Source organism: Stenotrophomonas sp. Ker107b, from assembly GCF_053847245.1.
This window is the reverse complement of record NZ_JBSPHX010000001.1, coordinates 1,819,791-1,876,242: the sequence shown is the minus strand read 5'-3', so window position 1 is coordinate 1,876,242 and position 56,452 is coordinate 1,819,791. Positions and strand designations below refer to the sequence as shown.

At 65.8% G+C, this 56,452-nt stretch carries 50 protein-coding genes and 1 pseudogene (2 of these 51 only partly in view); 24 read left to right on the top strand and 27 right to left on the bottom strand.

Going from position 1 to position 56,452, the window contains the following annotated elements; all coding sequences use genetic code 11:
* The 8 genes from ACWV8V_RS08525 to ccmA form a co-directional block, all read right to left on the bottom strand.
* Positions 1-377, bottom strand: partial view of a cytochrome c-type biogenesis protein gene (locus ACWV8V_RS08525; protein WP_455899458.1) — the 5' portion only. The gene continues 112 nt to the left of window position 1, outside the view; 377 of the gene's 489 nt are visible here — the first part of the coding sequence; it begins with the start codon at positions 375-377; the stop codon falls past the left edge of the window.
* Positions 340-951, bottom strand: a complete 612-nt coding sequence (locus ACWV8V_RS08520) for a DsbE family thiol:disulfide interchange protein (RefSeq protein WP_123730741.1) — start codon at positions 949-951, stop codon at positions 340-342. The genes ACWV8V_RS08525 and ACWV8V_RS08520 overlap by 38 nt, the downstream gene beginning before the upstream one ends.
* Before the next feature lie 9 nt (positions 952-960).
* Positions 961-2,874, bottom strand: a complete 1,914-nt coding sequence (locus ACWV8V_RS08515) for a heme lyase CcmF/NrfE family subunit (RefSeq protein WP_259261528.1) — start codon at positions 2,872-2,874, stop codon at positions 961-963.
* Positions 2,875-3,336, bottom strand: a complete 462-nt coding sequence (ccmE, locus tag ACWV8V_RS08510) for a cytochrome c maturation protein CcmE (RefSeq protein ID WP_123730743.1) — start codon at positions 3,334-3,336, stop codon at positions 2,875-2,877.
* The gene (locus ACWV8V_RS08505; RefSeq protein WP_259261529.1) at positions 3,333-3,518 is read right to left on the bottom strand and encodes a heme exporter protein CcmD; all 186 of its coding nucleotides are present in this window, start codon (positions 3,516-3,518) and stop codon (positions 3,333-3,335) included. The genes ccmE and ACWV8V_RS08505 overlap by 4 nt, the downstream gene beginning before the upstream one ends.
* A complete protein-coding gene (ccmC, locus tag ACWV8V_RS08500; RefSeq protein ID WP_259261530.1) occupies positions 3,515-4,279 on the bottom strand; it encodes a heme ABC transporter permease CcmC in 765 nt (254 codons plus the stop codon). Before ccmC ends, ACWV8V_RS08505 begins: the two co-directional genes overlap by 4 nt.
* 123 nt (positions 4,280-4,402) lie before the next feature.
* Positions 4,403-5,098, bottom strand: coding sequence for a heme exporter protein CcmB (gene ccmB / locus ACWV8V_RS08495; protein WP_259261531.1), 696 nt, complete (start codon positions 5,096-5,098; stop codon positions 4,403-4,405).
* Positions 5,095-5,724 carry a heme ABC exporter ATP-binding protein CcmA gene (gene ccmA, locus ACWV8V_RS08490; protein ID WP_123730747.1) on the bottom strand — a complete coding sequence of 210 codons (630 nt, stop codon included), beginning with the start codon at positions 5,722-5,724 and terminating at the stop codon, positions 5,095-5,097. Before ccmA ends, ccmB begins: the two co-directional genes overlap by 4 nt.
* Before the next feature lie 101 nt (positions 5,725-5,825).
* Here ccmA and ACWV8V_RS08485 point away from each other — a divergent pair, with 101 nt between their 5' ends.
* The 3 genes from ACWV8V_RS08485 (at position 5,826) to ACWV8V_RS08475 (ending at position 8,333) form a co-directional block, all read left to right on the top strand.
* Positions 5,826-6,974 carry a pyridoxal phosphate-dependent aminotransferase gene (locus ACWV8V_RS08485; RefSeq protein ID WP_455899457.1) on the top strand — a complete coding sequence of 383 codons (1,149 nt, stop codon included), beginning with the start codon at positions 5,826-5,828 and terminating at the stop codon, positions 6,972-6,974.
* Complete coding sequence (locus ACWV8V_RS08480) at positions 6,974-7,798, top strand: amidohydrolase (RefSeq protein WP_455899456.1); 825 nt, start codon at positions 6,974-6,976, stop codon at positions 7,796-7,798. The genes ACWV8V_RS08485 and ACWV8V_RS08480 overlap by 1 nt, the downstream gene beginning before the upstream one ends.
* Positions 7,799-7,898: 100 nt before the next feature.
* Positions 7,899-8,333: a hypothetical protein gene (locus tag ACWV8V_RS08475; RefSeq protein WP_123730749.1), complete on the top strand. Its 435-nt coding sequence runs from the start codon at positions 7,899-7,901 to the stop codon at positions 8,331-8,333.
* 160 nt (positions 8,334-8,493) lie between these two features.
* Here ACWV8V_RS08475 and ACWV8V_RS08470 read toward each other — a convergent pair whose 3' ends face one another.
* From ACWV8V_RS08470 to ACWV8V_RS08460, 3 genes are read right to left on the bottom strand one after another with little or no spacing between them, the layout of a single operon-like run.
* The gene (locus ACWV8V_RS08470; protein ID WP_455899455.1) at positions 8,494-10,305 is read right to left on the bottom strand and encodes a pseudouridine synthase; all 1,812 of its coding nucleotides are present in this window, start codon (positions 10,303-10,305) and stop codon (positions 8,494-8,496) included.
* Entirely contained in the window at positions 10,298-11,308 is a 1,011-nt protein-coding gene (scpB, locus tag ACWV8V_RS08465; protein ID WP_455899454.1) for an SMC-Scp complex subunit ScpB, read from the bottom strand. Before scpB ends, ACWV8V_RS08470 begins: the two co-directional genes overlap by 8 nt.
* Positions 11,309-11,323: 15 nt before the next feature.
* The gene (locus ACWV8V_RS08460; protein ID WP_123730752.1) at positions 11,324-12,229 is read right to left on the bottom strand and encodes a segregation and condensation protein A; all 906 of its coding nucleotides are present in this window, start codon (positions 12,227-12,229) and stop codon (positions 11,324-11,326) included.
* 346 nt (positions 12,230-12,575) lie between these two features.
* Here ACWV8V_RS08460 and ACWV8V_RS08455 point away from each other — a divergent pair, with 346 nt between their 5' ends.
* The 10 genes from ACWV8V_RS08455 to ACWV8V_RS08410 all read left to right on the top strand — a co-directional run bounded on the left by ACWV8V_RS08455 (position 12,576) and on the right by ACWV8V_RS08410 (position 26,429).
* Positions 12,576-12,875, top strand: a complete 300-nt coding sequence (locus tag ACWV8V_RS08455; RefSeq protein WP_019182875.1) for a YciI family protein — start codon at positions 12,576-12,578, stop codon at positions 12,873-12,875.
* A complete protein-coding gene (locus ACWV8V_RS08450; protein ID WP_121038102.1) occupies positions 12,872-13,141 on the top strand; it encodes a BolA family protein in 270 nt (89 codons plus the stop codon). The genes ACWV8V_RS08455 and ACWV8V_RS08450 overlap by 4 nt, the downstream gene beginning before the upstream one ends.
* Positions 13,142-13,289: 148 nt before the next feature.
* Complete coding sequence (locus ACWV8V_RS08445; RefSeq protein WP_123730754.1) at positions 13,290-14,327, top strand: LacI family DNA-binding transcriptional regulator; 1,038 nt, start codon at positions 13,290-13,292, stop codon at positions 14,325-14,327.
* A 90-nt stretch (positions 14,328-14,417) separates the two neighbouring features.
* Positions 14,418-17,477 (top strand): TonB-dependent receptor, encoded by a 3,060-nt coding sequence (locus ACWV8V_RS08440; protein WP_455899453.1) that lies wholly within the window; start codon positions 14,418-14,420, stop codon positions 17,475-17,477.
* A 226-nt stretch (positions 17,478-17,703) separates the two neighbouring features.
* Positions 17,704-19,317, top strand: coding sequence for a glucoamylase family protein (locus tag ACWV8V_RS08435; protein WP_259261537.1), 1,614 nt, complete (start codon positions 17,704-17,706; stop codon positions 19,315-19,317).
* A gap of 27 nt (positions 19,318-19,344) precedes the next feature.
* On the top strand, positions 19,345-20,667 hold the full coding sequence (locus tag ACWV8V_RS08430) for a sugar ABC transporter substrate-binding protein (RefSeq protein WP_455899625.1): 1,323 nt from the start codon (positions 19,345-19,347) through the stop codon (positions 20,665-20,667).
* Positions 20,664-21,545 carry a carbohydrate ABC transporter permease gene (locus tag ACWV8V_RS08425; RefSeq protein ID WP_123730758.1) on the top strand — a complete coding sequence of 294 codons (882 nt, stop codon included), beginning with the start codon at positions 20,664-20,666 and terminating at the stop codon, positions 21,543-21,545. Before ACWV8V_RS08430 ends, ACWV8V_RS08425 begins: the two co-directional genes overlap by 4 nt.
* The gene (locus ACWV8V_RS08420) at positions 21,542-22,378 is read left to right on the top strand and encodes a carbohydrate ABC transporter permease (protein ID WP_176989448.1); all 837 of its coding nucleotides are present in this window, start codon (positions 21,542-21,544) and stop codon (positions 22,376-22,378) included. The genes ACWV8V_RS08425 and ACWV8V_RS08420 overlap by 4 nt, the downstream gene beginning before the upstream one ends.
* On the top strand, positions 22,375-25,557 hold the full coding sequence (locus ACWV8V_RS08415) for a discoidin domain-containing protein (RefSeq protein ID WP_455899452.1): 3,183 nt from the start codon (positions 22,375-22,377) through the stop codon (positions 25,555-25,557). Before ACWV8V_RS08420 ends, ACWV8V_RS08415 begins: the two co-directional genes overlap by 4 nt.
* 62 nt (positions 25,558-25,619) lie before the next feature.
* Entirely contained in the window at positions 25,620-26,429 is an 810-nt protein-coding gene (locus ACWV8V_RS08410; protein WP_455899624.1) for an endonuclease/exonuclease/phosphatase family protein, read from the top strand.
* A 279-nt stretch (positions 26,430-26,708) separates the two neighbouring features.
* On the opposite strand, the gene ACWV8V_RS08405 is transcribed toward ACWV8V_RS08410, so the two are convergent.
* Positions 26,709-30,239, bottom strand: coding sequence for an Rne/Rng family ribonuclease (locus ACWV8V_RS08405; protein WP_259261540.1), 3,531 nt, complete (start codon positions 30,237-30,239; stop codon positions 26,709-26,711).
* A gap of 403 nt (positions 30,240-30,642) precedes the next feature.
* Between ACWV8V_RS08405 and ACWV8V_RS08400 the strand changes: the two genes are divergently transcribed.
* Entirely contained in the window at positions 30,643-31,620 is a 978-nt protein-coding gene (locus ACWV8V_RS08400) for an RluA family pseudouridine synthase (RefSeq protein ID WP_429000566.1), read from the top strand.
* A 95-nt stretch (positions 31,621-31,715) separates the two neighbouring features.
* Here ACWV8V_RS08400 and zupT read toward each other — a convergent pair whose 3' ends face one another.
* The 3 genes from zupT to ACWV8V_RS08385 form a co-directional block, all read right to left on the bottom strand.
* On the bottom strand, positions 31,716-32,525 hold the full coding sequence (zupT, locus tag ACWV8V_RS08395; protein ID WP_259261542.1) for a zinc transporter ZupT: 810 nt from the start codon (positions 32,523-32,525) through the stop codon (positions 31,716-31,718).
* 185 nt (positions 32,526-32,710) lie between these two features.
* The gene (locus ACWV8V_RS08390) at positions 32,711-33,130 is read right to left on the bottom strand and encodes an energy transducer TonB (protein WP_123730764.1); all 420 of its coding nucleotides are present in this window, start codon (positions 33,128-33,130) and stop codon (positions 32,711-32,713) included.
* A gap of 4 nt (positions 33,131-33,134) precedes the next feature.
* On the bottom strand, positions 33,135-33,476 hold the full coding sequence (locus tag ACWV8V_RS08385) for a 4a-hydroxytetrahydrobiopterin dehydratase (protein ID WP_019182889.1): 342 nt from the start codon (positions 33,474-33,476) through the stop codon (positions 33,135-33,137).
* Between the two features lie 90 nt (positions 33,477-33,566).
* Here ACWV8V_RS08385 and ACWV8V_RS08380 point away from each other — a divergent pair, with 90 nt between their 5' ends.
* Both ACWV8V_RS08380 and ACWV8V_RS08375 read left to right on the top strand, forming a co-directional pair.
* Positions 33,567-34,166, top strand: a complete 600-nt coding sequence (locus ACWV8V_RS08380) for an NfuA family Fe-S biogenesis protein (RefSeq protein ID WP_455899451.1) — start codon at positions 33,567-33,569, stop codon at positions 34,164-34,166.
* 9 nt (positions 34,167-34,175) lie between these two features.
* Positions 34,176-35,930 carry a hypothetical protein gene (locus ACWV8V_RS08375; RefSeq protein ID WP_455899450.1) on the top strand — a complete coding sequence of 585 codons (1,755 nt, stop codon included), beginning with the start codon at positions 34,176-34,178 and terminating at the stop codon, positions 35,928-35,930.
* Between the two features lie 104 nt (positions 35,931-36,034).
* Here the strand turns inward: ACWV8V_RS08375 and ACWV8V_RS08370 are convergent, their stop codons facing one another.
* Positions 36,035-36,484: a barstar family protein gene (locus tag ACWV8V_RS08370; RefSeq protein ID WP_259261545.1), complete on the bottom strand. Its 450-nt coding sequence runs from the start codon at positions 36,482-36,484 to the stop codon at positions 36,035-36,037.
* A complete protein-coding gene (locus ACWV8V_RS08365) occupies positions 36,481-36,954 on the bottom strand; it encodes a ribonuclease domain-containing protein (protein ID WP_259261546.1) in 474 nt (157 codons plus the stop codon). Before ACWV8V_RS08365 ends, ACWV8V_RS08370 begins: the two co-directional genes overlap by 4 nt.
* 268 nt (positions 36,955-37,222) lie before the next feature.
* On the opposite strand from ACWV8V_RS08365, the gene ACWV8V_RS08360 reads away from it, so the two are divergent.
* Complete coding sequence (locus ACWV8V_RS08360) at positions 37,223-37,834, top strand: superoxide dismutase (protein ID WP_455899449.1); 612 nt, start codon at positions 37,223-37,225, stop codon at positions 37,832-37,834.
* An 80-nt stretch (positions 37,835-37,914) separates the two neighbouring features.
* Here ACWV8V_RS08360 and ACWV8V_RS08355 read toward each other — a convergent pair whose 3' ends face one another.
* Entirely contained in the window at positions 37,915-38,763 is an 849-nt protein-coding gene (locus ACWV8V_RS08355) for an endonuclease/exonuclease/phosphatase family protein (RefSeq protein ID WP_455899448.1), read from the bottom strand.
* Positions 38,764-38,940: 177 nt separating this feature from the next.
* Here ACWV8V_RS08355 and ACWV8V_RS08350 point away from each other — a divergent pair, with 177 nt between their 5' ends.
* Both ACWV8V_RS08350 and ACWV8V_RS08345 read left to right on the top strand, forming a co-directional pair.
* Positions 38,941-40,503 (top strand): POT-type proton-dependent oligopeptide transporter, encoded by a 1,563-nt coding sequence (locus tag ACWV8V_RS08350; RefSeq protein ID WP_259261549.1) that lies wholly within the window; start codon positions 38,941-38,943, stop codon positions 40,501-40,503.
* Positions 40,504-40,510: 7 nt separating this feature from the next.
* Positions 40,511-41,134 carry a rhomboid family intramembrane serine protease gene (locus ACWV8V_RS08345; RefSeq protein WP_019182898.1) on the top strand — a complete coding sequence of 208 codons (624 nt, stop codon included), beginning with the start codon at positions 40,511-40,513 and terminating at the stop codon, positions 41,132-41,134.
* 107 nt (positions 41,135-41,241) lie between these two features.
* On the opposite strand, the gene ACWV8V_RS08340 is transcribed toward ACWV8V_RS08345, so the two are convergent.
* Positions 41,242-41,421, bottom strand: a complete 180-nt coding sequence (locus ACWV8V_RS08340; RefSeq protein WP_123730771.1) for a hypothetical protein — start codon at positions 41,419-41,421, stop codon at positions 41,242-41,244.
* A 213-nt stretch (positions 41,422-41,634) separates the two neighbouring features.
* Here ACWV8V_RS08340 and ACWV8V_RS08335 point away from each other — a divergent pair, with 213 nt between their 5' ends.
* The 3 genes from ACWV8V_RS08335 (at position 41,635) to cfa (ending at position 43,992) form a co-directional block, all read left to right on the top strand.
* A complete protein-coding gene (locus tag ACWV8V_RS08335) occupies positions 41,635-41,937 on the top strand; it encodes a GNAT family N-acetyltransferase (protein WP_123730903.1) in 303 nt (100 codons plus the stop codon).
* 65 nt (positions 41,938-42,002) lie between these two features.
* Positions 42,003-42,857, top strand: a complete 855-nt coding sequence (locus ACWV8V_RS08330; RefSeq protein WP_123730772.1) for a DUF3298 and DUF4163 domain-containing protein — start codon at positions 42,003-42,005, stop codon at positions 42,855-42,857.
* A 16-nt stretch (positions 42,858-42,873) separates the two neighbouring features.
* Positions 42,874-43,992, top strand: a complete 1,119-nt coding sequence (gene cfa, locus ACWV8V_RS08325; RefSeq protein WP_455899447.1) for a cyclopropane fatty acyl phospholipid synthase — start codon at positions 42,874-42,876, stop codon at positions 43,990-43,992.
* 56 nt (positions 43,993-44,048) lie between these two features.
* On the opposite strand, the gene ACWV8V_RS08320 is transcribed toward cfa, so the two are convergent.
* The 3 genes from ACWV8V_RS08320 to ACWV8V_RS08310 form a co-directional block, all read right to left on the bottom strand.
* The gene (locus tag ACWV8V_RS08320; protein WP_455899446.1) at positions 44,049-44,912 is read right to left on the bottom strand and encodes an SIR2 family protein; all 864 of its coding nucleotides are present in this window, start codon (positions 44,910-44,912) and stop codon (positions 44,049-44,051) included.
* A gap of 4 nt (positions 44,913-44,916) precedes the next feature.
* Positions 44,917-46,092, bottom strand: a complete 1,176-nt coding sequence (locus ACWV8V_RS08315; protein WP_455899445.1) for a ParA family protein — start codon at positions 46,090-46,092, stop codon at positions 44,917-44,919.
* Positions 46,093-46,170: 78 nt separating this feature from the next.
* Positions 46,171-48,339 (bottom strand): M3 family metallopeptidase, encoded by a 2,169-nt coding sequence (locus ACWV8V_RS08310; protein WP_455899444.1) that lies wholly within the window; start codon positions 48,337-48,339, stop codon positions 46,171-46,173.
* Positions 48,340-48,741: 402 nt separating this feature from the next.
* Here ACWV8V_RS08310 and ACWV8V_RS08305 point away from each other — a divergent pair, with 402 nt between their 5' ends.
* Entirely contained in the window at positions 48,742-49,224 is a 483-nt protein-coding gene (locus ACWV8V_RS08305) for a glutathione peroxidase (RefSeq protein WP_121038042.1), read from the top strand.
* 108 nt (positions 49,225-49,332) lie between these two features.
* Here the strand turns inward: ACWV8V_RS08305 and ACWV8V_RS08300 are convergent, their stop codons facing one another.
* The 5 genes and pseudogenes from ACWV8V_RS08300 to sigJ all read right to left on the bottom strand — a co-directional run.
* Complete coding sequence (locus tag ACWV8V_RS08300; RefSeq protein ID WP_019185907.1) at positions 49,333-50,112, bottom strand: ferredoxin--NADP reductase; 780 nt, start codon at positions 50,110-50,112, stop codon at positions 49,333-49,335.
* 95 nt (positions 50,113-50,207) lie between these two features.
* Entirely contained in the window at positions 50,208-52,079 is a 1,872-nt protein-coding gene (locus ACWV8V_RS08295; protein ID WP_259261553.1) for an ABC transporter ATP-binding protein, read from the bottom strand.
* 102 nt (positions 52,080-52,181) lie between these two features.
* Positions 52,182-54,038: a sulfatase-like hydrolase/transferase gene (locus tag ACWV8V_RS08290; protein WP_455899443.1), complete on the bottom strand. Its 1,857-nt coding sequence runs from the start codon at positions 54,036-54,038 to the stop codon at positions 52,182-52,184.
* Positions 54,039-54,289: 251 nt separating this feature from the next.
* Positions 54,290-54,733, bottom strand: coding sequence for a carboxymuconolactone decarboxylase family protein (locus ACWV8V_RS08285; RefSeq protein ID WP_455899442.1), 444 nt, complete (start codon positions 54,731-54,733; stop codon positions 54,290-54,292).
* 36 nt (positions 54,734-54,769) lie between these two features.
* Positions 54,770-55,657 (bottom strand): annotated as a pseudogene (sigJ, locus tag ACWV8V_RS08280) (RNA polymerase sigma factor SigJ); the annotation flags it as partial.
* Positions 55,658-55,818: 161 nt separating this feature from the next.
* Between sigJ and ACWV8V_RS08275 the strand changes: the two are divergent.
* Positions 55,819-56,452, top strand: the 5' portion of a protein-coding gene (locus tag ACWV8V_RS08275) for a fumarate hydratase (RefSeq protein ID WP_019185911.1). Its footprint extends 884 nt past the window's final position; the window shows 634 of its 1,518 coding nt (coding positions 1-634); it begins with the start codon at positions 55,819-55,821; its stop codon lies beyond the right edge, outside the window.

Genomic DNA, 56,452 nt, shown 5'->3' with positions numbered 1-56,452 from the left:
AGCAGCGCATTGCGTGCCTCCATCGGTGGCCGGTACAGCACGAACTCGCCATAACGGTCGACCAGGAACTGCTTGATCTGTGCGTCGCTGTTGCCCTGCTGCATCAGCACCAGCACCTCGCGGCGCAGGTCGTGCGCGATCTGCGCATTGGAATCGGCCAGCGACTGGTTCTGGCATTGCACGCAGCGCAGCTCGGCGGCCAGCGCATGGAAGCGGGCTTCCTCGGCGGCATCGCGGTATTGCAACGGGGTCGGGTCGGAGACGGCCTGCGCCAGCACCGGCGAGGCCAGGGCCAGCGACAGCGCGATCAGCGCCACGCCGGGCCCGCGGATCCTCCGGTTACGGCGAGGCGGGCAGCTGCGGCTGGGCATTGGCATGGGCACGCTCCACCTTTTCCAGTTCCGGAATCAGCTGTGTATCGATGACGCGCTGGCTGAGTGCACCACTGTACTTCCAGCGCACCACGCCACTGGCGTCGACCAGGAAGGTCTCCGGTGCGGCGGTGACGCCCCAGTCGATCGCGGTGCGGCCCTCGATGTCGCTCAGCACCAGCACGAACGGATTGCCCAGTTGTTCCAGCCAGCGCAGGGCATCGGCCGGCTCGTCCTTCCAGTTGTAGCCGATCACGCGCACGCGCTTGGTTTCGGCGAATCTGGTCAGGATCGGATGTTCGTCGCGACAGGCCGCGCACCAGCTGCCCCACACATTGAGGACGTAGGGAGCGCCGCGCAGTTCCGTGCTGCTGACCTTGATGTGCGGATCGTGCAGCACCGGCAGCTCGAAGGCCGGTGCCGGCTTGCCGATCAGTGCAGAAGGCAGGACGTCGCGGTCCGGCGCGCCGGATTTCATCACCCCGTAGATCATCAGCCCCAGCAGCCCGAAGAAGAACAGCACCCCGATGACGATGGCCACGGGCGGTAGCGGACGGGAGGCAGGGCGGGGATCGGACACGGGAAACTCCTAGGGACGACGGAAACGACGATCGGCGGCGGTGACGAAGCCACCCAGTGCCATCAGCAGCGCGCCCAGCCAGATCCAGCGGACGAACGGTTTGATGTGCACACGCACGGCCCATGCATTGTTGCCCAGCGATTCGCCGAGTGCCACGTAAACATCGCCGTTGAGGCGGGCATGGATGCCAGCCTCGGTCATCACCTGCCCGCCACTGGCGTACAGGCGTTTTTCTGGATGCAGCAGGGCCAGTTCGCGGTCGTGCTGAAGCACGCGCAGGTGGCCGCGATCGGCGACGTAGTTGGGGCCTTGTTGATGGTCCACGCCTTCGAAGCGCACTTCATAGCTGCCCACCACCAGCGATTGCCCGGGGGCGAGCGCGACTTCGCGCTGCACGTTCAACGCTTCCACCAGCAGCGCACCGGCCAGAAACACGGCCACGCCGCCATGGGCCAGCAGCATGCCGATCATCTCGGCGGTGAACCTGCCGTTGCCGCGCAGGCGGGTCCAGACGAACCGCGCGGTTCCGAACGCCACCCAGGCCGCGCCGGTCACGCCGGCTGCGGTCTTCAACGCGCCCTGCGGCGCCATGAAATACGCGATCACGCCCAGCAGCAGCGCCAGCCCGGCCCACGGTGCCAGCATCGCCAACCGCCGCGAGGCCTGGTCGCGCTGCCAGTTGACCAGCGGCCCGAACGGCAGCAGCGCCACCAGCGGCGCCATCAACACCACGAACAGCGTGCCGAAGTAGGGCGGTCCGACCGACACCTTGCCCAGGCCCAGCGCGTCGGCCAGCAGCGGATACAGCGTGCCCAGCAGGACCATGCCGCAGGCGGCGGCGAGCAGCAGGTTGTTGGCCAGCAGCAGGGTCTCGCGCGAGGTCGGCAGGAAGCCGCGGCGCGGATCCTCGCTGGTCAGCGCGCCGGCCCGCAGCGCGTACAGCAGCAGCGCGCCGCCGATCACCAGCGCCAGGAAGATCAGGATGAAGGTGCCGCGCGAAGGGTCGGCCGCGAACGAATGCACACTGGTCAGCACGCCCGATCGCACCAGGAACGTGCCAAGCAGTGACAGCGCGAAGGCGGCGATGGCCAGCAGCAGCGTCCAGCTGGCGAAGCTGCCGCGTTTCTCGGTAACCGCCTGCGAATGGATCAACGCGGCCCCGGCCAGCCACGGCATGAAGCTGGCGTTCTCGACCGGATCCCAGAACCACCAGCCGCCCCAGCCCAGCTCGTAATACGCCCACCAGCTGCCCAGCGCGATGCCGATGGTCAGAAAGCCCCAGGCCACATTGGTCCACGGCCGGGTCCAGCGCAGCCAGCGCGCATCCACGCGCCCTTCCAGCAGCGCCGCGATCGCGAACGCGAACGGCACCGCGAAGCCCACGTACCCGATGTACAGCATCGGCGGGTGGATGATCAGCCCGGGATCCTGCAGCAGCGGATTGAGGTCGCGTCCTTCCAGCGGCGCGGGGAGCAGCCGCGCGAACGGGTTGGAGGTGAAGATCAGGAAGGCGAGGAAGCCGATGCTGATGATGCCAAGCACACCCAGCACGCGGGCGGACACCTCGGCCGGCAGGCGTTTGGACCACAGCGCGACGGCGCCGCACCACAGCGCCAGCACCAGTGCCCATAGCAGCAGGGAGCCTTCATGCGCGCCCCACACCGCCGAGTAGCGGTAGGCCAGTGGCAGCAGCGAGTTGGAGTTCTCCGCCACGTAGCGCACCGAGAAATCCTGGGTGACGAACGCCGCTGTCAGCACGCCGAACGCCCCAAGCAGCAGCGCCAGCTGCGCGTAGGCGGCCGGTCGCGCCACCGCCATCCACGTGGCGCGGCCGCGATGGGCGCCCCACAGCGGCAGCACCGTCTGCAGCAGTGCCATCAGCAGTGCGGTGACCAGCAGGATCTGCCCCAGTTCCGGCAGCACTCAGTACGTCTCCGGCGCCGGCACGGGCACATCGTGTTTGGTATGTGCCTGGCCCATCTTGTCCGCCACTTCCTTGGGCATGTAGGTCTCGTCGTGCTTGGCCAGCACTTCTTCGGCAACGAAACGGCCGTCCTGCAGTCGCCCGGTGGCGACCACGGCGGTGCCCTCGGCGAACAGGTCCGGCAGGATCCGCGAGGTAATCACCGGCAGAGTCGCGTCACCATCGGTGACCACGAAGTGCGCATCCAGCGAGCCGGGCGCACGTTGCAGCGAGCCTTTGACCACCATGCCGCCCAGGCGGAACCGGGCGTGATCGCCGGCATCGCCGCGCAGCACTTCGGACGGGGTATAGAGGTAGGCGATATTGCGTTGCAGGGCCATCGCGACCAGCGCGGTGGCCAGGCCGGAGGCTAGCACCAGCAGCATCACCCAGAGCAGGCGGCGACGCCGGACCGGGTTCATCGGGTCAGCTCCGGTGCCAGCGGCGGTGCGCTGCCGGCTGCCGCACGGGCCTGAAGGCGCTGTTGGCGGCGCTGTGCCAGGCGCCGCGCCCAGCGCAGGCGCAGCCAGGAGCCGATGGCATCGCTGCCGAGCACCAGCACGAACACCGCATAGGCGGCAATCACATAGGGCAGGTGGGTCATGGGCGGTTGTCCTCCAGCGGTGCACGGGGGCCGGCAGTGACCCAGGCCTTGCCGGCCTCGCGCAGCAGGTTGTCGGCACGGGCCTTGGCCAGCAGCGAGCCGGCGAACCACAGCTTGGTGCCGATCACCATCAGCCACAGCGGCAGCGCCATGCTGGCATCCAGCGTGGATTCGCCGAACAGGCGGATGGTCTGGCCCTGGTGCAGGCTGCCCCACCATTCCACGGAATAGCGGATCACCGGCAGCAGGCTTACCCCGACGATGGCCAGCAGGCCGGCCGCGCGCGCGGCGCTGCGACGGTCCTCGATGGCGTAATACAGGCCGATCACGCCCAGGTACAGGAGCAGCAGGATCAGCTCGGTGGTCATGCGCGGGTCCCAGTCCCACCAGGTGCCCCAGGTCGGCTTGCCCCAGATGCTGCCGGTGAGCAGGGTGATCAGGGTGAAGCCGGCGCCGAGCGGGGCGCAGGCCATCGCCAGGATTTCGCAGGTCTTGATCCGCCAGATCAGCGCGATCGCCGCGTACAGCGCCATCAGCGCGAACACGAACAGGCTCATCCACGCGCTGGGCACGTGGATGTAGAGAATGCGGAAGCTGTCCAGCTGCTTGGAATCGGCCGGCACCACCGCCAGCGCCTGCCAGATGCCGACCAGCAGCACCGGCACCGCGGCCAGGTAGAACACCCGCGACCAGCGCGCGGCAAAGCGGTCGAAAGTGGGCGGCGAACCGAGTTGGTGGAACCAGCGGACGATCGGGTGCATGCGGCAGTGGCTATCCAACGAAGGGCGACGATGGAACGGACGTGGAGTGGCTCGGCAACGGGTGACGCGGATGCAGGTGGCGCTCACAACGCAGCGCATGCCACCGACAGTACGCCATACCGCTCAACTCAGCGAGATGCGGATCGCCGCGGCCGTCGCCAGCGGGGCCAGCACCAGCGCCACCACCAGGCCGGCGCCCAGCATCAGCAGTGCACCGATCGGGTCCTGGCCGCGGGCGACCGCCGCCACACTGCCCGCGCCGAACACCAGCACCGGCACATACAGCGGCAGGGCCAGCAGCGCCACGAGAATACCAGAGCGCCGGATGCCGACCGTCAGCGCCGCGACCACCCCGCCGATCAGGCTCAGCAAGGGGGTTCCCAGCAGTAACGATGCCAGCAACATCGGCAGCTGGTCATGCGGCAGATGCAGCATTTCCGCCAGCAGCGGCGACATCACGATCAGCGGCAGCGCGGTGGTGAGCCAGTGCACCAGCACCCTCACCAGCACCAGCCAGGCCAGCGGCACCGGGGCCAGCAGCCATTGCTCCAGCGAGCCGTCCTCGGCGTCGCTGCGGAACAGCGAATCCATCGCCAGCTGACCGGCCAGCAGCACTGCCAGCCACATCACGGCCGCAGCCACGCGCGCCATGGCCTCCGGATCGCGGCCCAGTGCCAATGCGAACAACACGACCACCAGCAGGGCGAACAGCACGGGCTGCAGCGCATCGCCGCGGCGGCGCCAGAGCAGGCGCATGTCGCGGGCGACCAGCGCCCGTGCGGTCTGCCACAGGCCCGGTTCCGTCCCAGGCGCGATCATGCCGCCGCTCCCAGGGTCAGCAGGCGCGTGCGCACCGGCGGGGCGGAATAGGCGCCATGGGTGGTGACCAGAGCGGCGCCGCCGCTGCGCAGATGCGCGGAAATCATGCGGTTCACCAGGTTGATGCCGTCCAGATCCAGATTGGCGTAAGGCTCGTCGAGCAGCCACAGCGGCGCGGGCGAGAGCCAGATGCGGGCCAGCGCCAGGCGGCGCTTCTGCCCGGCCGACAGTTGCCGCACCAGGGTGTCCTCATACCCGGCCAGGCCGACGATGGCCAGCGCGTTGCCGGGCATCTGGCGGGCGCGGCGGCCGTGCAGGCCGCACAGGAAATGCAGGTTCTCCAGCGTGTCCAGGTCCTGTTTCAGCGCGGGCAGGTGGCTCAGGTAGGCCACGTAGTTCGCGCGTTCCTTGTGCCCGGCACGCTTGCCATCGATCTCCACCTGGCCGCTGTCGGCGCGCAGCAGCCCGGCCAGCACCCGCAGCAGGGTAGTCTTGCCGGCACCGTTGTCACCCTGCACCAGCAGGGCTTCGCCGGCATCCACGTGCAGATCCAGCGGGCCGAAGACGGGTTCGTCGTTGCGACTGAAGCCAAGGCCATGCGCGGCCAGCAACGGAGGGGCGTTCAAGGGGCGGGATCTTTGCACCGGAATGGGCCGCCATTGTATCGGGGGAACGGGCTGGATGATTTGCGTACACTGGGAGTTCCCCGGTTCTTTCCCTGCTGCCGATGCAACCGCAAACCAAGCTGCCCAAGGTGGGCACCACCATCTTCACCGTGATGTCCCAGCTCGCCGCCGAACACGGCGCGGTCAACCTTGGCCAGGGGTTCCCGGATTTCTCCGCACCGCAGCGGCTGATCGATGAAACCATCGCCGCGATGCAGGGCGGTCTGAATCAGTACCCGCCGATGACCGGCGTGGCGCCGCTGCGCCAGGCCATCGCGCAGAAGTCGCTGGATCTGTACGGCGCCCAGGTGGATCCGGATACCGAGATCACCGTCACCAGCGGTGCCACCGAGGCGATCTTCAACGCCATCCACGCCGTGGTCCGTCCCGGCGAGGAAGTGATCGTGCTCGACCCGGCCTACGACTGCTACGAGCCGGCGATCGACCTGGCCGGCGCGCGTGCCGTGCACGTGCCGCTGGACCCGCAGACCTTCGCGGTCGACTGGGACCGCGTGCGTGCCACGATCACACCGCGCACCCGCCTGCTGATGGTCAACACGCCGCACAATCCGTCCGGGGCGATGCTCAGCGCCGACGACATGCAGGCGCTGGCCGATGTGTTGCGCGGCACCGACATCTACCTGATTTCCGATGAGGTGTACGAGCACATCATCTACGACGGCCGCCGCCACGAATCCTCGCTGCGCCATCCGGAACTGCGCGAGCGCGCGTTCGTGATTTCCAGCTTCGGCAAGACCTACCACTGCACCGGCTGGAAGATCGGTTATGCCATCGCGCCGCCGGCGATGACCGCCGAGTTCCGCAAGGTGCATCAGTACAACACCTTCACCAGTTTCGGCCCGGCCCAGTACGGCTTCGCCGCGATGATCCGCGATGAGCCCGGGCACCATCTGGACCTGGGCGCGTTCTACCAGGCCAAGCGCGACCGCTTCCGCGAGCAGCTGCTGACCACGCGGCTGACACCGCTGCCGGTGCCGGGAGGCTACTTCCAGCTGGTGGATTACTCGGCCGTCAGCGATCTGCCGGACCACGAATTCGTGAAATGGCTGACCATCGAGAAGGGCGTGGCGGCGATCCCGCTGTCGCCGTTCTATGAGACCGCCCCGGCCGGCCAGCGCCTGGTGCGCCTGTGCTTTGCCAAGAACGACGCCACGATGGACGCGGCGATCGAACGCCTGCGGGCCCTGTGATGAGTGCTGTGACCGAGCGGCAGGATCTGCGCGTTTCCCTGATCCAGGGCGACACCCGCTGGCACGACCCGGCGGGCAACCGCGCGCATTACGGTGCACTGCTGGCGCCGCTGGCCGGGCAGACCGATCTGGTGATCCTGCCGGAGACCTTCACCAGTGGCTTCTCCAACGATGCCATCGACAAGGCCGAGGGCATGGACGGCCCCACCGTCGCCTGGATCCGCGAGCAGGCGGTGCGGCTGGGCGCGGCAGTCACCGGCAGCGTGCAGCTGCGGGTAGGCGAGGGCGTCTACAACCGCTTGCTGTGGGCCACACCGGAGGGCGGGCTGCAGTACTACGACAAGCGCCACCTGTTCCGTTACGGCGGCGAGCACGAACGCTATGCCGCCGGCAGCGAGCGCCTGTGCGTGGAATGGAAGGGCTGGCGGATCAATCCGCAGGTCTGCTACGACCTGCGTTTTCCGGTGTTCTGCCGCAACCGCTACAACGTCGAGCGCGCCGACCAGCTGGATTTCGATCTGCAGATTTTCGTGGCCAACTGGCCGTCGGCCCGCGCCTATGCCTGGAAGACGCTGCTGCGCGCGCGCGCGATCGAGAACCTCTGCTATGTGGCGGCGGTCAACCGGATCGGTGTGGACGGCAACGAACTGCATTACGCCGGCGACAGTGCCGTGATCGATTTCCTCGGCCAGCCGCAGGTGGAAGTGCGCGAGCGCGAACAGGTGGTGACCACCACGATTTCCGCGGCGGCACTGTCCGCGCACCGCGCGCGCTTCCCGGCGATGCTTGATGCGGACAGCTTCAGCCTGCTGGAACGCAGCTGACGGCTGAACGGATGCCGGATGCGCGCGATGCGCGTCATCCGCGCCATACGCGCGCGCTGCTAGATTCGGCTCGTTACCCCTTCAGTACGAGCGGACCCGCATGAAAAAGTTCTCCCTGGCATTGATCGCACTGGCCGGCATCTCGGCCGTCCCGGCCGCGCAGGCTGCCGGCAACATTGATTGCGAGCTGCACTACAACCTGGCCGGCTGGTCGGTGCTGTACAAGACCGCCTCGGGCACCGGTACCATCCAGTGCGACAACGGCACCCGCATCCCGGTCAAGATCACCGCCAAGGGCGGCGGCCTCACCGTGGGCAAGTCGAAGATCGTCGACGGCAAGGGCAAGTTCTCCGGTGCCTATTCGGTGAACGATCTGATCGGTTCGTACGCGGCTGTCGAAGCGCACGCCGGTGCGGATAAATCCAGCAACGCACAGGTCATGACCAAGGGCGATGTATCGCTCGCGTTGGCTGGCACCGGCAAGGGCTGGGATCTGGGCGTGGGCGTGGGGCGGTTCACCATCGAGCGCCGTTGAGGGGGGGAGGGCCACGCCATGCGTGGCTGAAAGCCCTATCCGGCATGAAGCGCAGCCACCCATGGGGTGGCTCTACACGACCGGGTTGATCGCCGCCCGCGCCGACTCAACAAAAAACCCCGGCCGACGCCGGGGTTTTTTGATCTCAGCGTATCAGTGATCAGCCGCCGCGCGGGCCGCCACCACGGTGACCACCGCCGCCTGGACCACGGCTGCCACCCGGGCGACCGCCCGGACCGCCGGGACCACGACCGCCGGGGCCACCCGGGCCACGGTTGCCGCCCGGACCCCCCGGACCGCGGTTGCCACCGGGACCGCCGGGGCCGCGCGCGTTGGCGCCACCCGGACCCCGTGCGCCGGGACCACCCGGGCCACGGTTGCCACCCGGACCACCCGGACCACCCGGACCGCGGTTACCCGCCGGACGCGCGCTGCCATACGGGCTGGCGCCCGGATTGGCGTGATCGGACGGGAAGCTCGGGGCATTGCCCGGATGACCGTACGGATGGCGGGACGGACCCTGGCCACCTTGGGCACCGCGGTTGCCACCGCCACCCGGACCGGCCGGACGACCCTGGCCGCCGTAGCCGCCACGGCTTTCACCACCGCCGGCGTAACCACCACGACCTTCAGCACCGCCGCCGTAGCTGCCGCGCCCCGGGCCGCCTGCGCCACCCGGACCCTTCGGCTTGCCATACGGACGGCCCTGGCCACCGGCGCCTGCGCCGGCACCCGGACCACGTGCGCCGGGACCACGGGCAGCGCCCGGGCCGGCATTGCGGTGGCCGCTCGGGCCGGTGCTGACGCCGTCCGGCACGTACCAGCTGCGGAATGCCGCCGGGTTGCCGTCCGGAAGCGCCCGGTTGCCCTTGTCCGGGCGTGCCTTGAACGGGCGCTGCGACTGCTTGGCCGCTGCTTCGCCGCTGACCGTCAGGCCACCCTTGAAGCCGCCGCCCTTGCCGCCGCGGCCACGACCGCGCTCTTCGCGCACGTTGTCGAAACGACGCAGCTCGCGGCCTTCATCGGCCGAGTTGTGGCCGTTGACGTAAGCGTTGCTCCGGCCGCCGTCGCGCGAGACGCGCACGGTGGTCTTGGCGGCGCGGCGCTGGCCGATCACCGGCTGCAGGGTGAGCGCCGACGGGGCGCCTTCTTCCAGCTTCAGTTCAGCGCGCAGCGCTTCAACCTGCTTGGCCGGCAGTTCGACCGACTGGCCACGCAGCAGTTCGCGCGGCAGGCTGACCTTGCCGTAGCGCGTACGCTTCAGGCGGCTGACCTGGCAGCCCTGCGATTCCCACAGGCGGCGGACTTCGCGGTTGCGGCCTTCCTTGACGACCACGCGGAACCAGTCGTGCGAGTCGGTGCCGCCGATGCGTTCGATCTCGTCGAACTTGGCCGGGCCGTCTTCCAGCGCGACGCCACGGGCGAGGCGATCGACGATGTTGTCCGGCACCTTCTCTTCGCCTTCCGGGGCGCGCACGCGCACCACGTATTCGCGTTCGACCTCGTAGGAGGGGTGCATCATCGCGTTGGCCAGCTCACCATCGGTGGTCGCCAGCAGCAGGCCGGTGGTGTTGATGTCCAGGCGGCCGATCGCGATCCAGCGCGCGCCCTTGAGGGCAGGCAGCGCTTCGAACACGGTCGGGCGACCTTCGGGATCTTCACGCGTGGTCACTTCGCCTTCCGGCTTGTTGTAGGCCAGCACGCGGGAGGTTTCGGTCAGCGCGGTGGCGACGAAGCCACGGCCGTCCAGTTCGACTTTGTCGCCGCTCTTGATCGACTGGCCGGTCTGCGCGACCTCGCCGTTGACCTTGACCAGGCCATCGGCGATGCGCTGTTCCAGCGCGCGGCGCGAACCCAGGCCAGCCTGCGCCAGGACTTTGTGCAGGCGCTCTTCGAGCTTGGGCTGTTCGGAGGCGGTTTCGCGCTTGAGCGAAAGCTTGTTCAACGACGGCTTGCGGGGGGTGTCACTCATTTACTTGGCTCCGGCCGGCAACGGGTGCGTCGGCCTCTGGTTCGGGATCGGCTTCGTCAACAGCCACGGTCGTCTTCGCGACGGCGTTGTTTCCGGTTTCGTTCTGGGGCGCCGCGCGCTCTCCCGGCGCGGTATCGGGTTCGCCATCGCTGGCGGTCGTATCCGCGTCGTCGTCGGCAAGCGACAACGGCGCATGGGATGGGGTGTCGGAGGCGCCCGCATCCGCGGAGGCCTCGCTATTGTCCGTCTCTGCCGGCGGCTCCGCCAGTCGGGCCGAGGCCAGTGCAACGCGGGCGGCCAGCCGGGCGGCGGCAGGGTCCACCGGCTCGGCCGGATCTACGGGCTCGGCCGGCGCCAGGGTCGTGTCGTCATTGGCGGCGTCACTGTCCAGCTCGGCATCCGGTGTCGCAGCGCCTGCGGCCAGGCGACCGGCCGGCTGGCCTTCGCTGTCCAGCGGCAGCTGCGGTTCCAGCTCACCCAGGTCGCGCAGCTCGGACAGCGGCGGCAATTCGTCCAGGCGCTTGAGCCCGAAGTAATCCAGGAAGCCCTTGGTGGTCCCGAACAGCGCCGGCTTGCCGGGCACGTCGCGGTGGCCGATCACGCGGATCCATTCGCGCTCTTCCAGGGCCTGGATGATGTTGCTGCTGACCGCCACGCCGCGGACCTGTTCGATCTCGCCGCGGGTGATCGGCTGGCGGTAGGCGATCAGGGCCAGGGTTTCCAGCGTGGCACGGGTGTAGCGGGTCTTGCGTTCGGTCCACAGCCGGGTGATGTAGCCATGCACTTCGCTGGTGACCTGGAAGCGGAAGCCGGAGGCCACCTCGACCAGTTCGACACCACGGTCGTGGCAGCCCTCGCGCAGCAGCTCCAGCGCGCGTTCGATGCTGCCCGGCGGTGCCGGTTCCTCTTCCGGAAACAGGCCCTGCAGCTGCGCCAGCGTCAACGGCTCACTGGCCGCCAGCAGGGCGCCTTCGACAATACGGTTGATCAGTGCTTGATCCATGCGTGGGTCGGGTGCTCAGTCGGATTCGTTGGCGGCGTCGGCGTCGTCGAACTCGCTGTTGAACTGCAGCGGTTCGTTGGTGTTGCCGGCGGCCAGGGACTTGACGTAGATCGGCGCCAGCGGAGCTTCCTGGACGATGTCCAGCAGCTGTTCCTTGGCCAGTTCCAGCAGGGCCAGGAAGGTGACCAGCACCCCCAGCTTGCCTTCTTCGGCGGTGAACAGCGTTTCAAACCGGTAGAACCTGCCATCTTCCAGACGGCCCAGCACGTCGCCCATCCGTTGGCGCACGCTCAGCGCCTCGCGTTTGATCGCGTGGCCGGTGAACAGCTCGGCGCGCTTGAGCACGTCGTGCAGTGCCATCAGCATTTCCTTCAGATCCACCGGCGGCGGCAGCTTGACGGCCGCGCGGTCGGGGACGAAGGCATGGACCACGGTGGTATCGCGGTCCTGGCGGGGCAGGCTGTCGATGTCCTCGGCGGCCTGCTTGAAACGTTCGTACTCCTGCAGCCGGCGGACCAGCTCGGCGCGCGGATCGGCTTCCTCGCCCTCCACGCTGGGCGGCCGCGGCAGCAGCATCCGCGACTTCACTTCGGCCAGGATCGCCGCCATCACCAGGTACTCGGCCGCCAGTTCGAAGCGCAGCTCCTGCATGACGTTGATGTATTCGACGTACTGGCGGGTGATCTCGGCGACCGGGATATCCAGGATGTCCAGGTTCTGCCGGCGGATCAGGTACAGCAGCAGGTCCAGTGGACCCTCGAAGGCATCCAGGATGACTTCCAGTGCGTCCGGCGGAATGTACAGGTCCTGCGGAATCTGCAGGACCGGTTGTCCATGCACCACGGCCAGCGGCATTTCCTGCTGCTGTGGGGCGGGCACTCGGGTTGGCGGGTTCGCGTCGAGCGCGAGTTCGGCAGTCATCAAATAGACGTCAGTATTGCAACGGACCGGTCGCCGCACCACGCCAGCGTCCGGAACAGTGCCGGGCGGCAGGATGGCAAGCCATGACACGCCTGGGTCGGCGCGATTCCACACTTCAAACAGCAAGGCGCGCCGCGACGGGCAGCGACAGAACTACGGGGAGGTCGTCTACGTGTGCTGGTGTGGGGCAGTGGATCGGTCGTCGGTCGGCGGTGGAGCCGGTTGCCGACGGGGCGCTGCGTCCAGCCACGTGCAATGGACATAAGACTACGGGTTTGCCGCGCCAGTGTCCAGCCGGCCCCGCTAGAATGCCCGGGATTGATTCAACAAGACCTCGGAGTTGCCCGTGTGGTATGTGATTGAAGGCTATGACGGCACCGATGTGCTGGCTGCCCGTCTGGCGTCGCGCCCAGCCCATCTGGCCCGGCTGCAGGCCCTGCAGGACGAAGGACGGCTGCTGCTGGCCGGCCCGTGCCCGGCCATCGACAGTGAAGATCCCGGCCCGGCCGGCTTCAGCGGCAGCGTGGTGATTGCCGCGTTCGATTCGCTGACCCACGCCCAGGACTGGGCCGCCGCCGATCCTTATGTGGAGGCGGGCGTCTACGTGCGCGTCCAGGTGCGCCCGTTCCGCAAGGTCCTGCCATGAACCGGGTCGAGCGCATCCGCCAGGCACTGCAGCAGGCGCTGGATCCGGAGCTGCTGGAGGTCAAGGACGACAGCCACCGCCACGCCGGCCATGAGGGCGCGCGTGACGGCCGGGGGCACTTCAAGGTGCACGTGGTCAGCGCAGCCTTCGAAGGAAAGCTCCCGCTGGCGCGCCATCGGGCCGTCTATGCGGCCCTGGGCACGATGATGGAGACCGATATCCACGCGTTGTCCATTCGCGCTGAGACACCGGTCAAAAACCGCTGAAACCCTTGTCCCGCCTTGTCCTGGCCAGTCCCGCACGGGTCGCCGATGGACAGCTTTTGGTTACCGCCGTACGACAGGAGGCTAACGTAGTGTTTACATCCGGGTTTGAAAACGCTTACATTCCGCGCCAAGCCCAGATCTCTAAGCCGTGGAGGGCGGCGAAGTGAACAAGGCAGCGATCACTATCAAAGATGTCGCCCGTGAAGCCCGTGTCTCTGTTGCCACGGTCTCGCGCGCACTCAATGGCCATGAAAATGTTGCCGAGCCCGTGCGCAAGCTGGTGCTGGAGGTGGCGGCGCGTCTGCGCTACACCCCGCACGCAGCGGCCAGGAGCCTGAGCAGCCGACGGACCAACACCATTGGCGTGGTGTTGCCCGATCTCTATGGCGAATTCTTCTCCGAACTGATGCGCGGCATCGATGGGGTCGCCCGCGAGCGTCGCCAGCATCTGCTCGTGTCCAGTTACCACGGTGACCAGGAGCAGCAGGGCGCGGCCCTGCGTGCCATGCGCGGTCGTGTCGATGGGTTGCTGGTGCTCTCGCCATACGCCGAGAGCCCGGGTTTCCTCACCGACAACCTGCCGCAGTCGTTGCCCACGGTGCTGATCAATACCTATCTGCCCGAGCAGGATCATCCGGTGCTGAGCATCGATGACCATGCCGGTGCGATGACCATGACCCGCCACCTGCTGGACGTCGGGCATCGGCGCATCGCCTTCATTTCCGGTCCGGATCTCAACTACGACGCCCGTGAGCGCCTGCGCGGATTCCGCGATGCGCTGGCGGCCTTCGGCGATGCTGCCCAAGGTATCGAGTTGCCCGGTGACTTTGACGAAGCTTCCGGCCATCGCGCCGGACAGGAGTTGCTGGCAGCCGGCACGCTGCCCGATGCGGTGTTCGCCGCCAACGACATGATGGCGCTGGGGTGTCTGTATGCGTTCGCGCAGGCAGGTGTCCGTGTGCCGACCGATGTCGCCTTGGCGGGTTTCGATGACATTCCGCTGGCACGTTTCGTTCACCCATCGTTGACAACGATGCAGGTGAGTATCGCCGACCTCGGCGATAAGGCCGCGACGCGCCTGTTGCAGTTGATGGATGGCAAGAACACGGAAGGGGAGGGTGACAAGCAGACGCTCGTGCCGACCCTGATCGTGCGTGATTCAAGCAAGCCCAGAAACGAGCCGTAGGTCACGACCGTTGGTCATGACGCCTTAAAACAACGCAGTACATAAAACGACAGGGGCCGCAAAGACGGCCACCACCACCCGGAGAGTTACATGACGTATTCCAATCACCGCAATCGCGCACCCGCACGCAGCCTGTTGGCCAGCGCGCTGGTCACCTGCCTGATGCTCGGCGCCGCCCCGAGCGTCATGGCGCAGTCGGCCACCTCGTCGCTGCGCGGCCAGGTCGCCGATACCGCCGCCGGCACCGAGGTCACCGCGACCAACGTGGCCAGCGGCACCGTGCGCCGCGCCACCACCCGTGCCGATGGCAGCTACTCGCTGATGGGCCTGGACCCGGGCACCTACGACGTCGTGGCCAATGGCCAGACCCAGAAGGTGACGGTCACCGTGGCCTCGGCCGCGACCCTGAACTTCAGCGGCGCGCCGGCCAACGGCAGCACCGCCAACGCCACCAACCTGGACACGGTCAACGTGGTTGCGCCGACCCTGCTGCAGGAAGTGCGTACCTCCGAAGTGGGCAAGACCGTCAGCCTGCAGCAGATCCAGACCACCCCGCAGGTGTCGCGCAACTTCCTGGAATTCGCCGACGCGGTGCCGGGCCTGATCTTCACCCGTGATGCCAAGGGCAACACCTCCCTGCGTGGCGGTGCCACCAACTCCGATGGCACCAACGTCTACATCGACGGCGTGGGCCAGAAGAGCTACGTCAAGGGCGGCGGCGTGGCCGGCCAGTCCGGCAGCGCCGGCAACCCGTTCCCGCAGCTGGCGATCGGCGAATACAAGGTCATCAGCGGCAACTACAAGGCCGAGTACGGCCAGGTGTCGAGCGCGGCCGTGACCGCGGCCACCAAGTCCGGTACCAACGAGTTCAAGGGTGAAACCTTCTACCGTTACACCAACGAAGACATGCGCGCCAAGACCCCGGCCGAGCGCCAGGCTGGCCAGACGAAAGAGGCATCGGCCGAGAAGGAATACGGTTTTGCATTGGGTGGCCCGATCATCCAGGACAAGGCCCACTTCTTCGTGACCTATGAAGCCAAGCGCTTCGACCTGCCGGTCACCATCGCGCCTGACGGCGCGGTCGGCCGTGCTGCCGCGCTGCTGCCGCCGGAAGGCGCCGCCGGCCTCGGCCCGGCCAGCCAGCCGTTCCAGCAGGATCTGATCTTCGCCAAGGTCGACTTCGAGCCGACCGACAACGATCGCATCGAGCTGACCTTCCAGGACCGCGATGAAACCCAGTCGCAGTTCAGCGGCCAGACCGCGCCGGAAGCCGGCCGTGAAGTGGTCAACACCGACCGTCGTTACGCCCTGCGCTGGAACCACAGCGGCGAGCGTTACTACAACGAATTGATGGTCACCCACGAAGATTCGTTCAACAACCCGACCCCGCTGACCCTGGCCAACGGCATCACCTACACCGCACCGGACGGCACCGAAGACCGCACCGTGGTGAAGATCGGTGGCGCATCGGCGCTGGATTCGCAGGTGAAGGGCCAGAAGGGCTGGTCGATCGAAGACAACCTGACCCTGGATGGCATCCAGTGGGCGGGCGATCACACCATCAAGATGGGCGCCAAGTACAAGCAGATCGACCTGTATGCATCGGACGCTGCGCAGATCAACCCGACCTTCACCTACAGCCTGGGTGATCCGGACTTCCCGGATTCCATCCCGTACAAGGCGCAGTTCGTCAAGCCGGTGACCGGCGTGTCGGGCGTGTCGGGCGAAGTGCGTTCGAAGTCCAAGCAGATCGGCCTGTTCATCCAGGACGACTGGCAGGTCAACGACCACCTGCAGCTCAACCTCGGCCTGCGCTGGGACTACGAGAAGACCCCGTCCTACCTGGACTTCGTGACCCCGCAGCAGGTGGTCGATGCGATCTACTCGCAGGATCCGCGTGCGGCCGCTGGCCAGACCTACGCCGATTCGCTGGCGCTGGGTGGCCTGAACATCGGCGATTACATCAGCACTGGCCGCAACCGCAAGGCGTTCAAGGATGCCTGGCAGCCGCGCCTGGGCTTCTCGTATGACATCAACGCCGACGAGCAGCACGTGTTCCATGGTGGTGCCGGCCGTTCGTACGATCGCGATCTGTTCGACAACCTGCAGCTGGAAACCACCAAGCTGGCCCTGCCGCAGCCGACCATCTACTTCCGCAACCCGTCGACCGGTACCTGCATCAACGGCCAGGCCGCCTGCTATGACTGGAACCCGAACCTGCTCAACGGGATCGGCAACCTGCAGACCCTGGTCGGTTCGACCAGCAATGCCGGTCTGGAAGTCGATCTGCTGAACAACAACCTCAAGGTGCCGTACTCGGATCAGTTCAGCTTCGGCATGAGCAACCAGGTGGGTGAGTGGCTGACCGATGCCACCATCTCCCGCACCCTGAGCTACGACGGCTTCGCCTTCACCCTGGGCAACCGTTACCCGACCGGCCAGTTCTTCGATGACCCGCGCCTGTGCGGCGGCACCGACCCGGGCCTGAGCCAGGCCTGGAGCTGCAACGTGCCGGGCTTCGGCAGCCTGATCATCGGCCAGCAGGGCATCAAGACCCGTGCGACCCAGGTCCTGCTGTCGGCGCAGAAGCCGTTCACCCAGGAAAGCGGCTGGGGTACCTCGGTGGCCTACACCTGGACCACCGCGCGCCACAACCGCGACATCAACGAGAAGTACGCGTTCGACCGCGGCCTGATCGAAGATTATCCGACCATCCGTTCCAACGGCGCGCCGCGCCACCGCCTGGTGGTCACCGGTTCGTACGCGGGCTTCTGGGGCATCACCTTCGGTGGCAAGGTCACCTTGGCCACCCCGACCGCCGTCAACGACTGGTACCCGGTGCCGCAGGCCAGTGGCTTCGACCTGCCGACCCCGCAGGCGGCTGTGCCCAATGCCAATGGCAAGTTCCTGCTGGGTGGCAAGATCTTCGGCTACCGTTCGGTCGATCTGCAGGCCACCAAGACGTTCAAGATGGCGGGCGATACCGAGCTGTACGCGCGTCTGGACATCATCAACGTCTTCAACTTCGACAACTTCGCCACGTACAACTACGTCAAGAGCAACGGCAAGCTGCAGGCCAGCTACAACGAGACCGGCGATATCGTCGGTACGCCGCGCCAGGTGAAGGCCGAAGTCGGCTTCCGCTTCTGATGCAGCACACGGCCCCGTCTTCGGACGGGGCCGGTTTCACGGCAATGGCTGGCCTTCGGGCCAGTCCATTGTCCAGGCCGGTGCCACGGAGGGTGGCAGCGGCCTGGGCAATGACCGCGGCTTTGGACCACGCCTGCGTGGTTTTTTTAGGACGCGTTCTGTAAACGATTTCAGGTCATTGGACGTTATGCTTCCCAGTCACGAACAACGCACAAGGAGTTGGCCCATGCAGGCACGCCACCTGTTGACCGCTGCGACGATCAGTCTCGTCGCCGTTGCCTGCCAGCCGCAGGCCCAGCAGGAGCCGGCCAAGCCCAAGCCGCCCGTGATCCTGGTCGAGGCGGACGTGCCGCCGCGGCCGATGAAGCCGGAGCTGCCGCCGCTGTTTGACGATATCGAGCGCCGCACCTTCCAGTTCTTCTGGGATACCACCAACGAAGTGAACGGGCTCAGCCCGGACCGTTACCCGTCGCGTCCGTTCGCCAGCATCGCCTCGGTGGGCTACGCGCTGACCGCCTATCCGATCGGCATCGAGAACGGCTGGGTCAGCCGCAACCAGGCGATCGACCGCACCCTGCTGACGCTGAAGTTCTTCCGCGACCTGCCAATGGGCCCGCAGCGCACCGGCAAGGGCGGTTACAAAGGCTTCTACTACCACTTCCTGGACATGCAGGAAGGCCGTCGTTACGACAGCTGGGTGGAGCTGTCCAGCGTGGATACCGCGCTGTTGATGATGGGCGTGCTGTTCGCGCAGTCCTATTACGACGGTGACGACGCGCGCGAAAAAGAGATCCGCGAGATCGCCGATACGTTGTACAAGCGTGTGGACTGGCCGTGGCTGCAGCAGCGCGCGCCGCTGATCTCGATGGGCTGGTTCCCGGAGAGCGGCTTCATCGACCACGACTGGATGGGCTACAACGAGGCGATGATGGTCTACATCCTCGCGCTCGGCTCGCCGACCCACCCGGTCAGCCCGGACGCCTGGACGGTGTGGACGCGCACCTACGACAACGACTGGGGCGTCTACCAGGGCCAGGAATACCTGTCCTTCGGGCCGCTGTTCGGCCACCAGTACACGCATGTGTGGGTGGACTTCCGCGACATCCAGGATGCCTACATGCGCGAGCGGGGCAGCACCTACTTCCTCAACAGCCGTTCGGCCGCCCTGGCGCAGCGTGAGTACGCGATCGCCAACCCGATGAACTGGAAGGATTACGGCCAGAACGTGTGGGGCCTGACCGCCAGCGACGGCCCGCAGAACACCACCCAGGAATACCGTGGCGAGCAGCGCCAGTTCCGCCATTACTCCTCGCGCGGCGCCGGCCTGCGCGAGAACTTCGATGACGGCACCATCGCGCCGACCGCGGCGATCTCCTCGATCGTGTTCGCACCGGAAGAAGTCATTCCGGCCGCGGTGGAAATGCACAAGCGCTATGGCGATTACATCTATTCCAGCTACGGCTTCCTGGACTCGTTCAACCCGAGTTTCAACTACGACATCCCGATCAAGACCGGGCGCCTGGTGCCGGATCGCGGCTGGGTGGCCAGCGATTACATCGGTATCGACCAGGGCCCGATCCTGACCATGATCGCCAACTACCGGAACGATTTCGTCTGGGATGTGATGAAGAAGAATCCGCACATCCGCAAGGGCCTGGAGCGCGCCGGTTTCACCGGTGGCTGGCTGACGCCGGAAGGCGAGGATCAGCCGATGGAACTGCAGAAAGATGAAAAGGCGGCCTCGGCCCGCTCGGTCGGCATCGCCGAATCGCGCGCGGCGGCCGCCCAGGAACAGAAGAACAATTCCAATTCGAACCGCAACCAGCAGCAGGGGAAGTAAGCAGTGCCATTGTCGTCGCGCCCGAAGCTGGGGTTGAGTCTGTTGCTGCTGATTGCCGGCAGCCTGTTGTTGAGTGCCTGCCGGAAAGAACCGGAAGGGGTCACCGTACGTTTCTGGGCGATGGGCCGCGAGGCCGAGGTCGTCACCGGCCTGGTACGTGAGTTCGAGGCGGAAAATCCCGGCATCCATGTCGATGTGCAGAACATCCCGTGGACGGCCGCGCATGAAAAGCTGCTGACCGCGTTCGCCGCCGAAGGGCTGCCGGACGTGTGCCAGCTGGGCAACACGTGGATCCCCGAGTTCGCCGAACTCAACACCCTGACCCCGCTGCAGCCCTACGTGGCGCAGTCCAAGGTCGTGGACCCGGCCGACTACTTCCAGGGCATCTGGGATACCAACGTCATCCACGACGAACTGGTCGGGGTGCCGTGGTACGTGGATACGCGCCTGCTGTATTACCGCAAGGACCTGCTCGCCAAGGCCGGCTACGACCACCCGCCGCGTACCTGGGCCGAGTGGAACGAGATGATGGCGGCGATCAAGACGATGCAGGGCCCGAACCGCTACGCGGTGCTGATGCCGATCAACGAGTTCGAGCAGCAGCTGTCCTTCGCCCTCCAGCAGCCCGATCCGCTGCTGCGCGATGAAGACACCCGTGGCAATTTCAGCAGCCCGGGCTTCCGCAGGACGCTGGGCTTCTACGAGAACATGTTCGCGCAGGGCTGGGCCCCGCGCATGTCCGAGACGCAGATTTCCAACGTCTGGGACGAGTTCTTCCGTGGCTTCAACGTGTTCTACGTGTCCGGCCCCTGGAACATCCGCGAGTTCAAGAAGCTGCAGCCGAAGGAACTGGAAGGGCAGTGGGGCACCGCCGCACTGCCGGGTCCGGATGGCCCGGGTGCGGGCATCGCCGGCGGGACCAGCCTGGTGATCTTCCGTGATTCGAAGCAGAAAGAAGCGTCGTGGAAACTGATCGAGTTCCTCTCGCGCCCGGCGATCCAGGAGCGCTTCCATTCGATCATCGGCGACCTGCCGCCGCGGCGCAGCACCTGGGAATACCCCTCGCTGGCCAACGACCCATTGGCGCAGCCGTTCCGCGACCAGCTCGAGCGGGTCAAGCCGACCCCGAAGGTGCTGGAGTGGGAGCGGATCGCCCAGGAAATGCGGATCACCACCGAACAGGTGGTGCGTGGTGGCCTGGACCAGGATCAAGCAGTGAAAGAGCTGGACGAACGCGTGGACAAGGTCCTCGCCAAACGCCGCTGGATGCATGAGCAGCACCGGCAGGAATCTCCCGGGGCGAGCGACACGGCGCACTCCAGTGCGGTGGCTACGGAGGCGGCACCATGAAGCAGCGTTCGCTTGCCGGCTGGATGTTCGCCGGTCCGGCCATTCTGGTCATCGCCGTGTTCTTCGGCTTGCCGGTGTTCTCGGCGCTGGCGCTGAGCATCACCGATTTCGACCTGTACGCACTGGCCGACGGTGACAACCTGCGCTTCGTCGGCCTGGGCAACTACATCGATCTGCTGCAGACCCCGATGTTCTGGAAGTCGCTGTGGAATACCACGTACTTCGTGATCGTCGGTGTGCCGCTGTCGATCGCGGTGTCGTTGGGTGCGGCGATCCTGCTCAATGCACCGGCCGCCCGTTTCAAAGCGTTGTTCCGTACCGCGCTGTTCGCCCCGGTGGTGACCACCCTGGTCGCGGTGGCGGTGATCTGGCGTTACCTGTTCCATACCAGCTACGGCCTGGTGAACTATGGCCTGGGCCATCTGGGCATCAGCCCGATCGACTGGCTGGGCGACCCGAACTGGGCGATGCCGACCATCATGCTGTTCGCGGTGTGGAAGAACTTCGGCTACAACATGGTGATCTTCCTGGCCGGCCTGCAGGCGATCCCGCATGACCTGTATGAGGCCGCGCGTATCGATGGTGCCTCGCGCTGGAAGCAGTTCCTGCACATCACCCTGCCGATGCTCGGCCCGGTGCTGCTGGTGGTCGGTGTGATCACGGTGTCCGGCTACTTCCAGCTGTTTGCAGAGCCCTACGTGATGACGCGTGGCGACCCACTGCAGAGCACCGTCAGCGTGCTGTATTTCATGTTTGAAGAAGGCTTCAAGTGGTGGAACCTGGGGCGCGCCTCCGCGGTGGCGTTCCTGCTGTTCCTGATCATCCTGGGCGTGACCAGCATCATGCTGCGTTTCGGCCGCAAGAGGCAGTTGGTATGAGTCGTGAAATCGGTCAATCGCGCTGGCATGCCTGGTGGGTCAATGGTGGCCTGCTTGTGCTCGCCGTCCTGAGCCTGGCGCCGTTGTTGTGGATGCTGTCGGTGTCGTTCATGCCGACCGGCGAGGCGGCGCATTTCCCGCCGCCGCTGCTGCCGTCCTCGCTGACCACCGCGAACTACCATGAGTTGTTCGCGCGCACCGGCATGGCCAACAACTTCGTCAACAGCCTGATGGTGTCGCTGGCGATCACCTTCGGCTCGCTGCTGCTCAATACCATGGCCGGCTATGCCTTCGCCAAGCTGCGCTTCGCCGGCCGCGAGCGCATCTTCCAGCTGCTGCTGGCCGCGCTGGTGATCCCGGCGCAGGTGGCGATGCTGCCGCTGTTCCTGCTGATGAAGCAGCTGGGCCTGGTCAACAACTTCGGCGGCGTGATCGTGCCGGCGCTGGCGACGGTGTTCGGCATCTTCCTGGTCCGCCAGTACGCCCGCTCGATCCCGGACGAGCTGCTGGAAGCGGCCCGCATCGACGGGGCAGGGGAGTTGCGGATCTTCTTCCAGATCGTGCTGCCGATGCTCAAGCCGGTGCTCGTGACCCTGTCGATCTTCACCTTCATGGCCGCCTGGAACGATTTCATGTGGCCCTTGATCGTGTTGACCGACCAGGAGCACTACACTCTCCCGGTGGCCCTGGCCACGCTCTCGCGCGAGCACATCATGGACGTTGAAATGATGATGGCCGGCGCGGTGGTCACGGTGGTTCCGGTGCTGCTGCTGTTCCTGGCATTGCAGCGTTATTACATCCAAGGTCTGTTGCTGGGGAGTGTCAAAGGGTGAAGCATGCCGTCGTCGCGGTGGGTCTGGGTCTGGTCTGGTCACTGGCGGCCTCAGCCGCACCGCCGGCGACGCCGGTGTTGCCCGCACCCAAGGTGCTGGACAGCTTCGATGACATGACCCCGTGGAAGCTGGTCGTCTCCGATCAGGTCAGCGGCTCGCTGCGCAGCGTGGCCGGTAGTGGCGGTGGCCGCGCGCTGTGTGTGGATTACGACTTCCACAACGTGTCCGGCTACGTCGGCATCCGCCGCGAGCTGGGCATCCAGTACCCGGAGAATTACCAGTTCGGCTTCCAGCTGCGCGGCGATTCCCCGGGCAACGATCTGCAGTTCAAGCTGATCGATGCCAGCGGCGACAACGTGTGGTGGGTCAACCGCCCCGGTTATGCCTTCCCCAAGGCCTGGACGGCCGTGCAGTACCGCAAGCGCCAGATCGACAAGGCCTGGGGTCCGGAGACCGACAAAACGCTCAAGCGCAGCGCCGCGGTGGAATTCACGATCTACAGCAAGGTCGGCGGCAAGGGCACGGTCTGTTTCGACCGGCTCACGCTGCAGGGCCTGCCCGCCGCTGACACCTCCTCGCTGAGCCCATCGGTGATCGCCGATACCGCCACTGCGCTGCAGAACCGCATCGTCGACGGCAAGCCGGACACGGTCTGGATCAGTGGCGGCGTGGCCGAGCAGACCATCAGCCTGGACCTGCACAAGGTGCGCGAGTTTGGCGGGGCGGTGATCGAATGGCTGCCCGGGCTGGAGGCCACGCGTTACGTGGTGCGTTCGTCGGCCGACGGCCGCACCTGGAACACGGTGCGCGAGGTGACCGCCGGTGGGGGTGCCCGCGACTGGCTGGCGCTGCCGGATACGGAGGCGCGCTACCTGCGCTTCGACCTCAAGGGCGGCCCGAGCTGGCGCTACGGTATCCGTGACATCACGCTCAAACCGCTCGACTTCGCTGCAACCCCGAATGATTTCGTCCGTTCGGTCGGTGCCGACCTGCCGCGCGGTTCGGTGCCCCGCGGTTTCACCGGGGAGCAGCCGTACTGGACGCTGCTCGGACTGGATGGCGGCCGCGAGCAGGCGCTGATTGGCGAAGACGGTGCGCTGGAAGTGGCCAAGTCCAGCTTCAGCGTGGAGCCGTTCGTGCTGGTCGACAACAAGCTGCTGAGCTGGGCCGACGTCAAGACCAGCCAATCGCTGCAGGACGATTACCTGCCGATCGCCAACGTCGGTTGGAGCCACGACAAGGCTGGCCTGCAGGTGACCGGCTTCGTGCAGGGCACGCCGGACAACGCGCAGCTGGTCGGTCGTTACACCCTGCGCAACCCGGACAAGGTCGCCCACGAGTACACCCTGGCCCTGGCTGTGCGCCCATGGCAGGTGAACCCGCCGACCCAGTTCCTCAATACCGTCGGCGGCGTCAGCCCGATCAACAACCTGTCCTTCGACCCGACCCATGTCGACGTCAACGGCACGCCGCGGCTGTACCCGGCGCAGGCACCGGACGTGGCGTTCGCTACCGCGTTCGACAGCAAGCTCGACGTGGTGCACCTGGCCAGTGGCAAGCTGCCGGCGACCACCGAGGTCAAGGATGTCACGGGCCTGGCGTCAGGCGCGCTGCTGTACCGCTGGAAGCTGGAGCCCGGCCAGAGCCGCGAGGTGGCCATCGTGCTGCCGCAGACCGGCAACTGGGTGATGCCCAAGGCCTTCGATGCAGCCAAGGCACAACAGCAGGTCGCCTCGATGTGGCGGACCAAGCTGGACCAGGTGACACTGCAGGTCCCCGCGGCCGGCAAGCCGCTGGCCGATACGCTGCGCACCTCGCTGGCGCACATGCTGATCTCGCGCATCGGCCCCAGCCTGCAGCCGGGCACGCGTTCGTATTCGCGCAGCTGGATCCGCGATGGCGCAATGATTTCCGAAGGCCTGCTGCGCATGGGGCGCAGCGATGCGGTGCGCCAGTACGTGAACTGGTATGCGCCGTATCAGTTCGACAATGGCAAGGTGCCGTGCTGCGTGGATTCGCGCGGCAGCGACCCGGTGCCGGAAAACGACAGCCACGGCGAGCTGATCTTCAACATTGCCGAATACTGGCGCTACACCGGTGACACCACCTTCCTGGAGGTGATGTGGCCGCACGTGCAGGGCGCCTACCAGTACATGGAGCAGCTGCGTCTGAGCGAACGCACCGAAGAAAACCGTGCGCGCAACCCCGCGTTCTACGGGATGATGCCGGTCTCGATCAGCCACGAAGGCTATTCGGCCAAGCCGATGCATTCGTACTGGGACAACTTCTGGGCCCTGCGCGGCTACAAGGACGCGGCGATCATCGCCAGCACGCTCGGCAAGGCCGAGGCAATGCAGATCAGCGCGTCGCGCGATCAGTTCCGTGACGACCTGCAGGCGTCGCTGCTGGCGGCGACCGCGCAGCACAAGATCGACTACCTGCCCGGTTCGGCCGAGCTGGGCGATTTCGACGCGACCTCGACCACCATCGCACTGGCGCCGGCCGGTGAGCAGGGGCGCCTGCCGCAGCCCTACTTGAACAACACCTTCGAGCGCTACTGGAGCGAATTCGAAGCGCGCCGCGATGGCAAGCGCGAGTGGAAGGACTACACCCCGTACGAGTGGCGCAACGTGGCCGCCTTCGTGCGCCTGGGCTGGCGCGACCGCGCCTGGCAGGCGACCGAGTTCTTCTTCAAGGACCGTGCACCGCAGCCGTGGAACCAGTGGGCCGAAGTGGTCTCGCGCACGCCGCGCAAACCGTTCTTCCTGGGTGACTTGCCCCACGCCTGGGTGGCCTCGGACTTCGTGCGTTCGGCATTGGACATGTTCGCCTACAGCCGCGACATCGATGACAGCCTGGTGCTGGCCGCCGGCGTGCCGTCGCGCTGGCTGGAAGGCAAGGGTGTTGGCGTGCAGGGCCTGCGCACCCCGAACGGGCAGCTCAACTACGCGCTGATCCGCAACGACAAACAGCTCACCCTGACCGTGTCGGCCGGCCTGGTGCCGCCGGCCGGTGGCGTGGTGCTGCCGTGGCCCTACAGCGGCGAGCCGGGCGCCACCACCGTCAATGGTGAGCCGGCGGAATGGGTGGGCGGCGAACTGCGCGTGATGCAGGTGCCGGCCAAGGTCGAGATCGAGATTCCGGCGGCGGTACGCCGCGCGGAACGCAAGGCACCGTAATGCGGCAGATGACGATGATGAGGCGCGGCCTGCTGGCCGCCGCGCTGGCGTTGGCGCCGTTGATGGCGCTGGCGCAGGGCGATAGGGCAGGACAGGAGATGACCATGGTCACCTTCAACCTGCACCACGACCGCGAAGACTGGCCGGCCCGCCGGCAGGTGATCCTGCGCGAGCTGCAGGCACTCAAGCCCGACGCGATCGCCCTGCAGGAAGTGATCCAGAAGCCCCACGTGCGTAACCAGGCCGCATGGCTGGCGCGCAAGCTGGGCTACGACTATCAGTTCGTCTCCACCGATCCGCCGGGCCGCTTCAAGCGCTATGGCAACGCCCTGCTGACCCGCCGGCCGGTGCTGTCGCGCAACGATCATCTGCTGGCGCCGCTGGGCGACTACCGCACCGTGGCGCATCTGCGCATCGATGTGGACGGGCGCCCGGTCAATGTCTATGCCACGCACTTGAACGAGCGGTCGGACGAGGCCGGCAGCCGCATTCGCAGTGAGCAGGTGGCAGATCTGTTGACGTTCATTGCCCAGACCGCGGCGGATGCGCCGGTGGTGGTGGCGGGTGACTTCAACGCGCTGGTGGACGCCGGGGACCTGAGCGAGCTGCGCAATCACTACGGCGACAGCTATGGCAGCGTGCACGTCAACAACGAGCTGGCCCAGGTCAGTACGCTGAACCGGCATTACTACGAGGCACCCTCGCGCATCGACCACATCTTCTTCCAGCAGGATCGACTGCTTGCCCGTGAGGCGAAGATCCTGTTCGACCAGCCGTACGCCGACGGCCGCTGGGCTTCGGATCATTACGGCGTGTGGACCCGGCTGCAGTTCGCGCCGGCCACCGGGAACGCCGGCGCGACGACGCCCTGAAGCATGCGCCGCGTCGTCGGTGACGGCGTAGCGCGCGAATGGCCGCATCCACGCATGGCGTGGATCTGCATTTGATGTCTCCCGTGCAGGATCCACGCGTGGCGTGGGTCTACCCTTGTTGCGTCCGATGGCCTGTGTAGATCCACGCCATGCGTAGATTGCTCTCAGTGCCGCCCTCATGACCGCCTGACGCACGCCGCTGCCTGCGCCATCCAGCCCCCCCAAACGCAGACAGCGGCCCGAGGGCCGCTGTCTGTTTGTTGCGTCACTCACTCAGGATCAGAACGTGTCTTTCTTTTCCTGGTCGGCCTTGTCGCCTTCCTCGGCCTGCGGGGCATCGGTCGGGATGTCCTCGCGGGCTTCGGCCTGCGCGGCCTGTTCGGCAGCGTTGGTCGCCGCCGGGGTTTCGCTGGCGGCCGAACCGAACAGCTGACCGTTGTGCACGACCGGGCCGGCCGGGGCCGATTCGGCGCGGGCCTGCGGGGCTGCCGGCTGTGCCGGGGCCTGGGTCGCATCGACGGCATCCAGCATGCTGGTCTGCACCGGTGCGACGGTCGGCTCCTTCACTTCCTGCGTTGCGGTCTCAACGACCGGGGCCGCCGGAGCAGCTACCGGAGCCGGAGCCGCCGGAGCAGCCACCGGGGCCGGAGCAGCCAGCGGGGCCGGAGCAGCCAGCGGGGCCGGGGCGGTCGCCGCCGGAGCAGCGACCGGAGCCGGAGCCACCGGAGCAGCGACCGGAGCCGGAGCTACCGGAGCAGCAACCGGAGCCGGGGCGGCCGGTGCAGCAACCGGGGCCGGAGCCACCGGAGCAGCGACCGGGGCCGGAGCCACCGGAGCAGCGACCGGAGCCGGAGCCACCGGAGCAGCGACCGGGGCCGGAGCCGCCGGAGCAGCGACCGGGGCCGGAGCCGCCGGAGCGGCCACCGGAGCCGGCCTCGGGCTTTCCACGAACGGCACCGGGTCGTTATAGGAGGCCGGGGCCTTCTCAGCGATCGGCTCGACGGCCGGGGCAGCGGCCTTCTCGACGACCGGCGTCGGGGCCTTCTCGGCCACCGGTGCAGCCACCGGGGCCGGGGTCGGCTCGGCATGACCAGCGGTCACGACCGGGCTGCTGACCACGGCGACCGGAGCGGCGGCAGCAACTGCCGCCACCGGGGCCGGGCGCGGGGCCTGGACCGGTGCGGGGGCAGCGGCCGGCGCGTTGCCGGATTCGTCGTCGAACTCGAACTCCGGCTGCGGCTGACCATTGTTGGCCACCTGACGCTCGGCCGGGGCAGCGTTGCCGCTGTCCTGATCGCCATCCTGATCGTCGCCATCGTCATCCAGACCGTTGTCATCACCGTTCAGGCCATCGCCGCCGGCAGCCTGCTCGCCATTGCCACGACGACGACGACGGCCGCCGCGACGACCGCGACGACGGCGCGAGGCGCCTTCACCGGTACCGTCTTCGGCATTGGCCGGCGCATCACCCTGTTCGGTGGCGTCGGTGTCGCTCAGCTGTGCATCCTCGGCCGGGGCGGCCTTGGCCGTTTCCTGAGCGTGGGCGGCCGGCGCGACGGCATCGGTGGCGACCACGGCCGCCGCAGCGATCACGGCGGCGTCGGCAGCGACCGGTGCAGCGGTGGTCGGCTTCGGTGCATCGGCCTGTGGCTGACGCGCGGGCTTCTCGCTCACGGCCGGCTTGTCGCCGTCGTTCTGCTGCGGCTTGGCCTGGCCATTCTGGCCCTGCTTCTGCTTCAGCTTCGGCTGCTGCTGGTCATTGCGCGGTTCATTGCGCGGCTTGGCCGGCTGCTGCTCGTTGCGCGGCTTGCCCTGGGCGGGTGCCTGCACCTGTGCCGCATTGCCATTGGCCGGTGCGGCCGCGCTGTCCTGGCGGCGCTCGTCGCGACGCTCGCCCTTCGGGCCGCGTTCGCCACGCTCACCACGGTCCTTGCCACGGCCCTGCGCCTGCGCGTTGCCGTTGCCACCACGTTCGCCACGCTCATCGCGGCGACCGTTGCGGTCCTTGCCGTTGCGATCCTTGTTGCGACCGTTGCGGTTGCCGTCCTGGCCCGAGCGGTTGCTCGGCTGCGGTGCGGCGGCCGGGGCCGGTTCGCCACCGAAGATGCGCTTGAGCCAACCCACCACGCCGGTTGCCGCCGGGGCGGCCACGGGGGCGGCGACCGGGGCCGGTGCGGCTTCCGGTTCCGGCGCTTCGCGCACCGGGGCCGGCTGGCTGTGCTTGACCTGGGTCACCACCGGGGCGACCGGGATGTTCAGCTGGGCCTTGGTCAGTGCATGCACCGGCAGCTTGCGCGGGGTACCGCGCTGGTAGCTCGGCTTGCCGCTTTCTTCGCCCAGCTCGTTCTCACGCAGGCGGGTCACTTCGTAATGCGGGGTGTGCAGCTGCTCGTCGGCGACGATCACGATCGGCGCGTCATGGCGCTGTTCGATCTCGCGCAGCGCGCTGCGCTTTTCGTTGAGCAGGTAATTGGCGATCTCGACCGGGGCCTGGACCAGCACCTGCCCGGTGTTCTCCTTCATCGCATGCTCTTCAGCCACGCGGATGATGGAGAGCGACAGCGACTCGACGCTGCGCATGCGGCCATGGCCGTCGCAACGCGGGCAGACGATCTGGCTCGATTCACCCAGGCTCGGACGCAGGCGCTGGCGGCTCATTTCCATCAGGCCGAAGCGCGAGATGCGGCCCAGCTGCACGCGCGCACGGTCGTACTTGAGTGCGTTCTGCAGACGGTTCTCGACTTCGCGCTGGTGCTTGTTGGAGGCCATGTCGATGAAATCGATGACCACCAGGCCACCCAGATCGCGCAGGCGCAGCTGGCGGGCCACTTCTTCAGCCGCTTCCAGGTTGGTCTGGAAGGCGGTGTCCTCGATGTCGCTGCCCTTCGTGGCGCGCGAGGAGTTCACGTCGATGGCGGTCAGCGCTTCGGTCTGGTCGACCACGATCGAGCCGCCCGACGGCAGGCGGACGTTGCGTTCATACGCGCCTTCGATCTGCGATTCGATCTGGAAGCGATTGAACAGCGGGATGTCGTCCTTGTAATGCTTGAGCTTGCGCAGGGTCTGCGGCATCACCTGCTGCATGAACTCCTGGGCGGTCTCGTACAGCTCTTCGGTGTCCACCAGGATCTCGCCGACATCGGCGCGCAGGTAGTCACGCAGGGCGCGCACGATCAGGCGCGATTCCTGGTAGATCAGGAACGAGGCCGGCTTGGTCAGTGCCGCTTCGGCGATCGACTTCCAGACCTGCAGCAGGTAATCCAGATCCCACTGCAGCTCTTCGGCATCGCGGCCGACGCCGGCGGTGCGGATGATCACGCCCATGTCGTCGGGGATGTTCAGCTTGTCCAGCGCTTCTTTCAGCGCGGCGCGGTCTTCGCCCTCGATGCGACGCGAGACGCCACCGGCGCTCGGCGAGTTCGGCATCAGGACCATGTAGCGGCCGGCCAGCGAGATGAACGTGGTCAGGGCCGCGCCCTTGTTGCCGCGCTCTTCCTTGTCCACCTGGACCACGACTTCCTGGCCCTCACGCAGCAGCTCGCGGATGCCGGCCTTGTTGTGGTCGACGCCTGCCTGGAAGTAATCGCGGGAGATTTCCTTCAGCGGCAGGAAGCCATGGCGCTCACCGCCGTATTCGACGAAGGCCGCTTCCAGTGAAGGCTCAAGGCGCGTGATGCGACCCTTGTAGATGTTCGACTTTTTCTGTTCCTTGGACGGCTGTTCGATGTCGATGTCGTACAGCGTCTGGCCATCCACGATGGCTACCCGCAGCTCTTCAGCCTGCGTGGCATTGATCAGCATTCGCTTCATTCTTGCGTTCCTCGCGCGCTGCTACCGCGCGGAACGCCATGGGGTTTCGCTTCTGGTCACGCTTCACCGCCCATCGCGCATGCGCGGGGAGGGCGGTTTGGGTTTCCAGCGCTACAACACCACGGCAGGCCGCGGGAGCGCTTCATTTGTTTTGGTTTGGGTGTAACGGGGCCGGAGGCAGCTTTCAGCCAGGCTGGAGCGCCACAGGGACATGTTCAGCGCGAATGCGTGTCAGACATCCGGCGATGGCCGGGACCGCCGGTGAGCCGCTAACATGGCCGCCCCGGGGGCGGTGGCTGCGCACTGTGCCGGAATCGCGGGAAGTCGGGCTTCTGGCCCAGAGCAACTTCCAACGAAATCAATCCCTTATCTCGCCCGCCGAGTGTAACAGAATAAAAGGCCAATGACCGTTACCGAGCCCACCCCCAAAGCCGCTGAAGCCATGACCAGCGTACGTATCATCACTGTCCCGGCCGATCGCGCCGGGCAACGCCTGGACAACTTCCTGCTCGGCCAGCTCAAGGGTGCACCGCGCAGCCTGATCTACAAGCTCGTCCGCAGTGGCCAGGTCCGCGTCAACGGCGGCCGCGCCAAGGCCGAGCGCAAGCTCGAAGGCGGCGACGAAGTCCGGGTCCCGCCGGTCCGCCTCAACGAGGAGGGCGACAAAGCCGGCCCGCCCGCTGCGTTCATGAAACGGCTGCAAGATGCCATCGTGTTCGAAGACGATCGGCTGCTGGCGCTGAATAAGCCGTCGGGCGTGGCCAGCCACGGCGGCAGCGGCATCAGCTTCGGCGCGATCGAAACGCTGCGCGCCCTGCGCCCGGGCAAGACCCTGGAGCTGGTGCATCGGCTGGACCGCGATACCTCGGGCCTGCTGATCGTGGCCAAGAAGCGCTCGGCGCTGAGCGAGCTGCAGGCGCTGCTGCGTGAAGACCACGGCGCCGGCATCCGCAAGCGTTACCTGACCCTGCTGGCCGGCCGGATGCCCGATGGCACCATGACCGTGGATGCCCCGCTGCACGTGGGTCTGCGCCAGGGTGGGGAGCGGCATGTGCAGGTCAATCCGATCGGCAAGGAGTCGATCAGCCACTTCAAGGTGCTGGAGCGCAAGGGCGGGCATTCGTACTGCGAAGTGCGCATCGAGACCGGTCGCACCCACCAGATCCGCGTGCATGCCCAGCACCTGGGTCATCCGGTGGCAGGTGACGACAAATACGGCGATCCTGACGTCAACAAGCGGCTTCGTGAGCAGATCGGCCTGAAACGACTGTTCCTGCACGCGGCCTCGCTGGAGTTCGCGCTGGATGCGGGCAAGACGCCGTACCTGATCAATGCACCGCTGGCCGAGGAGCTGGTCGAGGTGTTGAACCGGTTGAAGTAAGCGCCGGCCAGCGGCCGGCACTACCGGGCGGTGCGACCCGACGCCGACGTTATCGGGTGACAGGGCCCGGCGTTATCGGGGTAGAGCCCGGGCCGTCACCATTTGAACAACACCAGGCTGATCGCCAGGCTGCCCATGCCGGCCACCAGGCCGTACACGGTCTCGTGGCCCTTGGCATAGCGCTTGGCGGCCGGTAGCAGTTCATCCAGGGCCAGGAACACCATCACCCCGGAAATGATGCCGAATACCCAGCCGAAGGTGGCGTGGTTGAGCACCCCGGACAGGGCTACATACCCGATCGCCGCGCCGATCGGTTCGGCCAGGCCGGACAGCAGGCTGGCGCCGAACGCATAGAACTTGTTCTGCGTGGCGAAATACACCGGGACCGCGATCGCGATGCCCTCGGGGATGTTGTGGATGGCGATGGCGAAGGCCAGCGGCATGCCCACCGACGGGCTTTCCAGTGTGGCGAAGAACGTGGCCAGGCCCTCGGGGAAGTTGTGCGCGGTGATCGCCACCGCCGTCAGCAGGCCGACCCGCTTGATGTAGGCCTTGTTGTTGTCGCGGAACAGCGGATCCTGTTTGTCCAGGCTTTCGTGCGGGTTCGGGATCAGATGGTCGATCACCACGATCAGCAGCACGCCGACCAGGAAGGCCGCCGTGCCATAGGCAAAGCCCATCCGGGCGTCGTAAGCCTGGGTGAACGAGTCGATCGCCTTGTTGAGGATCTCGGTCAGCGAGACGAAGACCATCGCGCCACCGGCGAAGGCCAGTCCGAACGCCAGCAGGCGCGGGTTGGGCCGGCGCGAGAACAGCACCATCAGGCTGCCCAGCGCGGTGGCCAGGCCGGCGGCCAGGGTGACCGCCAGGGCGATCCATACGTTTTCACTGGAAATATCAGGCATCCGCCAACGCGTCCTTGTACGAGAAAAGTGCGCCATGCGATCCCAACCTCCGCACCGGACCGCTCAAATGCGGTGCTGCGTGGGGGCGGTGTTCACCGGGCGCGTGGCGACGCGTTGATCCGACGGGCGCCTTGACGATCCATGATGCGCGGTTTGCGGCGGCTGACCTCAACACAACGCGGCGATCAGCCGCCGCGACGCAGCCGTTCTTCGACCGCGAAGCACTGGTCGGGCTTGGGCTGCGGCGGGTTGAAGCTGACCGGCACCTGGATCGTGGTCGGGACCGTCTGCCCGGCGCGGGTGGCCGCCTTGAACTGCCAGGCCTGTACGGCCTTCTGCGCCTGCTCGTCGAGCTGGGCGTTGCCGCTGCCGCTGGCGAGCTGGACCTGGCTGGGCTGGCCGTCGGCGGCAATGGTCACCTTGAAGGTGCTGGTGCCGCCGATCCCCTGGCAGGCCAGTTCGATCGGGTACTCCGGCGGCGGCGTTTTGACCGCGGCGACCTCGGTGGGCGCCGCGACCGGGGCGGCCGGTTCGGCGGGTGTCTTGTTGCACCCGGCCAAGGCGGCCAGGGCAAGGCTGGACAGCACGATGTACTGCAGTTTCATGGGCTTACTCCGTCAGGGCCGAGGCTTTCGCCGCGCAGATGAAGTCGTTCTCGCTCAGGCCGCCCACATCGTGGGTGGAAAAGCGCACCACGGCGCGGTCGTAATGCACGCCCAGATCCGGGTGGTGGTCTTCACGATGGGCCACCCAGGCGAGCGCGTTCACGAAGGCCATGGTGCCGTGGTAGTTGTCGAAGCGGAAGGTGCGGGTCAGCGCCTGCCCGGCCTCGGCCAGCTCCCAGCCGGGAATCTGGGCCAGCAGCTCGGTGACCCGGGCGGTGCCGAGCTTGTGGTCGCTGCCTTTGCGCGGCACGCAATGGGCTTGCGCCAGCGGAATCAGGTCGGCCATGGGTTCCTCCACATCTGTATGACTGAACAATGCGCGGTCCGGTGTATAAACCGAATGAGCGCATCACAAGGGATTGGCTAGAATAGCCCGATGATCCAGATATCCGACACTGCCCAATCCTATTTCCGCAAGCTGATCGAACGTGAGGCCGTGCCCGGCATGGGTGTGCGCCTGACCGCCGTCGATGCGGGTACCCCGCGCGCCGATGCCCGCCTGGAGTTCGCTGATCCCAGTGAACTGCTGGGTGATGAGTGGGCGGTGGACTGCGATGGCTTCACCCTCTACGTGGCCGCCACCAGTGTGGCCTGGGTCGATGGCGCCGAGATCGATTTCGTCACCAATCCCACCGGCAGCCAGCAGTTGACCATCAAGGCGCCGAAGATCAAGGGCGAGGCGCCGACCGAAGGCTCCTCGCTGGTCGAGCGCGTGCGCTGGGTAGTGGAGAACGAAGTCAATCCACAGCTGGCGTCGCACGGTGGCAAAGTCGCGGTGCAGGAAGTTTCCGCCGATGGCGTCGTGCTGCTGCGGTTCGGCGGCGGCTGCCAGGGCTGCGGCATGGCCGATGTCACGCTCAAGCAGGGGATTGAAAAGACCCTGATGGGGCGGGTGCCGGGCATCACTGCGGTGCGCGATGCGACCGACCACGAGAGTGGCGACGCGCCGTACATTCCCCGCGGCACGGCAGCCTGATCCCGCTGCGTGCCACTGCGCCGGGCTGACGACATCCTCGAGTGGCTGCTGGCACGCCAGCCGGACAAACGCTTTCTTGAAAAAACCACGGGCCTGCCTTATGGGTGGGGCCTGTGGCTGCGTGCGTTGTCACCGTTGCCGCGGCCGTTCCGGGCCAGCGAAATGCTGGCCGATCTCACCCAGCGCGAGCCGGTACCGCAGGGCGGGCGCCTGCCCGAACTGAGTTTCGTCCAGGCGATGCGTCGCCTGCTCTGGCAGGGCTGGGATCCGGCGCCGCGCGATCAGCGCTGGATGCGCTGGACCTCCGCGGTGATCAGCGCGTTGCTGCATCTGATGTTCGCCCTGTTGCTGCTGTGGGTCGCCTTGATCCGGCCGCCGAGTGAACCGGAGCAGGGCGCTGAGAGTGGTCGCGTGCAGGTCGCGTTTGTCGGCCGTGGCACGCCGCAACAGGAAGAGGGGGGCCAGCCGCCCGCGGCCGAACCGGCCTCCGCCGAGGCCGCCATCGCAGCCGCGATGGCCAATGCCCAGGCGATGGCCCAGGCCGAAGCCGATGCGCGCGAGCCGTCCGCGTCGGCGCCGCAGTCCTCCGCCACGCCCGCGCCGCCCAGCGAACCACAGCCGGCCCCTCCCTCGCCAGCGACACCGGCGGTGGAGCAGCCAGTCCAGGCAACGGATGTGGCCCAGGCGACGACCGATTTCGTGGTGCCGCCCACCAGCGTGCCCCGCACCGAGGTGCGCGTGGTCACGCGTGATCCGCAGGACATCGCGGTGCGCGAGCGCACCGTGGTCACCGTGGAAGCGCCGACGCCACGCAGCAACGTACCGACGCCGCGCGCAGTGGAGCCGCAACTGCGCACACCCGACGTGAGCGTGCAGGAACGCCAGGTTGTCGTCATCGAGGCGCCGACACCGACTGTCACGGTGCCGGGCCCACAGGTGGATCCCAGCATTCGGCAGCGCGAGCTGCAGGTGCGCGAGCGCGAGGTCCGACCGGTCACCGCGCCGGCGGTGACGGTCGCCACGCTGCCCACGCGCGAGGTGACCGTGCCGGGCCGATCGCCGGAGGTCGCCGTACGCGAACGTGCCGTACCCAATGCCGCACCGCGCCCGTCGCCACCGTCGCCGGCCGCGCCGAGCAGCACGGCGGCGGCATCGGCGCCTTCCACTCCCCCAGGCGCCACCCGTGCGCCCGGCAACCGCGCGTCGACCCCGGCCGGTTCGCCCGCCAGCCAGGCGGCAGCGGCCCCGGGCAACTGGGCAACTCCCAACCGGGCGGACGACTGGGGTGCGGCCAATCATCCGCAGGATGCCGATCTCAACGGGCGGGCGGTCAGCGCGACCGGCAAGAGCGGCGGCAGTCTGTTCAATGCCGATGGCAGCGTGCGCGTGCCAGGGCAGGCGGGAACCAGCAACACCGAGCGCGGTGCACCCGGCGGCGAGAAAGACGGCTGGAGCAAGGAGCGCATTGCGCAGTCCGGCACCTGGCTCAAGCGTCCACCCTATGACTACACCCCGACCTCGTTCGACAAGTACTGGGCGCCCAACGAATCGCTGCTGGCCGAATGGGTCCGCAAGGGCATCAAGGCGGTCGAGATCCCGATCCCGGGCACGAGCTCGACAATCTCCTGCGTGATTTCCGTCCTGCAGTTCGGTGGCGGGTGCGGCCTGAGTGATCCGAACATGCAGGATCAGCCCGCCATCGCGCGGCCGCCGCCGGACATTCCGTTCAAGAAAGAACTGCAGGAAGACAACGGCAGCCGATGAGGCTGCGCCTCATCGGCGGGTAGTGCCACCCCATGGGTGGCTGCCCTAGGGCCAGGTATCAGGCGTCACAGCAAAGCATGGCGTGGCCCTACCCGGACATGGGGTTACGGCGTGGCGGCGTCCTGCTCCAGTTCCACGTCTGCATCGCGCAGTGCCACGAATGCCCAGAACGGCACGTTGCTCTCACTCCAGTAACGGCTGGCTTCGTCCAGGACATCCAGCAACGTGTCGAAGTCCGCGCCGGCATCGCTGCGCAGGGCATCGGCATCGCTGAAGAACAGCGCATAGCCGTTGGCCGGCAGCCAGGCCAGGTCGCGCAGGTTGTCGGTCAGCGCATCCCAGTTGCCGCCAAAGCCGGTTGGAAAATCCAGGCGGGCGGCCAGCCGCATCAGCAGCGTGCGTTTGTCGTGGCAGCCGTCCAGGTCGATCTGGATCACGCGCAGGCCGGCATCGCGCATCGCGGCCGACAAGGGGGCGACATCGTCATTGCCGATCGCATAGATGCCGGCGTTGTTGATGTCGTGCAGGCCCAACTCGAATCCGTCATGCGTCATTGCCAGCTCCCGGCAGGTGGAACGTCGAAACTACGGAACGTTTCATAGTGATCATCGGTGTAGAACCAGCCAGTAGGGGGTGTGCCGCCGGTGACGATGCGCCGTGCGCCGCGATTGCCGGCACCGGGCGTGTCCACCGTGTATTCGTGGTAGTAGCCGCGCGGCCGCTGCGGCAGGCGTTGTTCGCGGTTGCTGAAAATGCTGCCGTCCTGCCGGTGCGGGAACGGGCCCCCGCGCTGGATCAGCGCGATGGTGTCGCGCGCCTCGGCGGGCAGGAACGGGGGCAGGGGATCGCGCGCTGCCTTGGCCGATGCCGGCGATGACGTCGCTGCACCGGCGGCCGGCGCCGTATCCGGTTGCGTCAGCGATGGCGCGAACTGCGGCGCCGGCGGGCGTTGGGCCAGCTTGATGGCGGCCAAGCCACCGACCAGCAGCACGATGGCGATCAACAACAGCAGCGGCTTGCGCATGAGGGGCCAGGAGGGATGAGCGAGGCGACTACTCTACTGCGATCACCGGTCTGCACGGTGAGGCGCAGCCGAACAGGCGTGCTCCGGTGCACGTGGGCCTGCGGCACCTGCGCGTCACCGTCACTTTCGCGTAACGATCCCCACACGCGATCGACCACGCAGGACGAAGTTTCCTTTACATGGCCCTTGGTAAGCTTATCGGCCATCCCCATCATCGACTCCGCAACGCCCGGTCTTTGCCGGGTGAGTGAGCTACCAGGAGAACCACATGGCCTATACCCTCCCCAAGCTGTCCTACGCCTACGACGCGCTCGAGCCGCATATCGACGCAGCGACGATGGAAATCCACCACACCAAGCATCACCAGACGTACATCAACAACGTCAACGCCGCGCTGGAAGGCACCGAGTTCGCCGACCTGCCGGTGGAAGAACTGGTCAAGAAGACCAAGTCCCTTCCGGAAAATCTGCAGGGCGTCGTGCGCAACAACGGCGGCGGCCATGCCAACCACACCCTGTTCTGGACCGTGATGTCGCCCAACGGCGGTGGCGCTCCGGTAGGCGACGTGGCCAAGGCGATCGATTCGCAGCTGGGCGGCCTGGAAAAGTTCAAGGAAGCCTTCACCAAGGCGGCCCTGACCCGTTTCGGCAGCGGCTGGGCCTGGCTGAGCGTCACCCCGGACAAGAAGGTCGTGGTGGAAAGCAGCGCCAACCAGGACAGCCCGCTGATGGACGGCAACACGCCGATCCTGGCGCTGGACGTGTGGGAACACGCGTACTACCTGAAGTATCAGAACCGTCGCCCGGACTACATCGGCGCGTTCTTCAACGTCGTCGACTGGAATGAAGTCGAGCGTCGTTACCAGGACGCCATTGCCTGATCGGCAAGGTCACCTGACACACGAACGGCCAGGCAGCGATGCCTGGCCGTTTTTCGTTGCGCCACCGGACGCGGTGCGACTCAGGGTGCGCTGGTGCTTTCCGGGGTCTGCAGGCGCAGGGTCGCCATGGTGCCCAGGCGCATCGCGTTGGGATCACCTTCGCTGGCCGGCAGTTTGATGCTGTCCTGGCGGATCCCGCCGAAGTGCTTGACCTGGAACAGTACGTCCAGGCCGTGACCGCGTGCCGCACCGGCCAACGAGGGCGGATCCACGCGTTCCCCGGGGTTCTTGCGCGCTGGCTGGAACCCCGGGGTGCTGCCGACCAGTTCGCCGATGTCGGCCGAGAAGTCCCCGGCGATCAGCGAGGGCAGGCCATCGGAGGTCGCACCGATCCAGGTCATCAGGTCGCTGGTCTGGTGCCGGCGGATCTGCGCGTCGTCCGGCTCCGGCCGCAGCCGGGCGATGTAGATGTTGACCAGCTCCTCGCGCAGCTTGACCCGCAGCATGCCGGCCGCACTGAACTGCCCGGGCGGGTGCAGCAGGGTGACGGCGTCGTCGGTCACCGGCAGGCGGGTGAGCATTGCGCTGCCATGCCGCAGCGGCTGGCTCGGCGGGTCGGCGGTGACGAAATCGCAGCTGTAGCGCAGCCGGGTGGCCAGCCAGCAGGCCGGATTGCGGCCCTGGTTCTGCTGCACCCGCTGCACCGCGATCACGTCCGGCTGCATGGATTCAAGCAGCTGCAGCACCTGGTCCCGACGTTGCTGCCACTGCGCATCGTCCTGGGTGGGCAGTTCCAGCGTGGCGATCTTCAGCGAGGGCAGAGCATCCTCGGCCTGGCGCGCATGCGCGCCTGCGGCGGGGGCCGCCAGAAACAGCAGCAGGATCCAGCCTGTCCAACGTCGGGTCCCACCGGTGATGTGCGTGCGCATAACGATAAGTTTACGCTTCCGCCGTGGACGATCCGTGACATGGGTGTCATCCCGCGCGGTCGTTTCCGGCCCGCCTGCCATGTCCGGCGTCGCCTGTCATGCAGCTGTGCAGCGTGCGCTGGGGTAGGGGCTTCCGGTAATCTTGGTCCTTTCGTGTTCGCAGGACAGCCCCACAGGATGAGCAATATCGCAGCCGCCAGCGCCGGCAAAGGCAAGATGCCGCGCCAGATTCCCTACATCATCGGCAATGAGGCCTGCGAACGCTTCAGCTTCTATGGGATGCGCAACATCCTGGTGCAGTTCCTGATCACCTCGCTGCTGCTGCAGGAGATCACCGCCGATGGCCGCGCCGGCGAGGCGAAGGACATCATGCACAGCTTCATGATCGGCGTGTACTTCTTCCCGCTGCTCGGTGGCTGGCTGGCGGACAAGTTCTTCGGCAAGTACCACACCATCCTGTGGTTCAGCCTGATCTATTGTGCCGGTCACGCCTGTCTGGCCATCTTCGAGGACAGCCGCCAGGGCTTCTTCGTCGGCCTGGGCCTGATCGCGCTGGGCGCGGGCGGCATCAAGCCGCTGGTGGCCTCCTTCATGGGCGATCAGTTCGACCAGAGCAACAAGCATCTGGCCAAGGTCGTGTTCGATGCCTTCTACTGGATCATCAACTTCGGCTCGCTGTTCGCCTCGCTGCTGATTCCGCTGGCGCTGAAGAACCTCGGTCCATCGTGGGCCTTCGGTATTCCGGGCATCCTGATGTTCGTGGCCACCTTCGTGTTCTGGATGGGCCGCAAGCGCTATGTGCTGGTGCCGCTGCCGCCGAAGGACCCGCATTCGTTCGGCAACGTGGTGCGCACCGCGCTGTCGGCGCAGGTGCCGGGCAAGGGCCGTCCGGGTCGTACGTTGGCCATTCTCGGCGCGGTGCTGGCCGTGGCCTCGATGGGTCTGGTGGGCAGCCTGGGCATCGTGATCTGCCTGTGCATCGCGCTGGTCCTGTTGCTGGCGGGTATCGGTGGCGGTACCTGGATCCAGCTGGATCGTGCCCGTGCGGTGCATCCGGCCGAGGCCGTGGAAGGTGTGCGCTCGGTGCTGCGCGTGCTGGTGATCTTCGCCCTGACCACCCCGTTCTTCTCGCTGTTCGACCAGAAGGCCTCGACCTGGGTCCTGCAGGGCCAGCAGATGGCCATGCCGAGCTGGTTCACCGCGTCGCAGATGCAGGCGCTGAATCCGCTGCTGGTGATGATCCTGATTCCCTTCAACAACCTCGTTCTGTACCCGATGCTGCGCCGCTTCGGCTTCGAGCCGACCGCGCTGCGCCGGATGACTGCCGGTATCGCCTTCAGCGGCCTGGCCTGGATCGTGGTCGGCGGCATCCAGGTGATGATGGATGGCGGCAACGTGATGTCCATCTTCTGGCAGATGCTGCCCTATGCGCTGCTGACCTTCGGTGAGGTGCTGGTCTCCGCCACCGGCCTGGAGTTCGCCTACAGCCAGGCGCCGCAGGCGATGAAGGGCGTGGTGATGAGCTTCTGGAATCTGACCACCACCATCGGCAACCTGTGGGTGCTGCTGTCCAACGCGGCGGTGCGCAACGATGCGGTGACCCACCAGATCGCCAGTACCGGTTTGAGCGAGGCGGCCTTCCTGATGTTCTTCTTCGCCGGCTTCGCGTTCCTGGCGGCGTTGGCCTTCGGTTGGTATGCCAAGCGCTATCGTATGGTCGACAACTACCGCACCGCCTGAGCCTGACATGACCCCAGTCAACCTGCTGCTGATCGCCATCACCGTCATCGTGTCGTGGATGGCGTTCAAGAACCGTGCGCTCGCCGACCGCCTGATCCTGTGGCCGCCGGCGGTGGACCGCAACCGTCAGTACGATCGCCTGATCACGTACGGGTTCATCCACGCCGATCTCTCGCATCTGGCGTTCAACATGATCACGCTGTTCTTCTTCGGCGGCTTCATCGAACAGGTGATGCTGCAGTTGAGCGGCAGCTACCTGACCTATCCGGCGTTCTATCTGGGCGCGTTGCTGGTGTCCATCCTGCCGAGCTACCTGAAGAACCAGAAGAACCCCAACTACCTCAGCCTGGGGGCATCGGGCGCGGTGTCGGCGGTGTTGTTCGCCTTCATCCTGATCAAGCCGTGGTCGATCATCCTGGTGCTGTTCATTCCGGCGCCGGCGATCATCTATGCCGTGTTCTATGTCGGCTACAGCATCTGGATGGACCGCCGTGGCGGCGACCGCATCAACCACAGCGCGCATCTGGCCGGTGCGGCGTTCGGTGTGTTGTTCATGCTGGCCATGCAGCCGAGCATCTTCAGCCACTTCCTGCGTGAGCTGAGCAACCCGACCTTCCGCCTCGGCGGTTGAGGCGGGGCATACCGACCAACGGTCGGTACCTGCGCGGTGTGTCGGTCGCGGGTCAACCCGCGACCGTCGGGGTAGCTCACGACCGTTGGTCGTGAGTGCGGCAACCGTCAGGCGGCCTTCTTGCCGTCCACGCCATAGGTGCTCAGCAGCCGGGCATAGACCTCGTTGTCGATCTGATCGAATTCCCAGCCCTGGGTCTGGCCATTCACGGCCAGCTGGAACAGACCCTCAAGCAGCGAGCTGTCGGCATCACCGTGGGCGGCGGGGGCGGGTGCAGTGTTGTCCATGCGGACCTCCGGAAAGCGGGTTCGTACCGGTCAGGTCTTCGCAAAAGCCATGCCAGCTTTTACGCCCTGTCCGAACCTGATATCGGCTTGAGCCGTGCAGTCTTTAGGTCGGCAAGTGACGTGATGCGTCGCTGGCTGACCCTGTTCAGGCTTCACACGATCATGGCGGCCCGCTGCGCACTATCGCGTCAGTCGCCGCAGGAGACACCGCTCATGGCTTCGGTCACGCCGCCCGGACTGGCTTACGAAGTGGAGCACGATCTGGACCACCACCGCTTCCAGGCCCGGGTCAAAGGGCATCTGGCGCTGCTGGACTACCAGATCAAGCGCAAGCGGATGATCATTACCCACACCGAGGTCCCCGAGCCGATCGCCGGCCGTGGGGTCGCGGGCGAATTGACCAAAGTGGCGCTGCGTTACGCGCGCGACAACAAGTTCAAGGTCGTGCCGGCCTGTGCGTACGCCGAGGCGTTCCTGCAGCGGCACGAGGAGTACGACGACCTGCTGGTCCGATGACGACAGCGGGTCATGCTTCAGGGATGGCTGATCATGATGGTGGGTTACAACAAGGGGATGTCAGGATGAACATTGCAGGAAACCGTCGCGCGCTGCGCGTCAGCGCGCTGGCCTTGGCCATGGGCGTGGTGGTGGTGGCAGGATGCAAGCGCGACGGCGAAACAGCGGCACCGGCCGCACCGGTGGAGACGGCCGCCGAACCCGCGGCACCGACCGTGGCAGCAGATGCACCGGTCGAATTGCGCGACGTCATCGAGACCTCGCCGCAGGCCGTGGTCGGGATCAGTTATCCGCCGGACATCGCCCGGTATCCCGGGCTGGCCAAGGCGTTGGCTGGCTACGCCGACAGTGCGCGTGCCGAACTGCAGCAGGCGGTGGACGGGCTGGGCAATGACAAGCCGACGATGCCGTACGAGCTGTCGCTGAGCTTCGAAAAAGTACTGGAAACGCCGCAGCTGGTGGTGGTGACCGCCGATGGCAGCCGCTACACCGGTGGCGCCCATGGCGAGCCGCTGGTGGCGCGTTTCGTGTGGCTGCCGGAGCAGCAGCAGATGTTGACCGCCGACAAGCTGGTGGCCGATGCCAAGGGCTGGAAAGCGATCAGTGATTACGTGGCCGACCAGCTGCGCGAGCGGGTGGCGACGCGGCTGAGTGGCGATGAGCTGGAGCCGGCACAGATGCAGGAATCGCTGCGCAATGCGAGCCGGATGATCGCCGACGGCACCGGGCCGAGCGCGGACAACTTCAGCCAGTTCCAGCCGCTTACCGGTGCCGACGGGCACATCGCTGCGATACGTTTTGTGTTCCCGCCCTACCAGGTAGGGCCGTACTCGGACGGCACGCAGACCGTGGACGTTCCGGCCGCCGTGCTGGTGCCGCACGTGGCGCAGGATGTCGCGGGGCTGTTCGCCCGGGGCTGATATCGACGGAGGCGATGTGGACGCTGGGCTGCAACGACGGGTCACAGGGTTGCTGCATGAGGCGGGGGTCACCGTTGACGGCGACCAGCCGCAGGACATCACGGTGCACGACTCGCGCTTCTACGCGCGGGTCATCGCCCAGGGCTCGCTGGGGCTGGGCGAGAGTTACATGGACGGGCAGTGGGATGCCCGCGCGCTGGATGCCTTTCTGTTTCATCTGATGCAGGCGCACCTGGACGAGCGCGTACACGGCTGGCGCGATCTGGCCGATGCGCTCAGGGCACGGGTGTTCAACCTGCAGGCCGGGGCAGGCAGTTTCGAGGTGGGCCGGCGTCATTACGATCTGGGCAACGATCTGTACGAGGCGATGCTCGGGCAGCGGCTGGTCTACAGCTGTGGCTACTGGCGCCAGGCAACGGATCTGGATGCTGCGCAGGTGGCCAAGCTCGATCTGATCTGCCGCAAGCTGCGGCTGCGCGCTGGTCAGCACATTCTGGATATCGGCTGCGGGTGGGGCGAGGCGCTGAAGTTCGCGGCCGAGCGCTATGGCGTGTCCGGGGTGGGGGTGACGATCTCGCAGGAGCAGGCGGAGTACGCGCGCAAGCTGTGCGCGGGGCTGCCGATCGAGATCCGGCTGCAGGACTATCACGCGGTGGACGAGTCCTTCGACGCGATCCTGTCAGTGGGCATGTTCGAGCACGTAGGCGACAAGAACTATCGAGGCTACTTCGAGATGGCGCGGCGCTGCCTGCGGCCGGAGGGATTGTTCCTGCTGCATTCGATCGGCAGCAATCTGTCGCGGCATCGTACCGATGCGTGGATCGCCAAGTACATTTTCCCGAATTCGATGCTGCCCTCGGCCGCGCAGGTGACGGAGGCGTTCGAGGGGCTGTTCGTGTTGGAGGATTGGCACAACTTCGGCACCGATTACGACCGGACGCTGCAGGCGTGGCGGGCCAATATCGAGGCGGCGTGGCCACGGCTGGATGCGCAGCGCTATGACGAACGCTTCCGCCGGATGTGGCAGTTCTATCTGGCCGGCTCGATGGCGAGTTTCCGCTGCCGGCATGCGCAGTTGTGGCAGTTGGTGTTGTCGCCGAACGGCGTGCCTGGGGGGTATGTGCCGCCGCGGTGAGAGGTGGGTGCCGGCCCCATCGTGCAATGAGGGCCGGATTTTGAAGGTGGGCTCGTCTAAGTGGATGGGTTCGCTTCTCGCTTTTCAATAACTTGCGCCGCGAGTTCAGTAAGCCCATCTATCAATTCCTGATGGTCTTCGCCGTCATATTCGATGAAGGTTATGTTGTATGACTTTTTTGCCGATTCACGAAGGGCGCTATGCATTGTCCCCCTCTTTACAACCGCATAGTGCGTGTGTGCACTTGGTGCGGTGATGTTGGTGTTCTCGAGCAGTAGTTGAATGTCTGGGTCGCTCAGGCTATACCCAACAAAAAACAGGGTGTGGGTGATGAATAGCGCATCAAGAATTTTGAAAAAGTTTGCATTTTCTTGTCTGGCTTTGAAGTACTGATGTTTCGTTAGTACGGATTTGGATAGGTCTGTTACGCATCCATGTGCCTTAATGATTGACCTCACCGGCGACCGAAGGTCGTTAATTAGGTGGGTGTCATGATGCCGACAAATGTTGTAGCCGTCTCGAGCATCCCCCGTCGCGCAGAATTTCTCATATATATCGTCGTAATTCGTCGTGATTACGATCTTCGGGTCGATCTTGAGCAGAGATCGATGAATGTCTGACGGCTGATACCTAGGTGTTACCAGCTCCGCTCTGAGGATTGATGTGAAATTTGCTTGAGTTATTTTTGAGTAGATGATCTCGGCTGCATCTAGAAACTCTTTTTTCTCGATCTTTTCTTCGGCAAATTTCTTATCCTCATCATCCGCCGCTGAGGCCAGGAGGCGCCTCAGTAGGGTCTCCCAATCAGGTGGCCGTTTTGACTTGTCGGCAGTGGTCGAGCTTGCGGATACCCCTGAGCCCATAAATATTATGCATCGGCGTGCTGCTAACTCTTCAACAAATGCGGGATCCCAGTCCATGGATTTATTTCTTCAAGTTGGAGAGTAGGTTCTCAGCGAGCGAGGTAATGATTGAGGCGTATTCGTCTCTTTGCTGGAACTGAGATCCAACTAGGCCATCTAGGGATTTTAGTGAAGTTATGGGTGCCGAGACGGTTTGTGCCAGTGGGATAAGACTGTAAAGGTGAGGAATGTCGCCAAGCTTTGCTGCGGTGAAATCATTGGAAGAGGACCAAAATTCCCCAAGGGAGTTCTTGATCTCAGCGGGAACGTTGTCAATGATTTCTTCATACGCCTTAGTAGGGCGTCGCACACCCTTTTTGGATTTTGTTATGTATTGCTGAAGTGTATATCCGGAAAATCCTTTTTTTATTGCAAGATCAACCGTTATGGGGTAGCTGGCGATTCGGCCTGGGGTCGATTTTTCACAGAGTTCAAGGGCGTTTTTGTAGAGATCGGTCCAGGAGCTGAGCCATTCGCCAATATTTCTAATGCCAAGAATACTAAAGATGTCGGTGCCCATGGGGGTAACGAATCTATCGCAACCAATTAGGATGCTTCGATTGAGTGCACCAAGGCTTGGGCCGAGATCAAAAAAGATGTAGTCGTATCTATCTTTGAGCACGTTGCATAGCGCGGTGCTCCAGTTTGTCTGGCGAATCCCTCCAAGATCGCCGCCCTTAAGGGAGTGCCATGCGGCCCCTAGTCGGTCTTCGACAATGGAAAGCGATGGATGCCCTGGGATTAAGTCGACCTTGAATCTGTTGCCAGACGCCGGAACCGGGCAGATGTTCTCATTAATGTCAGAGTCTCCATCTTCGATTTTCTGAAGAATGTCCTTGACCGTCGTGACGCCGTTTGCATCGCCCTTCTCCCAATAGAGCGAAGTGGCGTAATTTTCTCCCATTATGAGCTGCGTTGAGTTGCATTGTGGGTCGCAATCAACAACTAAGACTTTCTTTTTATATTTTGTTGCAATCAGGGATGCAAGATTGCAAGTTAGAGTTGTTTTTCCGACACCCCCCTTGTTGTTAAACATGGATAGCGCAAGCATCTTCCTTTTAATGGGAGTGCTTTTCTTTGCTGGGGTTTTTGAGAGCCCCCCGTTTAGAGAAGGCCTTTTGATCTTCTCGGCTGAGGGCGAAGTAGCATTCTTAGGTTTCGAAGCTTTCGCTAACGTTGTAGCTATGGTTTTAGCCATTCAATTAAATCCTTTTTTATGCACTGATTTCCGTCTCATGCCCTCTCCTGCCTGTTTGGTCAGGAGAGGGCGATTGAATCAATCCTTGCCGCCACTGGTCAGGCCGCGCTTTTCGAGCAGCGGCTCGATCTGCGGGGCGTGGCCGGCGAAGTTCTGGAACAGTTCCATCGCATCCACGCTGCCACCCTTGGAGAGCAGGGTCTGGCGGAAGTGATCGCCGTTCTTGCGGCTCAGGCCGCCGTTTTCGCGGAACCACTTCTGGGTGTTGGCATCGAGCACTTCAGACCAGATGTAGGCGTAGTAGCCGGCCGAGTAGCCGCCCATGATGTGGCTGAAGTACGGGGTCTTGTAACGCGGCGGGACCGGCGCGTAGAAGATGCCGTCCTTGGCCAGGGCTTCGGCTTCGAACTTCATCACGTCCTTGGCGGCCGGGACCTGGTCCGGACCGATCTGGTGCCAGCGCTGATCGAGCATGGCCGCACCGAGGTACTCGGTGGTGGCGAAGCCCTGGTTGAACTTGGCGGCGGCGACGACCTTGTCGAGCAGGGCCTGCGGCATGGCCGTGCCGTTCTGGTAGTGCTTGGCGTAGTTCTTCAGGATGACCGGATCATCGGCCCACATCTCGTTGACCTGCGAGGGGAACTCGACGAAGTCGCGCGGCACCGAGGTGCCGGAGAAGTAGGGGTACTTCACGTTCGAGAACATGCCGTGCAGGGCATGGCCGAATTCGTGGAAGGTGGTGGTCACTTCATCCCAGGTCAGCAGGGTCGGCTTGCCGGCCGGCGGCTTGGGGATGTTGAGGTGGTTGGCGACCACCGGCTTGAAGCCGGTCAGTTCGGACTGCGAGACGTACGAGTTCATCCACGCACCGCCGCGCTTGGAGGCGCGTGCGTAGGGATCGAAGATGAAGATCGCCAGCTGGCTGCCGTCGGCATCGAACACGTCGTAGACGGTGACGTCTTCGTGGTAGACCGGCAGATCGGTGCGCTGCTTGAAGGTCAGGCCGAACTCGAGCTGGGCGGCGTGGAAGACGCCGTTCTCGAGCACGTTCTTCATTTCGAAGTACGGCTTGAGCTGGGATTCGTCGAAGTTGTACTTGGCCTGGCGGACCTTCTCGCTGTAGAACGCCCAGTCCCATGCTTCCAGCTTGAAGGTGGGCTTTCCGGCAGCCTTCTGTTCCTTGTCGATCATGGCCTGCAGGTCGGCGGCTTCGCGCTTGGCGTTGGCGACGGCGGCCGGGGCGAGCTGGCCGAGCATGGCGTTGACGGCTTCGGGGGTCTTGGCAGTCTGGTTGGTGAGGTTGTAGGCGGCGAAATTCGCAAAGCCCATCAGCTTGGCCTTGTCGGCACGCAGCTGCATGATGCGCGAGACCAGGGCGGTGTTGTCGTACTCACCACCGCGGCTGCCGCGGGTCACCGAGGCTTCGTAGATCTTCTGGCGCAGCGCGCGGTTGGCCAGGTTGGTCAGCGGCGGCTGGCCGGTGGTGTTGAGCAGGGTGATGACGTACTTGCCGTCCTGGCCACGGGCCTTGGCGGCTTCGGCAGCGGCGGAGATCTGCTCCTGCGAGAGACCGGCCAGTTCCTTGACGTCATCGACGGTGATCGCCGAGGCGTTCACTTCGGCCAGCACGTTCTGGCTGAACTTGGTGCCCAGGTTGGCCAGTTCGGCGTTCATTTCCTTGAGCTTGGTCTTGTCGGCTTCGGACAGCTTGGCGCCGGCGCGGACGTAGCTCTCGTAGTACTTCTCGACCAGGCGCACGCCTTCGGCGTCGAGGCCGAGCGCGGCGCGACCGTCGTACAGGCTCTGGATGCGGGCGAACAGCTTGCCGTTCAGTGCGATGGCGTCGCTGTGCGCGGCGAAGCGGGCGGAGTAGTCGGCCTGCAGCTTCTTGCGTGCGTCGTTGGTGTCGGCGCCGACGAGGCTGAAGAAGACGGTGGTGGCGCGATCCAGCGTGTCACCGCTCTTTTCCAGGGCGATGATGGTGTTGTCGAAGGTCGGCTTGGCCTTGTTGTTGGCGATCGCGTCGACTTCCTTCAGTTGCTGGGCCATGCCGGCGTCGAAGGCGGGAGCGAAGTCGCTGTCCTTGATCTTGTCGAACTGCGGGAAGTGCAGCGGCAGCGGGCTGTCGGCGAAGAACGGGTTGGCCTGCTGGGCGGTGGTCGCGGCCGGGGTGGCGGCGGTGGCGGAATAGGCGGGCAGGGCAAGGCCGAGGGTCACGGCGACGGCGAGGGCAAGACGGGTGGTCAAGGGGAGTTCTCCGGTCAGACAAGTCTTTGAGGGTAACCCGAGCCGTTGGGGAGCGGCTTGTGTCGAAAGGCATGTTTTGGCCGGACCACGGCCGGGGCATTGCGAAAGAGCGCGGTCACAGCAACAGCAACAGCGCCGATGGGCTGCTGCGAGGCGCGGGGCGGGTGGGGGCCGGCGGGGCACGCTGTGAATACGTCCATGTACGCTCGTAGTGCGCCATCCATGGCGCACTACGCCCCCGCCAACCCCCACCCGCCCCGCGCTGGACAGTCCATTGGCGCCTCGAGAAGGAGCGTGTGGCCCTGAGTGTGGGGTAGTGCCGGCCGCTGGCCGGCTCCCCAGCCGTGCAGGACAAGTCCAGCGGGCGAGCTAAGATGAGGTCTCTCCACCGGAACCCCTGCGATGACCACTGCCTTCGATTTCCCGTTCGTGGATCTGTCCGGCCAGCCGCAGGCGTTGGCGCAGTACCGGGGCAAGGTGTTGCTGCTGGTCAATGTGGCCAGCAAGTGCGGCTTTACGCCGCAGTACGAGGGCTTGGAGGCGCTGTGGCGGGAGTTCGGGCCGCGGGGGCTGGTGGTGGTCGGGTTTCCCTGCGATCAGTTCGGACACCAGGAGCCGGGCGATGCGGCGCAGATCGGGGAATTCTGCTCGCTGAGCTACGGGGTCAGTTTCCCGATGTCGGACAAGGTGGAGGTCAACGGCGCCGGCGCTGATCCGCTATGGCAGTGGCTCAAGGCCGAGAAGGCCGGGGTATTGGGTACGCGCGGGATCAAGTGGAACTTCAGCAAGTTCCTGGTCGGCCGCGATGGGCAGGTGCTGGCGCGCTACGCGCCGACTGACAAGCCCGAATCGCTGCGCGGGGATATCGGGGCGGCGCTGGGCTGAGGCGGTTGCCCGACCACGACGGGCCGTGATCGGGGAGCGCCGGCCGCTGGCCGGCTGCTCGTGTTGCATGATCTTCGCGGGTCCAGCCACGCATGGCGTGGCTCTACGTCACTTTTCGACGAAGGCGCGCTCGAACACGTAGTGGCCCGGCGTGCCGATGCGCGGGGAGGTCTGGAAGCCGCGGCTGTCCAGCACGGTGCGCAGGTCGGCCAGCATCTGCGGGCTGCCGCAGATCATGGCGCGGTCATTTTCCGGGTCCAGCGGCGGCAGGCCGAGGGTCTTCTGCATCTCGCCGCTTTCCATCAGCGAGGTCAGCCGGCCCTGGTTGGGGAAGGCTTCGCGGGTCACGGCCGGGTAGTAGAGCAGCTTGTCGCCGATCATTTCGCCGAGGAATTCGTGCTCGCGCAGTTCCTTCTCGAACAGGTCGCGGTAGGCCAGGTCCTTTTCGTAGCGCACGCCGTGGGTGAGGATCACCTTGTCGAAGCGCTCGTAGGTCTCCGGGTCCTTGATCACCGACAGCCACGGCGCCAGGCCGGTGCCGGTGCCGAGCAGGTACAGGTGTTTGCCGGGGTGCAGGTCGCTGATCAGCAGGGTGCCGGTGGGCTTCTTGCCGACCAGGACCTTGTCGCCCGGCTTGATGTGCTGCAGGCGCGAGGTCAGCGGGCCGTCCTGCACCTTGATGCTGAAGAACTCCAGGTTTTCTTCCCAGTTGGCACTGGCGATGGAGTACGCGCGCAGCAGCGGCCGCGCCTCGGTTTCCAGGCCGATCATCACGAACTGGCCGTTCTCGAAGCGGAAGCCGCTGTCGCGGGTCGTGGTGAAGCTGAAGTAGGCGTCGGTCCAGTGACGGACCTCAAGCACCGTTTCGGCGCCAAAAGCGGAAGACATGGGGGTGGGGTTCTGGTCGGTTTCGTCGGGTCTAGTTTATCTCAAATGAGATAAATTCTCATTGACTGGCCGGACACGCCCGCCAGGCGTGGGTTTCAGCGGTAGCCAGCCGCCTGGAGCTCGAACAGTTCGGCGTAGCGGCCGCCCTGGGTCATCAGTTCGGCGTGGGTCCCGCTGGCCTCGATCCGGCCGCCGGCCAGCACCAGGATGCGGTCGGCCATGCGCACCGAGGAGAAGCGGTGCGAGATCAGCACCGCGGTGCGGTTGTCGGACAGTTCCTTGAAGCGCTGGAACACCTCGAACTCACTGCGGGCATCCAGGGCCGCGGTCGGTTCATCGAGGATCATCACCTGCGCATCGCGCATGTAGGCGCGGGCGATCGCGATCTTCTGCCATTGCCCGCCGGACAGGTCCACGCCCATCTTGAAGCGGCGGCCGATCAGCTGGTCGTAGCCACCGGGCAGGCCGGCGATCACTTCATCGGCCATGCCACGGCGCGCGGCATCGCGGATGCGGGCGTCGTCGGTCATCGCCTCGACCAGGCCGACGCCGATGTTCTCGCCGGCGCTGAGGTTGTAGCGCACGAAATCCTGGAAGATCACCCCCATGTTGGCGCGCAGGTCATCGAGGTCGTAATCGCGCAGGTCGCGGCCATCGAGCAGGATGCGGCCTTCATCGGGGTCGTACAGGCGGGCCAGCAGCTTGACCAGGGTGGTCTTGCCGGCGCCGTTCTCGCCGACCAGCGCCAGCACTTCGCCGGCACGCAGGTCGAAATCCAGGTGGCGTACCGCCCAGCTTTCCGCATCGGGATAGCGGAAGCCGACGTTCTCGAAGACGAAGCCCTGGGTGATCGGCTGCGGGATGGCGACGGCATCCGGGCGCGAATGGATCTCCGGTTCGATCTGGAAGAACGAGAACAGATCGTCCAGGTACAGCGCTTGCCCGGCGACCTGCGAAAAGCCGATCAGCAGCCCTTCGAGCAGCTGGCGCAGACGCAGGAAACTGCCAGCCAGGAAGGTGAGGTCGCCGATCGAGAAATCGCCGCGCACGGTGCGCCAGGCGATGTAAGCGTACGCGGCGTAGTACCCGAGCGTTCCCAGCGCGGCGAGCAGCGTGCCCCAGATCGCACGCTTGCGCGCGAGGGCGCGGTTGGCGAGGTAGAACTTCTCGGCCAGCCGTTTGTAGCGGTCGATCAGGAAGCGATGGAGGTTGAAGATCTTCACCTCCTTGGCGGTCTCAACGCTGGCCCCGATCTGGCGCAGGTACTCCAGCTGCCGACGCTCGGGCGTCCACTGGAAATTGAGGCTGTAGCCGGCAGCGTTGAAATGCGATTCGCCGATGAACGCCGGGATCAGCGCCACCGCGAGCAGCAGGATCAACCAGGGCGCGTACACGATCAGGCCGACCGCGAGACTGGCCACGGTGATGCTGTCCTGCACCTGGCCGAACAGCTGGCTCATCAGGTTCATCCGGCCCATGGTCTGGCGGCGTGCGCGGTCCAGCTTGTCCTGCAGGTCGGGGTCTTCGAAATCCTCCAGATCCAGCTCGGCGGCGTGTTCCATCAGGCGCACGCTGGTGACGTTGGTGAACAGCTCCGACAGCAACGTATCGGCGTAGCTGACCATGCGGCCGAGCAGGTCCGAGGCCATGGCCAGGCCGAACTCGAGTGCGAGCAGACCGAGCAGGGGGTTGAGCAGTCCGCTGGAAAGCGCCTCGCCGAACGGCGGGAAGCCCGCATCGTGCTGGCTGAGCAGTACCGCCGCATCGATGATCAGCTTGCCGACATACAGCATCGCCACCGGCAGCAACGCACGGATCACGCGCAGGCCGAGGCTGGCCAGGGTCAGCCCGGGGCTGGTCTGCCAGACCTGGCGCAGGAACGGGGGCAGGTTGCGCATCGCATTGACGCGCTCACGCAGGCTGGGATTCTTCTGGCCGGGTGCACCGGCAGCGGGGGAGGCGGGCATGGGCGACATTGTGCGCGTCGCAGACGTGGTTTGGAGATGAAGCCTGCCGCGTCGGGTGCCGGCGCATGCCATGACGGGCCAGCGGCCCAGGTCGCCAACGCCCTAGGGCGAAGGCGTGGTAGTGGGTTGGAGCAGTTGCATCTGATCGATGATGGCGGCAGTGACAGCGGCGGTTGAGGTCGCATCCGCGACCGGACGATAGTCGGCATCGCGCACCTCGACGCCATAGGGCCGCACCAGCAGCGCTCGTGGGCCGACGCGCACCGCGCGCTGGGTCCATGACTCCACCAGCAACGGACGCACCGGTGGCAGCGGGCCGAACAGATCCAGCCCTGCCGAATGGTCCGAGGGCGGATTGCTGCAGGCCAACAGGTGGCGCAGCAGCGTTGGGGCGATATCCATGTGGCTGGTCACACCCGGCTCTATGGCGGCTGCCCGGCCCGGCCACCGGATCGCCATCGGCACACGGGTCTGTACGTCGCTGAAATTCCCGTTATGTCCCCAATCGTTCTGGCCGAGATCGTTGAAGGACTCGCCATGATCACTGGTGATGATCACCACGGTATCGTCGCGGCGGCCGCTGTCGTCCAGGGCCTGCAGCAGCTGGCCGATCAGGGTGTCGGCCTTGAGCACGGCATTGCGGTAGCGGTTGAACAATGGTGCGGGGTCGGTGCCGCGATGGGTTTTGAGGTGATCACCGGATCTGGCCTGGGGCAGGAACCGGTGCTCGGCATCGGCCGGAACGGCATAGGGAACATGGGCACTGTCCAGCAGCATGAACCCGAAAAACGGTGTATCGGCGGGCTGCTGGCGCAGTGCAGCGGACAGTTGCTTGACCACATGACGATCGCGTAGATCCTGGGCGACATGGTTCGGCGCGGTATGCAGCGGCGCGGTGACCTGCGCGAATACGGCCCGGTCCATCCGGGCGCCCTGCAATGACGCGCCACCATACAGATGGAACCGGTAGCCATGCTGGTCCAGCTGGCGAAGCAGCTCCGGTCCGCGGCGGTGGTGGATCATGGTGTTGGTATGCAGGGCCGGCAGGCCATAGAACAGCCCGAACAAGCCATGCATGGTGTTGTTGCCCGTGCTGTAGTGCTGCTCCGCGTGCCATGCCTGCGCCGCGAAACGGCTGGCATTGGGCATCTGCGCCGGCGTGAGCATGTCATGGCGCAGGGAATCGACCACGATCATCAACACGTTCATGGGCCGCTCGGGGCGGCACTGCAGCGGTTGGAGCGGGTACTGCAGAGCGGTGCTGCTGGGCTGCCCTGCCAGCTGGCGTTCCATGCTGTCTTGCTGTACCCAGCCCAGCTTGGCCAGCTGGCGCCGCGCGGTGGCGGTGTGCAGCCAGGGAATGGGCCGCAGTCCGGTCATGGCGTCGACGCGGCTGTGGGCGTCGTACCAGACGGCCAAGCCCTGGGTGATCGGCAGCAGGGGGAGCAGCAACCACAGCCAGCGGGCACGCGGGAGGGCGGCAATGCCCCTGCGCTGAAGCCCGCGGGCGAACAGCAGCTGCAGCGTGGCCATGCCGGCGAGCACGGCGCCCGCGGCCAGCCAGGAGACGGTGTTCACGCCGAGCTGTTGCAGCAGCCGGCCGCTGAGCAGCAGGCCGATGACCAGACCATTGAGATGAAAACCGAACTGATGGAAAACCCGGGCATCGATGAGCAGCGCAATCCACCACAGCGTGGTCAGCGTGACCACGCTGGGCAATGCCAGCGCACGCAGCGGCCTGATGCTGCCCAGTAACCAGCCGGGCAGGCAGCACACCGCCAGTGCGAGTGTCAGTTGGCTGGCCAGTGCCACGGTGAGAAACAGCCGCGCGTCGGTGGCGGCGGGCCATGTAACGTTCAACAGCACGGGTAGGGCAGACACGGCCGCGTTGATGAGCAGATACGCGGGCAACCACGCAGTCGGGTGTGGATGAAGCGTCGCGCTGCGCGTGTGGGTCATGCAGTCCGGTCCGGCCCAAAAGGAGGGCGGACCGTACTGCGAACCGCGGCGGCGCTGAGATGTTATTTGAACAAGAAATCAGCGAGGTGTTTTGGATAGACGCAGCCACTGTTTTCTGTCGTGAAAGCCCGGGTTCCATGTCAGAAATGCCCCTGCCTTACGCTTGCGCGCTGCGTGCGCGCATGCAGGTGCGATTCAGTCACTCCGTGCAAAAGCGCATATAGGCAACTCAGCGCATTCCCGCCGCCGAATCACGGCAGGGGCGGCAACAGCCCGGCGCCGAGACGGTTCCAGGCATTGATCACCGCGATGCCCATGCTCAGGTCACTGATGCCCTTTTCATCGAAGTGCGGCAACAGTGCCTCGTACGCGGCATCCGAAGGCGCTGCGCTGCTCAGCCGGGTCAGCGCTTCGGCCCAGCCCAGCGCGGCGCGCTCGCGCGCATCGAAGAAACGGCTCTCATGCCAGGCCGGCAGCGTATCGAGCTTGCGCGGTTCGATCCCCCCCTTGCGCAGGGTGGTGCCGTGCATGTCCATGCAGTAGCCGCAGCCATTGATCTGCGAGACACGCAGGAACACCAGCTCCATCAACACAGGATCGATGGAGCTGTCGTGGACGGCCTTGCTGGTGGCCAGCAGGCCCTTGAAGGCCTCGGCGGCCAGACGGGTGTACGGAACGCGGGGTAAAGCGGACATGCGGCTACTCCATGACGGCCGCAATGGCCGTCTTCATCAGGAGGACGCGCCAGCCTCGCGCGCTGTGACAAGCGCAGTGAGTTTTTCCGGATTGAGCACGCTGAGCACGCGCACGATGTGCCCCGCATCGACCGTGATCATCGTGACCGAGTGCAACTGGTCGCCGGCGAATCGCAGGATCGCCGGCTCGCCATTGACCTGGCCGAGCTGGGCTGGATGCTGGCCGTTGCGACGCGCGATCGCCCAGTACAGCTGCGCGATGCGCTCGGCGCCGAGCAGGGGGCGGATCGCCGCGGTCACCCGGCCGCCACCGTCGGAGATCATCTCGGCATTGGCATCGAGCAGCGAGCGGATCGCCGCCAGGTCGCCCTGCTGCGAGGCATTCATGAAGCGCTCCAGCAGATCGCGGTGCTGCGCCGGCGAGACCGCGAAGCGCGGGGCCCCGGTCTGCAGCCGCTGCCGCGCCCGATGGACCAGCTGCCGGCAGTTGGCCGGGGCGTGCTCCAGCAGCGGGGCGATGTCCGGGTAGTCATAGTCGAACACGTCCTTGAGCAGGAAGGCGGCACGCTCGTCCGGCGTGAGCTGTTCCAGCAGCGCCAGGAACGCCACGGAAACCTCGTCGGCCAGCGCGTGACGCTGGGCCGGGTCCTGCAGCGGGTCCGGGTCCAGGGCGATCTCCAGCGGCTCGGGCAGCCACGGCCCCACGTACTCCACGTGTGCGCTGCGCCGGGCGCGCAGACGGTCCAGGCCCAGCCGGGTGGTGGCGGTGACCAGCCAGCCTTCCGGGTCGCGGATCACGGTGGTGTCGGCGCCCTGCCAGCGCAGCCAGGCATCCTGGACGATGTCCTCGGCGTCGCTGCGGCTACCCAGCAGGCGGTAGGCCAGGGCGAACAGGCGGGGGCGGTGGGTCTGGAAGGTATCTTCGGGGTCATGCCGGAAGGACGCGGCCGGGCAGGCCGCTGTGACAAGGCTGGGCGGCCACTGTGCACCAAACGCCGCGGCCGCGAGCGATTCTCAACGCCGCGGGGCGGTCCTTGTTAAAATCGGCGGTTCAACCCCGCCAGCCTCCAGCAAGCGAGCAAGTCGTGACATCGATCAAGCAGGAAGACCTCATCCAGTCCATCGCCGACGCGCTGCAGTACATCTCGTACTACCACCCGGTCGATTACATCAAGAGCCTCAACGCTGCCTACGAGCGCGAAGAGTCGCCGGCCGCGAAGGAGGCGATGGCCCAGATCCTGATCAACTCGCGCATGTGCGCCGAAGGCCACCGGCCGATCTGCCAGGACACCGGCATCGTGACCGTGTTCCTGGAAATCGGCATGAACGTGCGTTGGGACGACGCCACGATGGGCGTGGAGGACATGGCCAACGAAGGCGTGCGCCGTGCCTACAACTACCCGGACAACAAGCTGCGCGCCTCGGTGCTGGCCGATCCGGCCGGCAAGCGCATCAACACCAAGGACAACACCCCGGGCGTGGTCAACGTCAAGGTGGTGCCGGGTGACACCGTCGAGGTGATCGTCGCGGCCAAGGGCGGCGGTTCGGAAGCCAAGTCCAAGTTCGCCATGCTCAACCCGTCCGATTCGATCGTGGACTGGGTCCTGAAGACCGTGCCGACCATGGGCGCCGGCTGGTGCCCGCCGGGCATGCTCGGCATCGGCATCGGCGGTACCGCCGAGAAGGCGATGCTGCTGGCCAAGGAGTCGCTGATGGAGC

Excerpts from the sequence above, each read along its gene's own strand:
- ACWV8V_RS08410 (WP_455899624.1), top strand. The coding sequence starts at position 25,620 with ATGGCGCTGGCGCAGGGCGATAGGGCAGGACAGGAGATGACCATGGTC.
- ccmE (WP_123730743.1), bottom strand. The coding sequence starts at position 3,336 with ATGAACCCGGTCCGGCGTCGCCGCCTGCTCTGGGTGATGCTGCTGGTG.
- ccmB (WP_259261531.1), bottom strand. The coding sequence starts at position 5,098 with ATGATCGCGCCTGGGACGGAACCGGGCCTGTGGCAGACCGCACGGGCG.
- ACWV8V_RS08480 (WP_455899456.1), top strand. The coding sequence starts at position 6,974 with ATGAGTGCTGTGACCGAGCGGCAGGATCTGCGCGTTTCCCTGATCCAG.
- ACWV8V_RS08305 (WP_121038042.1), top strand. The coding sequence starts at position 48,742 with ATGACCACTGCCTTCGATTTCCCGTTCGTGGATCTGTCCGGCCAGCCG.
- ACWV8V_RS08345 (WP_019182898.1), top strand. The coding sequence starts at position 40,511 with ATGACCCCAGTCAACCTGCTGCTGATCGCCATCACCGTCATCGTGTCG.
- ACWV8V_RS08365 (WP_259261546.1), bottom strand. The coding sequence starts at position 36,954 with ATGCGCAAGCCGCTGCTGTTGTTGATCGCCATCGTGCTGCTGGTCGGT.
- ACWV8V_RS08295 (WP_259261553.1), bottom strand. The coding sequence starts at position 52,079 with ATGCCCGCCTCCCCCGCTGCCGGTGCACCCGGCCAGAAGAATCCCAGC.
- ACWV8V_RS08340 (WP_123730771.1), bottom strand. The coding sequence starts at position 41,421 with ATGGACAACACTGCACCCGCCCCCGCCGCCCACGGTGATGCCGACAGC.
- ACWV8V_RS08405 (WP_259261540.1), bottom strand. The coding sequence starts at position 30,239 with ATGAAGCGAATGCTGATCAATGCCACGCAGGCTGAAGAGCTGCGGGTA.
- ACWV8V_RS08390 (WP_123730764.1), bottom strand. The coding sequence starts at position 33,130 with ATGAAACTGCAGTACATCGTGCTGTCCAGCCTTGCCCTGGCCGCCTTG.
- ACWV8V_RS08370 (WP_259261545.1), bottom strand. The coding sequence starts at position 36,484 with ATGACGCATGACGGATTCGAGTTGGGCCTGCACGACATCAACAACGCC.
- ACWV8V_RS08420 (WP_176989448.1), top strand. The coding sequence starts at position 21,542 with ATGAGTCGTGAAATCGGTCAATCGCGCTGGCATGCCTGGTGGGTCAAT.
- ACWV8V_RS08350 (WP_259261549.1), top strand. The coding sequence starts at position 38,941 with ATGAGCAATATCGCAGCCGCCAGCGCCGGCAAAGGCAAGATGCCGCGC.
- ACWV8V_RS08380 (WP_455899451.1), top strand. The coding sequence starts at position 33,567 with ATGATCCAGATATCCGACACTGCCCAATCCTATTTCCGCAAGCTGATC.
- ACWV8V_RS08335 (WP_123730903.1), top strand. The coding sequence starts at position 41,635 with ATGGCTTCGGTCACGCCGCCCGGACTGGCTTACGAAGTGGAGCACGAT.
- ACWV8V_RS08315 (WP_455899445.1), bottom strand. The coding sequence starts at position 46,092 with ATGGCTAAAACCATAGCTACAACGTTAGCGAAAGCTTCGAAACCTAAG.
- ACWV8V_RS08285 (WP_455899442.1), bottom strand. The coding sequence starts at position 54,733 with ATGTCCGCTTTACCCCGCGTTCCGTACACCCGTCTGGCCGCCGAGGCC.
- ACWV8V_RS08300 (WP_019185907.1), bottom strand. The coding sequence starts at position 50,112 with ATGTCTTCCGCTTTTGGCGCCGAAACGGTGCTTGAGGTCCGTCACTGG.
- ccmC (WP_259261530.1), bottom strand. The coding sequence starts at position 4,279 with ATGCACCCGATCGTCCGCTGGTTCCACCAACTCGGTTCGCCGCCCACT.
- ACWV8V_RS08330 (WP_123730772.1), top strand. The coding sequence starts at position 42,003 with ATGAACATTGCAGGAAACCGTCGCGCGCTGCGCGTCAGCGCGCTGGCC.
- ACWV8V_RS08435 (WP_259261537.1), top strand. The coding sequence starts at position 17,704 with ATGCAGGCACGCCACCTGTTGACCGCTGCGACGATCAGTCTCGTCGCC.
- ACWV8V_RS08355 (WP_455899448.1), bottom strand. The coding sequence starts at position 38,763 with ATGCGCACGCACATCACCGGTGGGACCCGACGTTGGACAGGCTGGATC.
- ACWV8V_RS08460 (WP_123730752.1), bottom strand. The coding sequence starts at position 12,229 with ATGACTGCCGAACTCGCGCTCGACGCGAACCCGCCAACCCGAGTGCCC.
- ACWV8V_RS08485 (WP_455899457.1), top strand. The coding sequence starts at position 5,826 with ATGCAACCGCAAACCAAGCTGCCCAAGGTGGGCACCACCATCTTCACC.
- ACWV8V_RS08475 (WP_123730749.1), top strand. The coding sequence starts at position 7,899 with ATGAAAAAGTTCTCCCTGGCATTGATCGCACTGGCCGGCATCTCGGCC.
- ACWV8V_RS08360 (WP_455899449.1), top strand. The coding sequence starts at position 37,223 with ATGGCCTATACCCTCCCCAAGCTGTCCTACGCCTACGACGCGCTCGAG.
- ACWV8V_RS08450 (WP_121038102.1), top strand. The coding sequence starts at position 12,872 with ATGAACCGGGTCGAGCGCATCCGCCAGGCACTGCAGCAGGCGCTGGAT.
- ACWV8V_RS08505 (WP_259261529.1), bottom strand. The coding sequence starts at position 3,518 with ATGACCCACCTGCCCTATGTGATTGCCGCCTATGCGGTGTTCGTGCTG.
- ACWV8V_RS08425 (WP_123730758.1), top strand. The coding sequence starts at position 20,664 with ATGAAGCAGCGTTCGCTTGCCGGCTGGATGTTCGCCGGTCCGGCCATT.
- ACWV8V_RS08385 (WP_019182889.1), bottom strand. The coding sequence starts at position 33,476 with ATGGCCGACCTGATTCCGCTGGCGCAAGCCCATTGCGTGCCGCGCAAA.
- ACWV8V_RS08320 (WP_455899446.1), bottom strand. The coding sequence starts at position 44,912 with ATGGACTGGGATCCCGCATTTGTTGAAGAGTTAGCAGCACGCCGATGC.
- ACWV8V_RS08440 (WP_455899453.1), top strand. The coding sequence starts at position 14,418 with ATGACGTATTCCAATCACCGCAATCGCGCACCCGCACGCAGCCTGTTG.
- scpB (WP_455899454.1), bottom strand. The coding sequence starts at position 11,308 with ATGGATCAAGCACTGATCAACCGTATTGTCGAAGGCGCCCTGCTGGCG.
- ACWV8V_RS08290 (WP_455899443.1), bottom strand. The coding sequence starts at position 54,038 with ATGACCCACACGCGCAGCGCGACGCTTCATCCACACCCGACTGCGTGG.
- ACWV8V_RS08470 (WP_455899455.1), bottom strand. The coding sequence starts at position 10,305 with ATGAGTGACACCCCCCGCAAGCCGTCGTTGAACAAGCTTTCGCTCAAG.
- ACWV8V_RS08400 (WP_429000566.1), top strand. The coding sequence starts at position 30,643 with ATGACCGTTACCGAGCCCACCCCCAAAGCCGCTGAAGCCATGACCAGC.
- zupT (WP_259261542.1), bottom strand. The coding sequence starts at position 32,525 with ATGCCTGATATTTCCAGTGAAAACGTATGGATCGCCCTGGCGGTCACC.